Here is a 57,671-nt window from a genome sequence, read left to right on the forward strand (position 1 = left end):
TGCCGGTGGAACTGGCTCAACAAAGCAGTCGCAATAACCAGTTGTTGCTGGAAGCGGCGTTGCAGATTGAAGATGAGATCCGTCAGGCCATTCAAACCTATGGCCCAGGGCGAGTCGGCGTGGTGCTTGGCACCAGCACCTCGGGCATCGACGAAGCCAGCCGTGGCATTGCCCATTACCTGCGCGACAAGCAGTTCCCTGCCGACTACGACTACCAGCAACAGGAACTCAGCGCCCCGGCAAACTTCCTCGCCGACTGGCTGCAAGTGAGCGGCCCGGCCTACGTGATTTCCACCGCCTGCACCTCCAGCGCCCGTGCCTTGATGAGCGCCCAGCGCCTGCTGAACCTGGGGGTGTGCGATGCGGTGATCTGTGGCGGCGTGGACAGCCTGTGCAAGCTGACCCTGAACGGATTTACCTCGCTGGAAGCGGTATCCAGCGAGCGCTGCAACCCGTTCTCGGTGAACCGCAACGGCATCAATATCGGTGAGGCGGCGGTACTGTTCCTGATGAGCCGCGAGCCGGCACCGATCGCCTTGCTGGGCAGCGGTGCCAGTTGCGACGCTCACCATATCTCCGCGCCGGAACCCAGCGGCAAGGGCGCGTTGCAAGCGATGCGCAAGGCCCTGGCCAACGCAAAGCTGGCTCCCGAGCAGATCGGCTACCTGAACCTGCACGGCACCGCCACTCAACACAACGACGCCATGGAAAGCCTGGCGGTCGCCAGCCTGTTCCCCGGCGGTGTGGCCTGTTCGTCGACCAAGCCCATGACCGGCCACACCCTTGGCGCCGCCGGAGCGCTGGAAGCGGCGTTCTGTTGGCTGAGCCTGGCTCACGGCCAGCTGCCGCCTCACGTGTGGGACGGCCACGCCGACCCGGCGCTGCCCGCCTTGCAATGGACACGCAGCGGCGACAGCTTGAAAAAAATCTGCCTGATGAGCAACTCGTTTGCCTTCGGCGGCAACAACGTCAGCCTGATAATCGCAGAGGCCCCATGATCGATTGGCCACTTGCCGAACTGCTGCCCCACGCGGGCGACATGATCCTGATCGACCAGGTGCTGTCGTTCGATGAAGAGCAAGTCCGCACCCGCGTCACCGTCAAGCCCGACGGCCTGTTCAACCGCCCTGACGGTAGCCTGCCGGCCTGGGTCGGCCTGGAATTGATGGCGCAAAGCGTCGCCGCCTATGCCGGTTGCCATGCACGCCAGCAAGGCCGCGCGGTGGAACTGGGCTTCCTGTTGGGTACACGCAAGTTCGAGTGCAATGTCGAGTACTTCCCGGCAGGCGCCGAGCTGAATATCCACGGCCTGCGCTCCCTGGAAGACGACAACGGCATGGGTGTGTTCGAATGCCACCTCACCGGTAAGGGTATCCAGGCCAGTGCGCGCCTGAACGTATTTCGACCGCCCCAGGCGGCCAACTATTTAGATGAATCGAAGGACCCAACGTCATGACTGAATCCGTACTGGTCACCGGCTCAAGCCGTGGCATCGGCCGCGCCATTGCCCTGCGCCTGGCCCAGGCCGGCCATGACATCGTGCTGCATTGCCGCAGTGGCCGGGCCGAAGCCGACACCGTGCAGGTCGAGATCGAGGCCCTGGGTCGCAAGGCGCGGGTGCTGCAATTCGACGTGTCCGACCGCGCCAGTTGCAAGGCCATCCTTGAAGCCGACGTGGAGCAACATGGCGCCTACTACGGCGTGGTGCTCAATGCCGGCCTGACCCGCGACGGCGCCTTCCCTGCCCTGTCGGAAGACGACTGGGACGTGGTGATGCGCACCAATCTCGATGGTTTCTACAACGTGCTGCACCCAGTGATGATGCCGATGATTCGACGTCGCGCCGCTGGGCGTATCGTGTGCATCACCTCGGTGTCCGGGTTGATCGGCAACCGCGGCCAGGTCAACTACAGTGCTTCAAAAGCCGGCCTGATCGGCGCAGCCAAGGCGCTGGCGATCGAACTGGGCAAACGCAAGATCACCGTCAACTGCGTGGCGCCGGGGTTGATCGACACGGCGATGCTGGATGAAAACGTCCCCGTCGAAGAGCTGATGAAAATGATCCCCGCGCAACGCATGGGCACCCCGGAAGAAGTCGCCGGCGCGGTGAATTTCCTGATGTCGGCCGAAGCCGGCTATATCACACGCCAGGTGCTGGCCGTGAACGGAGGCTTGTGCTGATGAAGCGCGTCGTCGTCACCGGCATGGCCGGCATGACCTCCCTGGGCAGCGATTGGGACACCATCGCCGCCAACTTTCGCGCCAACCGCAGCGGTATCCGGCGCATGGATGAATGGGACCGCTTTACCGAATTGAACACGCGCCTGGCCGGGCCGATTGATGATTTTGTGGTGCCTGCGCACTGGACCCGCAAGCAATTGCGCAGCATGGGGCGCGTCTCGCGCCTGGCGGTGTGGGCAGCGGAGCAGGCACTGCAGGATGCCGGCTTGCTCGGTGACCCGTCGATCAAGGACGGGCGCATGGGCGTGGCCTGTGGCTCGTCCACCGGCAGCACCGATGAGATCAAGGCGTTCGGCAATATGCTGCTCAATTCCGTGGCCGAGGGGCTAAACGCCAACTCCTATGTGCGGATGATGCCGCACACCACCGCGGCGAATATCAGCATTTTCTTTGGCCTCACCGGGCGCTTGATCCCCACGTCCAGCGCCTGCACCAGCGGTAGCCAGGGCATCGGCTATGCCTATGAAGCGATCAAGTTCGGGCGCCTGCCCTTGATGCTCGCCGGTGGCGCCGAAGAACTGTGCCCCACCGAAGCCATGGTGTTCGATGCACTCTACGCCACCAGCCTGAAAAACGATGCGCCGCAAACCAGTCCGCGCCCCTACGACAGCGGCCGTGATGGCCTGGTGATTGGTGAAGGCGCCGGCATCCTGGTACTGGAAGAGTTGGAACACGCGTTGGCGCGGGGCGCGCATATTCACGCTGAGCTGGTTGGCTTTGGCAGCAATGCCGACGGCCAGCACACCACCCGCCCGGAACAGAAAACCATGCGCCGTGCCATGGAACTGGCACTGGAAGACGCTGGGCTTGCACCTTCTGCCATCGGCTATGTGAACGGCCACGGCACCGCCACCGACCAAGGTGACATCGCCGAAACCCTGGCCACCAGCAGCCTGTTCGGCAGCCGTATGCCGATCAGCTCGCAGAAGAGTTTTCTCGGCCACACCCTGGGTGCCTGCGGCGCGCTGGAGTCGTGGTTCAGCATCGAGATGATGAACCGCGACCACTACGTGCACACCTTCAACCTGGATTCGGTCGACCCGCAATGCGGCGAGCTCGATTACCTGCAAGGGGGCTTTCGCCAGATGCACAACGACTACGTGATGAACAACAATTTTGCCTTCGGCGGCGTCAACACCTCGCTGATCTTCCGCCGCTGGGCCTGACTTTTTAATCGATTGGAGAAAACGGAATGTCTTCCCTGCTACGCGCTACCCTGATCACCCTGGCCCTGTTGACCACTGCCGGCTGCACCAGCAAACCAGTGCTCAACACCCAGCACGAACTGCCGGCCACGACCCAGGTCAGCGAAGAAAAAATGAAACAGGTGATCGTCGCCGCCCTGCAAAAACGTGAGTGGACAGTACAACGCCTGAGCCCGCAACTGGTGCAGGCCGAGATCACCGTGCGCGGCCAGTTCTATGCAGCAATCGATATCCGCTACACCCGCAACAGCTACGCCATCACCTACCGCGACAGCCGCGACCTGGGCTACAAGGACGGCAAGATCCATCGCAATTACAACCGTTGGGTGAGCATGCTGGATAGGGACATCCTGGCAGGGTTGCGCTCGACCGGGATGCAGTAAGGCCAGAAACGACAAAGGGCGCCTTTCGGCGCCCTCTTCACAAACAGGTTGGCTTGTCATCGCCGCTTCCTGCCTGGCTCTGCGATGGCTGGTTGCCCAGGATCCTCAGAGTCTCACAAGCCCCTTTCGGGAACTCGGCCAGTATGCCTGAAAGCAGATTACCTGCAATCGGTGGCAAAACGCCGTCCATCTATATCCCACTTTATCGCAACCCAAGCGCACTGCGCACCGCCGCTTTTATCGCCAAAAATTGGTCATTGGTGAGTTCGGCGATTTTGTAAGTTCGTTTGCCATGACGATCTTTACTTTTGATTCGGTCCAGTCGACCCAAGCTGACTGTCGCGACGATGTCGCATTTAGCCCAGCAGACCGGGCTCGCTCCCTGAAGATGGCTATCAAGCCGCAAATGGTGTTCCAACACCTGCTGTGGAGCGGTAGTACTCAGAGGTACCACCGTTACGAGCAGCTTATTCGTCCGGTGTTTGCGTATCACAATAACAGGTCGAATCTTGATGATTTCCGGAACCTCATAGCCACGAAAATCACAAATCAACACGCTGCCCTCCTTGGGCTGATAGAGAAGTGCCATCCATATCCACTCGCCTGAAAAAGAGTGATTTTGCGCAAGTTTCTGGCGAATAACTAAGCCGGTTGCGTTACCTGATATGTGACCCCGCCTACACCAATACCTGACGCGTCAACAACTCCACAAACCCCTTAGACATCGGCGTTTGCACGCCCTTGCGCTGCACCAGCCACACCGCCGTCATCGCCTCCGGGTCGAGCAGTGTGCGGTAGACCACGCCATCAATGCGGATACGCTGGTAAGACGCCGGCAACACCGACACGCCCAACCCCGCCGCCACCAGGCCGATGATGGTCATCGCCTCCCCCGCTTCCTGGGCAAAATGCGGGCTGAACCCGGCGTCGCGCGCCAGGTTGAGCAGTTGGGCATACAGGCCGCTGCCGTAGGTGCGTGGGAAAAATACAAAGGGTTCCTGCGCCAACTGCGCCAGGTGCAGGCCGCGCTCGCTGCCTTCCACCAACGGATGGCCGGCGCTCAATACGGCAACCAGCGGCTCGCGCATCAACTCGACCACGCTCAGCGAATCAGGCAACGGCAAAGGCCGCATCAGCCCGACCTGGATCGACTCATCCACCAATGACTCGGCCACCTGCGTGCTGCTCATCTCCTGCAGATTGAGGTGCACTGCCGGGAAAGCCTGGCGAAACGCAAAGATCGCCTGGGGAATACTGGAATTGAACGGCGCGGAAGATGTGAAGCCGATCTTCAACTCCCCGAGCTCTCCTAATTGCGCTCTGCGCGCCACGTCTGCCGCCTTGTCGACCTGGGCCAGCACCAGCCGCGCCTCTTGCAGGAACAGGCGCCCGGCCTCGCTCAGCTCGACCCGACGATTGGTACGCTCAAATAACCGCGCCCCCACCTCTTGCTCCAGTGCCTGGATCTGCTGGCTCAAGGGCGGTTGCGATATGCCCAGCACCTGCGCGGCGCGGCCAAAGTGCAGTTCTTCAGCGACGGCGATGAAGTACCGCAGGTGACGTAATTCCATGCACACCTCATTAGGTCGTAGAACCTATCAAACAGGTCGAACAATATATTGGAAAGAATCATTAGCCAGCTATATTCTTTTTCGTATTGTCAGTCCTGGCAGACTTTCCTCCCCGAGGTCCCCCGTGAATCCTGCTGTTGCTCCACTTGCCCAACACACCCCGCCCTCAGCCCTTGATGACGTGGTGGCGCAGCTCAATGACGAGTACATCGAAAAAGGCACGCCGATGTTCATGCGCACGGTGTTGGCGCTATTTTCCGGCGGGTTTGCCACCTTTGCCCTGTTGTATTGCGTACAGCCGATGATGCCGGCGCTGTCCCATGAATTTTCCATCAATGCGGCGCAAAGCAGCCTGATTCTTTCGGTCGCGACCGCGATGCTTGCCTGCGGCCTGCTGGTCACCGGGCCAATTTCCGACAGGCTGGGGCGCAAGCCGGTGATGGTCGCCGCGTTGTTCTGTGCGGCGCTGGCCACCATCGCCAGCGGTCTGATGCCGACCTGGGAGGGGATTCTGCTGATGCGGGCGCTGGTGGGCCTGTCCCTGAGCGGCCTGGCTGCCGTGGCGATGACCTACCTCAGCGAAGAGATCCACCCGCAGCACATCGGCCTGGCCATGGGCCTGTACATCGGCGGCAATGCGATTGGCGGCATGAGCGGCCGACTGATCATCGGCGTATTGATCGACTTCGTCAGCTGGCACACCGCAATGCTGATCATCGGCGCCCTGGCCCTGATCGCGGCCACGGTGTTCTGGAAGATCCTCCCACCATCGCGCAACTTCCGCGCCAGCAGCCTCAAGCCGCGCAGCCTGGTGGATGGCTTCGTCATGCATTTCAAGGATGCGGGCCTACCGTGGCTGTTCCTCGAAGCCTTCCTGTTGATGGGCGCGTTCGTAACGATGTTCAACTACATCGGCTATCGCCTGCTGGCCTCACCCTATGAGCTGAGCCAGGCGGTGGTTGGCCTGTTGTCAGTGGTGTACCTGTCGGGCATCTACAGCTCGGCCAAGATCGGCTCCCTGGCCGACCGCCTCGGCCGCCGCCGAGTGCTGTGGGGCACCATCGTGCTGATGCTCGCCGGCATGGCCCTGACGCTGTTCACCCCGCTGTGGCTGGTGGTGCCGGGCATGTTGATCTTCACTTTCGGCTTCTTCGGCGCCCACTCGGTGGCCAGCAGCTGGATCGGCCGCCGTGCGGTGAAAGCCAAGGGGCAGGCGTCGTCGCTTTACCTGTTCTGCTATTACGTGGGATCGAGTATTGCCGGGACGGCAGGCGGGTTCTTCTGGCATTTTGCCGGGTGGAACGGGATTGGCGGATTCATTATCGCGCTACTGATCGGCGCGTTGCTGGTGGCGTTGAAGCTGGCGAAGTTGCCGCCGTTGGGGCATGTGGAAACCTGAGGCTACTTGCTTTATGTGGGAGCTGGCTTGCCTGCGATGGCGGCGGTGAATTCAACACCGCCATCGCAGGCAAGCCAGCTCCCACATTTTGTTCTGCGTTTTACTCGTGGTATTGCGCCGACAGTTCGTGCACTGCACGCAGGAACGCGCCGGCATGCTCCGGGTTCACTTCCGGGGTGATGCCGTGGCCGAGGTTGAACACGTGGCCACTGCCTTTGCCGTAGCTAGCGAGGATGCGCCCGACTTCCGTGCGGATCGCTTCCGGCTTGGCGTACAGCACAGTGGGGTCCATGTTGCCTTGCAGCGCAACCTGGTTTCCAACGCGACGGCGGGCTTCGCCGATATCGCAGGTCCAGTCCAGGCCCAATGCATCGGCACCAGCATCGGCGATGCTTTCCAGCCACAGGCCGCCGCCCTTGGTGAACAGGATGACCGGAACCTTGCGACCTTCATGTTCGCGGATCAGCCCGCTGACGATCTTGCGCATGTAGGCCAGGGAGAATTCCTGGTACGCCGCCGCCGACAGGTTGCCGCCCCAGGTATCGAAGATCTGCACCGCTTGCGCACCGGCCATGATCTGGCCGTTGAGGTAGGAGGTCACCGACTGCGCCAGCTTGTCCAGCAACAGATGCATGGCTTGCGGGTTGTCGTAGAGCATGGCCTTGGTCTTGCGGAAGTCTTTCGACGAACCGCCTTCGACCATATAGGTGGCCAGCGTCCACGGGCTGCCGGAGAAGCCAATCAGCGGCACGCGACCGTTGAGCTCGCGGCGGATGGTGCTGACCGCATCCATCACATAACCGAGGTCTTTGTGCGGATCAGGGATCGGCAAGGCTTCGATATCGGCCAGGGTACTGACGACTTTCCTGAAGCGCGGGCCTTCGCCGGTCTCGAAGTACAGGCCCTGGCCCATGGCGTCGGGGATGGTGAGGATATCGGAGAAGAGAATGGCCGCATCCAGTTGTGGGTAGCGGTCCAGGGGCTGCATCGTGACTTCGCAGGCGAACGCAGGATTCATGCACAGGCTCATGAAGTCACCGGCGTGGGCGCGACTGGCGCGGTATTCCGGCAGGTAGCGACCGGCTTGACGCATCATCCACACGGGGGTGACGTCTACAGGTTGCTTGAGCAGGGCACGAAGGAAACGGTCGTTCTTGAGGGCAGTCATGTCGGCATCCGCAAAAAAAGTGCGGGCATTTTCTCAGAGCGCGACGCAAAAGGCACGGCAAGAGCGGAGCCTTTTGTCTATCGGGTCAATTTGTCGCAATGACTGGCAACACAAACCTCAATGTGAAATGAGGTTTGTGTGGGAGCTGGCTTGCCTGCGATAGCATCAACTGGGTCTGGCTGACAGACCGAGTTGCCTGCATCGCAGGCAAGCCAGCTCCCACATTTGATCGCATTTCAGACTGAAATTTGATCAGACCTGCAGGTAGTCCAGGATCCCTTCGGCGGCATTGCGGCCTTCGAAGATCGCCGTCACTACCAGGTCAGAGCCGCGCACCATATCGCCACCGGCGAAGATTTTCGGGTTGCTGGTCTGGTGCTTGTACTGGCCTTGTTCCGGGGCTACCACGCGGCCCTGGCTGTCGGTCTGGATTTCGAACTGCTCGAACCAGGGCGCCGGGCTTGGACGGAAACCGAAAGCGATGACCACGGCGTCAGCCGGGATGATTTCTTCGGAACCCGGGATCGGCTCGGGGCTGCGACGGCCTCGGGCATCCGGTTCGCCGAGACGGGTCTCGACCACCTTCACGCCTTCGACGCGGTCTTCACCGACGATCGCAATCGGCTGGCGGTTGTAGAGGAATTTCACGCCTTCTTCCTTGGCGTTCTTCACCTCTTTGCGCGAGCCGGGCATGTTGGCTTCGTCGCGACGATACGCACAGGTGACCGACTTGGCGCCCTGGCGGATCGAGGTACGGTTGCAGTCCATCGCGGTGTCGCCACCGCCCAGCACCACGACCTTCTTGCCTTTCATGTCGACGAAATCTTCCGGCGACTTTTCAAAGCCCAGGTTGCGGTTGACGTTGGCGATCAGGAAGTCGAGCGCGTCATACACGCCCGGCAAGTCCTCACCGGCAAAGCCGCCCTTCATATAGGTGTAGGTGCCCATGCCCATGAACACCGCATCGTATTCGGCGAGCAGTTGCTCCATGGTGATGTCTTTGCCGATTTCGGTATTGAGGCGGAACTCGATACCCATGCCGGTGAACACTTCACGACGGTGACTCAGTACGGTTTTTTCCAGCTTGAACTCGGGAATACCGAAAGTCAGCAGACCACCGATCTCCGGGTTCTTGTCGAACACCACCGGGGTCACGCCACCACGCACCAACACGTCGGCACACCCCAGGCCCGCCGGGCCCGCGCCGATGATCGCGACGCGCTTGCCGGTCGGTTTGACCTTGGACATATCCGGGCGCCAGCCCATGGCGAACGCGGTGTCGGTGATGTACTTCTCCACCGAACCGATGGTCACTGCGCCGAAGCCGTCGTTGAGGGTGCAGGCACCTTCACATAGACGGTCTTGCGGGCACACCCGGCCGCAGACTTCCGGCAGGGTGTTGGTCTGGTGCGACAGCTCGGCGGCGGCGAGAATGTTGCCCTCGGCCACCAGTTTGAGCCAGTTGGGAATGAAGTTGTGCACCGGGCACTTCCATTCGCAATACGGGTTACCGCACCCCAGGCAGCGGTGGGCCTGATCGGCCGAGTGCTGGGGCTTGAAGGGTTCGTAGATTTCCACGAACTCTTTCTTGCGTTGACGCAACAGTTTCTTCTTCGGATCTTTGCGCCCGACATCGATGAACTGGAAGTCGTTATTCAGACGTTCAGCCATGTTAAAACCTCATCAAACTGTTCAGGCGCATATCACTGCGGGTTGGCACGGATGCTGGAAAGCAACGATTTCAGGTTGGCAGCCTTGGGCTTGACCAGCCAGAAACGACGCAGGTAATCATCGAGGTTTTCGGCGAGGTTGCGACCCCATTCACTGCCGGTCTCCTCGACATACTCGTCCAGCACGTGCTGCAAGTGGTTCCGGTAGGATTCCATGGCTTCACCGCTGATCCGCTGGATCTCGACCAACTCGTGGTTGACCTTGTCGACGAAGGTGTTGTCCTGGTCGAGCACGTAGGCGAAACCGCCGGTCATGCCCGAACCGAAGTTGTAACCGGTCTTGCCCAGTACCGCGACAAAGCCCCCGGTCATGTACTCGCAGCAGTGATCGCCAGTGCCTTCCACCACGGTGTGGGCACCGGAGTTACGCACGGCGAAGCGCTCACCGGCAGTACCCGCGGCAAACAGCTTGCCACCCGTGGCGCCGTACAAGCAGGTGTTGCCGATGATGGCACTGTCCTGGGTCTTGTACACGCTACCGGCTGGCGGGACGATAACCAGCTTGCCGCCGGTCATGCCTTTGCCCACGTAGTCGTTGGCATCGCCTTCCAGATACATGTGCAGGCCACCGGCGTTCCACACACCGAAACTCTGGCCCGCAGTGCCCTTGAAGCGGAAGGTGATCGGCGCTTTCGCCATGCCCTGGTTGCCGTGCTTGCGCGCAATTTCACCGGAGATGCGAGCACCGATGGAACGGTCGCAGTTGCAGATATCCAGGGCGAATTCGCCACCGCTGGCATCGCTGATCGAGGAGCCGGCCATTTCGACCATTTTCTCGGCCAGCAGGCCTTTGTCGAACGGCGGGTTGCGGTCCACTTGGCAGAATTGTGGCTTGTCTGCGGGGATGTGATCGCTGCCCAACAGCGGTGTCAGGTCCAAATGCTGTTGCTTGGCGGTCTGGCCTTCGAGGATGTCCAACAGATCGGTGCGACCAATCAGCTCTTCCAGCGAACGCACGCCCAGCTTGGCCAGCCACTCACGGGTTTCTTCGGCGACGTAGGTGAAGAAATTCACCACCATGTCGACGGTGCCGATGTAGTGGTCCTTGCGCAGTTTTTCGTTCTGAGTCGCCACGCCAGTAGCGCAGTTGTTCAGGTGGCAGATACGCAGGTATTTGCAGCCCAGCGCGATCATGGGCGCAGTGCCGAAGCCGAAACTCTCGGCGCCGAGGATCGCGGCCTTGATCACGTCGAGGCCGGTTTTCAGGCCACCGTCGGTCTGTACCCGCACCTTGCCGCGCAGGTCGTTGCCGCGCAGGGTCTGGTGGGTTTCGGCCAGGCCGAGCTCCCACGGCGCACCTGCGTACTTGATCGAGGTCAGCGGCGAAGCGCCGGTGCCGCCGTCGTAGCCGGAGATGGTGATCAGGTCGGCATAGGCCTTGGCCACGCCAGCGGCGATGGTGCCGACGCCCGCTTCTGCGACCAGTTTTACCGAGACCAGGGCCTGCGGGTTGACTTGTTTGAGGTCGAAAATCAGCTGCGACAAATCTTCAATCGAGTAGATGTCGTGGTGCGGCGGCGGCGAGATCAGGGTCACGCCCGGCACTGCATAACGCAGCTTGGCGATCAGGCCGTTGACCTTGCCGCCTGGCAATTGCCCGCCCTCACCCGGCTTGGCGCCTTGGGCAACCTTGATCTGCAGCACTTCGGCGTTGACCAGGTACTCCGGGGTCACACCGAAACGGCCGGTTGCCACCTGCTTGATTTTCGAGCTTTTGAGCGTGCCATAACGCGCCGGGTCTTCGCCGCCTTCGCCGGAGTTGGAACGCGCACCCAGGCGGTTCATGGCTTCGGCCAGGGCTTCGTGAGCCTCAGGCGACAAGGCGCCCAGGGAAATACCGGCGGAGTCGAAGCGCTTGAGGATCGATTCCAGTGGCTCGACTTCGGCGATATCCATCGGCGTGTCCAGGGTCTTCACCTTGAACAGATCGCGGATCATCGACACCGGGCGGTTATCCACCAGGCTCGTGTATTCCTTGAACTTGGCGTAGTCGCCCTGCTGCACGGCGGCTTGCAGGGTACTGACCACGTCCGGGTTGTAGGCGTGGTATTCGCCACCGTGCACGAACTTGAGCAGGCCGCCTTGCTGGATCGGCTTGCGCGCGCTCCAGGCTTCGGCTGCCAGGGCTTTCTGCTCGGCTTCGATATCGACGAAACGTGCGCCCTTGATACGGCTCGGCACGCCACGGAAGCTCAGCTCGCAGACTTCTTCGGACAGGCCGATGGCTTCGAACAATTGCGCACCGCGGTAGGAGGTGACGGTGGAGATGCCCATCTTCGACAGGATCTTCAGCAGGCCCTTGGTGATGCCCTTGCGGTAGTTCTTGAACACCTCGTAGAGGTCGCCCAACACTTCACCGGTACGGATCAGGTCGCCGAGTACTTCATACGCCAGGAACGGGTACACCGCCGAGGCGCCGAAGCCGATCAGCACCGCGAAGTGGTGCGGGTCACGGGCAGTGGCGGTTTCCACCAGAATGTTGGAGTCGCAGCGCAGGCCTTTTTCGGTCAGGCGGTGGTGCACCGCGCCGGTCGCCAGGGACGCGTGGATCGGCAACTTGCCCGGCGCGATATGGCGGTCGGTCAGTACGATCTGAGTGCGGCCGGCGCGCACAGCTTCTTCAGCCTGGTCGGCGACGTTGCGCACAGCGGCTTCAAGGCCGAGGCTCTCGTCGTAGTTCAGGTCGATGATCTGGCGGTCGAAGCCTGGACGCTCCAGGGTCATCAGCGAGCGCCACTTGGCCGGGGAAACGACCGGCGAGCTGAGGATCACACGGGAGGCGTGCTCAGGCGATTCCTGGAAGATATTGCGCTCGGCACCGAGGCACACTTCCAGGGACATCACGATGGCTTCGCGCAGCGGGTCGATCGGTGGGTTGGTCACCTGGGCGAACTGCTGGCGGAAGTAGTCGTACGGCGTGCGCACACGCTGGGACAGCACAGCCATCGGCGTATCGTCGCCCATGGAGCCTACGGCTTCGTAGCCTTGCTCGCCGAGCGGGCGCAGCACCTGATCACGTTCTTCGAACGTGACCTGATACATCTTCATGTATTGCTTGAGCTGGTCGATGTCGTAGAAAGCCGAACCGTGGTCGTTGTCTTCCATGGTCGCCTGGATGCGCAGGGCGTTCTTGCGCAGCCATTGCTTGTACGGGTGACGCGACTTCAGACGGTTGTCGATGGCGTCGGTGTCGAGGATCTGCCCGGTTTCGGTGTCCACGGCCAGGATCTGGCCAGGACCGACACGGCCTTTGGCGATCACGTCTTCAGGCTTGTAGTCCCACACGCCGATTTCCGACGCCAGGGTGATAAAGCCGTTGGTGGTGGTGACCCAGCGCGCCGGGCGCAAGCCGTTACGGTCGAGCAGGCACACCGCGTAGCGGCCGTCGGTCATGACCACGCCGGCCGGGCCGTCCCACGGTTCCATGTGCATCGAGTTGTATTCGTAGAACGCCCGCAGGTCCGGGTCCATGGTCTCGACGTTCTGCCACGCAGGCGGAATGATCATGCGCACGCCACGGAACAGGTCGATGCCACCGGTGACCATCAGCTCAAGCATGTTGTCCATGCTGGAGGAGTCGGAACCCACGCGGTTGACCAGCGGGCCGAGCTCTTCGAGGTCCATCAAATCGTTGGCGAACTTGGTGCGACGGGCCACGGCCCAGTTGCGGTTGCCGGTGATGGTATTGATCTCGCCGTTGTGGGCGAGGAAGCGGAATGGCTGGGCCAGCGGCCATTTCGGCAGGGTGTTGGTGGAGAAGCGCTGGTGGAACACGCATATCGCGGTTTGCAGGCGCTCGTCGCTCAGGTCTGGATAAAAGGCGGTGAGATCCGCCGGCATCATCAGACCTTTATAAATGATGGTCTTGTGGGAAAAGCTGCAGATGTAATGGTCAGTGTCGGCGGCGTTGAGCACCGACGAGCGACGACGGGACGTGAACAGCTTGATCGCCATGTCCTGGTCGCTCAGGCCGTCACCCGCGATGAACACTTGTTCGATCTGCGGCAGGCGCTCCAGGGCCAGGCGGCCGAGTACGCTGGTATCGATTGGCACTTTGCGCCAGCCGACCAGTTGCAGGCCGGCAGCAACGATCTCGCGGTTCATGTTCTCGCGAGCGGCTTCGGCTTTTACCGGGTCCTGGTTGAAAAACACCATGCCCACGGCGTACTGCTTGGGCAGGTCGGCCGCAAAATGCTCTTTGGCGACAGCGCGCAGGAACTGGTCGGGCTTTTGAATCAGCAAGCCGCAACCGTCACCGGTCTTGCCGTCGGCGTTGATCCCACCGCGGTGGGTCATGCAGGTCAGGGCCTCGATGGCCGTTTGCAAAAGGGTATGACTGGGCTCGCCCTGCATGTGGGCTATCAGGCCGAAACCGCAGTTATCCTTGAATTCATCGGGTTGGTACAGACCTGCTTTCATAGACACTTTCTCACCAGGCTGCCTCTTATATCGAGGCAAATTTCTTTTCAATTCAACCGGTTACCTTCCACGCCGAACGTACGCCGGCTTAGCGGGGGCAAAAGGGAGGTCATTGTACACACCGACACAGACGCTCACAAATTTAGCGACGAAATGTCGCAAATCTATGTCGCATTTATGAAAGGTTTAAAGCGATATGCTGTGCTAGTCAAAACTTTTTTAATTCTGACCGCTACGACTCAAAAGCTACTGTGGCGCAGACACCACAAAGCGCGCGGTCCTTGCGGGGGACTGCACGCCTTGCGATTGTTTTTTGAGGTGCCGGGAGGGCGGCCTGGGTAAGGCCGCCGGATCTTCAGCGAGTTGCTGCCAGTTCTTGTTGAACGCTGGCAACAGTGCGAGGCCAAGGTTTACCAGCCTGAACCTTCGCTGGCAAGGCCTTGATGGCAGAATCGGCTGCGGCGCGGCTTGGGAAGCTGCCGTAGGTGATCACGTAGAGAGGCTTGCCGTTGAGCACTTTCTTGAAATAACGGTACTGGCCGCCCTGCTCCTTGACGAACGCCTGGGCGTTGGCCTCAGAGCTGGTGCCGAGGATCTGCACCACGAAATTGCCGGTAGGCTGGCTGCTGTACCAGCTGCTGCCAGCGGCGCCGGCCTTGGCCACGGTAGCGGCAGGTTTTTCAGCAGGCTTGGCCGCGGGGGCCGGTGCCGGCTTGGCAACTGGTGCTGCGGGCTTGGCTGTCGCTACTGTCGGCGCCGGGGTCGGCTTGGCAACTGGCGCAACCGGTGCGGCAGGCGCTACTGGGGTTGCTGGCGTGCCGGCCGGTACGCCCGCTGGTGGCGCGGTGGTGGTCACGGTCGGCGGCGTGGCGCTGGAGCCTTCCACCGGCACGCCGTCGTCGCCTTCGGAGATGCCACCGGCTTCTTCAGCCAGCGGGCCGCGCATTACAGGCTGGCCGACCATAGGCAGATTGGTTGGTTGGCCGGAGTTGGCGAATTCGACATTTGGCGTGGGCTTGCCCAGTGGCAACTGCGCCTGCTCAGTTGGCGCGCCGGTTGTTGTCGGTGCCTTATTGCGACCCGGGATCAACCAGGCGGCGGCTACAGCGACCACGACAACGGCGGAAATAGCCAATACGTGCTTCTTAGGCATAGTGAACCCCATCTTTGGACGCTTGACCGCAGAGCGGCTGGCAATCATGGCTTCGATCATTGCATCGCGGGCAACCTGGTTGATGTTTCCAGGCCATCCATCGGAGCTTTCGTGAATATCAGAGATCTGCGCAGCGGAGAAAAGTTCGATACCGGCCCCTGCACCCTCGAGGCGCTGAGCCAGGTATTCGCGGGTTTCTTCCTCTTCGTACGGCTGCAATTCGATGACGTGGAACAGCTCTTGCTCACCGCTGATCTGCTCCAGATCGGCGATCAACGACGACTCGCCAAACAGGAACACATGCGGGCGACCTTCCGGCGTGCCCGCGGCCAGCGCCAACAGCGCTTCCAGCGCGGATTCGTCAAGCTGCTCGGCGTCGTCGACCAGCAGGTAGACTTCCTGGCCGGTCAGGCCCAGTTGCACCACCTGTTTGAGAATCGCGTTCGGCTCGGCGTTGGATACGTCCAGGGCCTGCGCAACCTGGCGCAGTACACCCGCTGCGTCACCGGCGCCACGGGCCGATACCACCACGCTCTGCACCGATTGCTTGTTGGTGCTGGCGACCAGCGCCTGGCGCAGCAAGGTCTTGCCACTGCCCAACGGTCCCGTGACCACCAGCAGCAACTGGCTGTAGCGCGCCAGATGATGCAGTTGCCCCAATACCGGCTTGCGCTGCGCAGGGAAGAATTTGAAACCAGGTACCCGTGGAGCAAAAGGGTCATGGCTCAAGTGATAATGGCCGAGGAACGCCTCGTCGGCATGCAAACTAGTCATCGGGATCTTATTAACCTTTAAGCTGGGCCAGGGCGCGGTAATCCGCTCCCAGCGTGGCCTGTAAAATCTCTTTCGGATAATCGTCGGTCACCACCGCCTCGCCCATGTGGCGCAGCAGTACCAGTCGCAGTCGACCGTCGATCACTTTCTTGTCTATTGCCATATGTTCGAGAAAATCTGCCTCGGTCATCTCTGTGGGAGGGATGACCGGTAAGCCGGCGCGCTGGAACAGGCGGATACCGCGATCACGCTCCTGGGCGGTGATCCAGCCCAGGCGTTGCGACATCTCCAACGCCATCACCGTGCCAGCCGCTACAGCTTCCCCATGCAGCCACACACCATAGCCCATGTGCGTTTCGATCGCATGGCCGAAGGTGTGGCCCAGGTTCAGGGTAGCGCGCACGCCGGACTCCCGTTCGTCGGCATTGACCACCAGCGCCTTGGCGGCGCAGGAGCGGGAAATCGCTTCGGTCAAGGCCACCTGGTCGAGTGCGCGCAAGGCATCTACATGTTCTTCAAGCCAGCTCAGGAAGGGCTCGTCACAGATCAGCCCGTACTTGATGACTTCCGCCAGGCCCGCCGACAACTCACGCGGTGGCAGTGTGTTGAGGGTAGCGGTGTCGATCAGCACGGCCTGTGGCTGGTAGAACGCACCGACCATGTTCTTGCCCAGCGGGTGATTGATACCGGTTTTGCCGCCCACCGAAGAATCGACCTGGGACAACAGGGTGGTCGGCACCTGGATAAAGTCCACGCCACGCTGGTAGCAGGCTGCAGCAAAACCGGCCATGTCGCCGATCACACCGCCGCCCAGGGCAACCACGGTGGTTCGACGGTCATGGCGCGCAGTCAGCAGGCCATCAAAGATCAGTTGCAGGGTTTCCCAGTTCTTGTGGGCTTCGCCGTCGGGCAACACCACGGAAATCACCGAATACGCCGCAAGGCTGCGGCTCAAACGCTCAAGATACAGGGGCGCAACCGTTTCGTTGGAGATGATCGCCACCTGCCGACCGGCAATATGCGGCGCGAGCAGTTCGGGCTGGTCCAACAGACCTTCGCCAATGTGGATCGGGTAGCTGCGCTCGCCTAGATCGACCTTAAGTGTCTGCATGTTTCCCCGCGTTGAAGATGTATTGACGACCGGCAATGTCGCAATCCGACATCACCTGATGGCTCTACGCCACACCTCACAAGGTTATGGCGCGCCGCCGAGAATAGCGCATTTCGGGCCAGGCTTTAACGGGGTGGCAACCGCTGCAGGCGCTCCAGAATATCGAGCACCACCATCCGAGGGGGTCGCTCATCGGTTTCCACCACCAGATCGGCGATTTCCCGATACAGCGGATCGCGCAGCGCCAGCAGGTCCCGCAGGGTTTTTTCCGGGTTGGCGGTGCGCAGCAACGGGCGATTGCGATCGCGGGCGGTGCGGCCCACCTGCTGCTCGACCGAGGCATGCAAATACACTACCCGACCACCGGCATACAGCGCTCGACGGTTTTCGTCGCGCATGACGGCGCCACCGCCGGTCGCCAATACCACGCCATCGCAGCCACACAGCTCGGCAATCATCGCCTGCTCGCGGTCACGAAAGCCCAGCTCGCCTTCTTTATCGAAGATCCATGGGATATTGGCACCCGTGCGCAATTCAATTTCCTTGTCGGAATCTTTGAACGGCAGGCGCAGCTCTTTGGCCAGCAAACGGCCGATGGTGCTCTTTCCAGCCCCCATCGGCCCTACAAGAATCAAATTTCGCACAGAATCAACGACTCACAGCAATCGCCTGGTTATTCATGATACGCGGAGTCAGGAATACCAGCAGCTCGGATTTTTTCTCCGCCAGCACATCGCGCCGGAAAAGGCGGCCAAGATACGGCACATCGCCCAAAAATGGCACTTTATCTACCACTTTGCTTTGGGTATTGGAGAAAACCCCACCGATGACGATGGTCTCGCCATCCCTGACCAGCACCTTGGCGTTGACCTCGTTTTTCTTGATCGGCGGTACATCATTGAGCCTGTTCAAGTAATCGGGCTCATCCTTGGTGACCTTGACCGCCATGATCACGTGGTCGTCGGGGGTGATTTGCGGCGTGACCTCCAGCGAAAGCGAAGCCTCCTTGAACGACACCGAGGTAGCGCCCTGGGAGGTGGACTCTTGATAGGGAATTTCGGTGCCCTTGAGGATTCGTGCCGTCTCCTTGTCGGACGTGACCACCTTGGGCTGCGAGACGATTTCGCCGTTGCCGGTTTTCTCCATGGCTGTCAGCTCAAGGTCCAGCAGTAGATTGTCGGTGATGTAGGCCACGCCCAGACCCGAGGTGCCGGTCAGCGAACCCAAGTCGACAAACGGGGAGCTGGGCGGGTTTTGCGGCGGTTCGGCGCCGTCTGCCACGGGCTTGGAAATACCTCCGACACTTCCCCTGCCATGACTGAGCCGCCCACCCCAGCGCACGCCCAGGCTTTTGTCGTAGTCGACATTGGCCTCGACAATTCGCGCCTCGATCATCACTTGGCGGACGGGAATATCCAGTTGCGCCACGATACGCCGCAGCTCTTCGAGCCGTTCGCCGGTCTGGTAGGCGATGATGTTGTTGGTGCGATCATCCACCGCCACCGAGCCGCGCTCATCCGTGGCGCCTTCAAAACCTGTGACCGACTGAAACAGCTTGGCCAGGTCCGCCGCCTTGGCATAGTTGACCTGCAGCAGCTCCCGACGCAGCGGTGCCAGTTCCGCCATCTGCTTGCGCGACTCCAGCGCCAGCAGTTCGCGAGCGGCCAACTCATCCGCAGGTGCCACCAGCAACACACCGGCTTTCACGCGCTTATCCAGACCTTTGGTTTGCAGCACCAGATCCAGCGCCTGATCCCAAGGCACATCCTTGAGCCGCAGGGTAATTGAGCCCTGCACTTCATCACTGGTCACCAGGTTGAGCCCGGCGACATCGGCGATTTGCTGCAAGACCGCCCGCAGGTCGATGTCCTGGAAATTCAGGTTCAGCCGGGTGCCTGTATAGCTGACCGACGCTGCACTGTCGGGCGGCGGCAGGTGGATCAGGTCCAGGCGATTGGGCACAGCAGCAGCCATCGGTGCCGTGAACGCTATCCATAGCGCCACACCGAAGGACGAGAAAGTCCTTTTCATTGTTTGATTCCGTTATGAGTTGACGTTCAACACAAGGGTTCGCGGGCGTTCGAGCCAGCCGCCCTGTTCATCGGGAAACCGTTCGACCAAGTGGATAGACCCCTCTTGAATGGCCGTGACCTGGCCATGATCCGGCCCCAGGTAATCACCAATCGTCAGCCGGTGCACCCTGGCTCCGGCACGCAGCAGGGCAAAAGCCTGCGCCCCCAACGACAGCGTGCCGACCATTTTGAACTGATCGATGTTCATGCCTTCCAGCAGCCCCCGTGGCCGAGCGAGATCCGGCGCAAGGGCCGGTCGCCCCGGCACGCGAGTTACTTGCAAACCGGGCGGCTGAAACGGGTCGCGCACAAACGATGGGGTGTAGACCAATGGCTGGGCCGGGTCGAACGCTTCGCGGGCCTTGGCGCTTTGCGTGGTACGCCGATAGGTCTTTGCCAGCATGTTCAGACGCAGCAAGGCGCCGTCATGCCCCAGTGCAACATCCTGCACGGTGACGACGCGCGGTAACCCACCCAGGGCGCCGACGAATGCTGCCAAGTCGTGGTAGCCCCCGGTGACGCCGATTTGCATGGGTTGCTCGATATAGAGCTGACGAGGCTCTTCATCCAACACCGTGATGCCCTCGACCCATACTCCATTGGCAATCGCCAATCGGGCGATATCTTCAAGCAAGGCCGGCACCTCTGACTGGCCGGGCAATTGACGTAGAAGGCCTGTGACCTTGTCCTCCATTGCCCTGAACTGATCGGTGCGCGCCTCAAGGCTGGAGGCCAGTTCAGCTTTTTCCGCCAACTGCTGCTGTAGCGTTTGCTCCCGCGCCTCAAACCCGTGCAATCGCTCACGTGACGAGCTCAGGTAGGTAACCTCTCCTATCAGCAGCACCAGGCCGGCCAGCCCACAGCCAAGCAGGACCTTGCCAGGCAAGGGCCATTTAGCAGCGTTGTAGAAGAGCGTGGGAAAATCGAGCCTGGGCAGGCTCATGGTTGCGCCTCGCTGGATTCCCCCTGGCGCACCATCAGTTGAAACTCACTTTCGCCGCGCGCTCCATCAGCCTGCACGCGCTGCAGACGAGTCGAGCTGGAGCCCTGGGATGACTGCTTGAGCTGCTGCATCAACCGGGCAATGTCCTGGTTGCTTTCAGCCGTGCCGCGAATGCTGATGGTGTCACCGTTTGCGACCACCTCATGCAGATGGACACCTTCAGGCATTGCACGAGCCAATTGCTCGAACAATCGAGCGCCGGAAGAGCGGGCATCGTGCAGGTCCTGCACCACCTTCATGCGTTCGGCCAGTTGCTGGCTTCGTTCCTGCAGGTCGTCGATGGTCCTGATCCGCGAATCCTGGGTAGCCACCTCCTCACCCAAGCGGCTATTGCGGCTCACTTGCCGATCTATCGCCTGGTCGATCACCTGGTCAGCCAGCCACACGGCCGCCAGCGCCAGGCAGGCAAATGCCAGCAATAGCACCATGAAATACCTGCGCTTGCGCTCTGCCAGCGCCTGACGCCAAGGCAAAAGATTGATTCGTGTCATCCAGCGAAACTCCTCAGGGCCAACCCGCAAGCCACTCCCATCCCTTGGGCATCCACGGCCCATTGTGCACCATCGACTCGATGACCCGGCGTGAAGCTGGCAAAATCCTGACGGCAAGCGCGCTCCAATGCAAACCCTTCGACATCGACCACCCGCGGCACCAGCCCCGCCCGGGCTAAAACCGCCACTCGCGCCTGGACCTGCTCGCGCAGACAGGCCGCCAACATGACTTCAACCCACTGCGGCCCTTGGGCCGATGGGCCCTGGACCTGAAAGTCGATCGCCACCTCATCCAATGGATAAGGAATGAACTGGTCGGCTTCCATCTGGATCTTCCAGGCCATTTCTTCGTCGCGCAGGCCCGCATCCATCTCGATCAACCGCGTGATCACCGAAGGGCCCGCCACTGCCACAGCGGCGTGTCGAGCCGAAGTTCGCAGGCAGGATAACGCTTGTTGCAAGGCTCGCCCCACGCCCTCGACGTCCAGCAAGGCGCCATCGACGACCGCATGGGCGGGCAGCGCCTGGGTGGCATAGCCCTGGACACTGAAACCACCCGATGAACGGCTCAGCTCGATCAGCTTGATACCGCTGTCATTGATGTCGACACCCAAGACGATGTCGGCTTTTCGCCTGAAAAATCCCTTTCCCATAAAACTCCCCAAAACTTTCCCTGTCATACCGGCTGTCATCTCGCTTGATTGCTGCCAGGCACCCTGCATTCGGTCGGCTTGTTCGAGGCACGCGAATGACGCCCCAAGCTGAAAAATGCTTTAATGCCCAGCGTTTTTTCCCGCTTTTTTATCTGCTGCCCGGGTCGATCCATCGTTTGCCATGCATCCCCGACGCGTAACTCATTCTTTTCTCTGGAAATCCAAAAGCCTTGATTCGTCTGCTGAAGTTTTTCGGGTACTCCATTGTCGCGATCGTCTGCGGGCTGCTGCTCGTACTCAGCGGGGCCTACCTCTACCTTAGTCCGGGTTTGCCCTCCGTAGAGGCCCTCAGAAGTATCCAGTTGCAGATTCCTTTGCGGGTCTACAGCAGCGACGAAAAACTGATCGCGGAGTTCGGCGAAATGCGCCGCACACCGATCCGTTTCGCCGACATTCCACCCAATTTCATCAGTGCATTGCTGTCGGCAGAAGACGACAATTTTGCCAACCACTACGGCGTCGACCCCAGCAGCCTGGTGCGTGCGGCCACGCAGTTGGTAAAGAGCGGACACATTCAATCCGGCGGCAGCACCATCACCATGCAGGTGGCGAAGAACTTCTTCCTCACCAGCGAGCGCAGTTTTTCGCGTAAAGCCACCGAGATCCTGCTGGCGCTACAGATTGAACGCCAACTGACCAAGGACGAAATCCTCGAGCTGTACGTCAACAAGATCTACCTGGGCAATCGCGCCTACGGCATTGAGGCCGCCTCCCAGGTCTACTATGGCAAATCGATTCGTGACGCCAGCCTGGCGCAGATGGCCATGATCGCCGGCCTGCCCAAGGCGCCGTCGCGCTTCAACCCGCTGGCCAACCCGGCGCGCAGTAAAGAACGTCGCGACTGGATCCTGGGGCGCATGTACAAGCTGGGCAAGATCGACCAGGCCGCTTATGAAAGCGCCGTGGCCGAGCCGCTGAACGCCAGCTATCACGTGCCGACGCCGGAAGTGAATGCACCGTACATCGCCGAAATGGCCCGCGCCGAAATGGTTGGCCGTTATGGCAGCGATGCCTACACCGAAGGCTTTCGCGTGACCACGACGGTTCCGAGCAACTTGCAGGAAATCGCCAACCACTCCGTACACGAAGGCTTGATCACCTATGATCAACGTCACGGCTACCGCGGCCCCGAGTCGCGCCTGCCGGGCAAGACCCTGAGTGCCTGGACCACCGAACTGGGCAAACAGCGCTCGATCAGCGGCCTGGAGCCGGCCATCGTCACCGAGGTGACCAAAGACGGCATTCAAGTGCTGACCCGCGCCGGTGAAGCCCACGTGGCGTGGGACAGCATGAAATGGGCGCGCCCGTTCCTGAACACCAACAGCATGGGGCCGATGCCCAAGCAGCCGTCCGACGTGGCCAAGGTGGGTGATTTGATCCGCGTGCAACGCCAGAAGGATGACAGCCTCAAGTTCAGCCAGGTGCCGGTCGCCCAAGGCGCCCTGGTATCCCTCGATCCGCAGAACGGCGCAATCCGCGCACTGGTCGGCGGTTTCGCCTTTGAGCAGAGCAACTACAACCGTGCGATACAGGCCAAGCGCCAGCCGGGTTCAAGTTTCAAGCCGTTCGTCTACAGCGCCGCACTGGACAACGGCTACACCGCCGCCAGCCTGGTCAACGACGCACCGATCGTGTTTGTCGATGAATACCTGGACAAGGTCTGGCGGCCGAAGAACGACACCAACACCTTCCTCGGCCCGATCCGCATTCGCGAGGCGTTGTACAAGTCTCGCAACCTGGTATCGATCCGCCTGCTGCAGGCCATGGGCGTAGGCAAGACTATCGACTACATGACGCGCTTCGGCTTCGCCAAGTCGGACTTGCCGCCCAACCTGTCCCTGGCGCTGGGTACCGCAACCCTTACGCCGATGGAAATCGCCACTGGCTGGAGCACCTTTGCCAACGGCGGCTACAAGATTGCGCCGTACCTGATCGACAAGATCGAAAGCCGCAATGGCGACACCCTGTTCACCGCCAACCCACCACGGGTGCCCGGTGATGTGGTCAATGGTGTGGCGGCAACCGATGGTCTCGCAGCACCGGGTAACGGCGGCATTACCATCGAGCCCACGCCAGGCACAGCGCCGGCCGCAAACGCTCCCGCAACGACCGAGCCGCAAGCGCCAGCGGTTGCCGAGCGCATCGTGGATGGCCGCACCACCTATATCCTCAACAGCATCCTGCAGGACGTGATCAAGAAGGGCACCGGCCGCCGCGCACTGGCCCTGGGCCGTGCGGATATCGCGGGTAAAACCGGTACCACCAACGAGTCCAAGGATGCCTGGTTCTCCGGCTACAACGGCGACTACGTGACCACGGTATGGACTGGCTACGACCAGCCGGAAAGCCTGGGCCGCCGTGAGTTTGGCGGCACCGTCGCACTGCCGATCTGGATGAGCTACATGGGCGCCGCGCTCAAGGACAAGCCGCTGCACACCCAGCCTGAACCGGAAGGCATCCTGAGCCTGCGCATCGACCCGGTGAGTGGACGTGCGGCGTCGCCGAGTACGCCGAATGCTTACTTCGAGCTGTTCAAGAGCGAGGACACGCCGCCGTCGGTCAACGAGCTGGGCAATGGCGTGGCACCGGGCAGCCCGCTGCCGGCGGATGAAGGCGCGCCGATCGATTTGTTCTGACCCGATCCAAGACGCAACATAGATCCAAATGTGGGAGGGGGCTTGCTCCCGATGGCGGACTGTCAGTCAATGAATATGGCGACTGATACACCGCCATCGAGAGCAAGCCCCCTCCCACATTTGACCTCTATAGGCTTCAGGAGAATTGCCATAAAAAAAGCCCCGACTCATTCGAGCCGGGGCTTTTTGTTGGTGCGCTATAACGGCTTAGCCGTTGAACACATCATCCACGCTTTGCAGCGGGTAGTTCTTTGGATACGGCAGGGTTGCTACACCGGTCTCGATCGCGGCCTTGGCCACGGCATCGGAGATCAGGGTGATCAGGCGCTTATCCATTGGTTTTGGAATGATGTACTCACGACCGAATTCCAGCTTGGCACCACCGTAGGCGTCGCACACATCCTGAGGCACCGGCAGCTTGGCCAGTTCACGCAGGGCGTTGGCAGCCGCTACTTTCATTTCTTCGTTGATGCGCTTGGCGCGAACGTCCAGGGCACCACGGAAGATGAACGGGAAGCCCAGTACGTTGTTGACCTGGTTCGGGTAGTCCGAACGGCCGGTAGCCATGATCACATCGCTACGGGTGGCGTGAGCCAGCTCAGGCGAGATTTCCGGATCCGGGTTGGAGCAGGCGAACACGATCGGGTTCGGCGCCATGGATTTCAGGCCTTCGGCGCTCAGCAGGTTCGGGCCGGACAGGCCGACAAACACGTCGGCACCGTCGAGGGCATCAGCCAGGGTGCGCTTGGAGGACGGGTGGGCGAACATCGCCTTGTACTGGTTCAGGTCGGTACGCTCGGACTGGATCACGCCCTTGCTGTCGACCATGTAGATGTTTTCCAGCTTGGCGCCCATGCTGATGATCAGCTTCATGCAGGAAATGGCCGCAGCACCGGCGCCCAGGCAGACGATCTTCGCCTCACCCAGGGTTTTGCCGGCGATTTCCAGGGCGTTGATCATGCCGGCCGCGGTAACGATCGCGGTGCCGTGCTGGTCATCGTGGAATACCGGGATGTCGCACTGTTCGATCAGGGCCTTTTCGATCTCGAAGCACTCAGGTGCCTTGATGTCTTCCAGGTTGATGCCACCGAAGGTGATGGAAATGCGCTTGACCGTGTCGATGAAAGCCTGCGGGCTCTCGGAATCGACTTCGATGTCGAAAACGTCGATGCCGGCAAAGCGCTTGAACAGCACGCCTTTACCTTCCATGACTGGCTTGGAAGCCAATGGGCCGAGGTTACCCAGGCCAAGGATCGCGGTGCCATCGGAAATCACTGCAACCAGGTTGCCCTTGCCGGTGTACTTGTACGCCAGTTCTGGGTCACGGGCGATTTCACGTACGGGCTCGGCAACACCAGGGCTGTAGGCCAGCGACAGGTCGCGAGCAGTGGCAGTGGCTTTGGTGAGCTCTACACTCAGCTTTCCTGGACGAGGATGGGCATGGTATTCGAGAGCGGCAGTTTTCAAATCAGACATATCGGCATTCCGCTTTTACTGTTGGTCGACGGACCGCCGAGGATACGCGTGTCGCAAAGTCCCTACAAGACTGGGCAGTCACAGGTGTCAAGGGCCCTGGGCTACGACTTTTGGCCAAGAGCCACGGGATACAAGGGCTCAACTGTTCACAATCGGAATAAAAAATGTCTACAATTTTTTATTCAAAGCGTCGATTTCAGCATGCCGGGATCGGTTATTGGCAGGAGCCAGCGTGATTGACCTCTTTTCAAACCACCACGGCGGGAGCGATCCTGCACCCAGCCGCGCGCTTCAATAGTGCGACCTTGCAGACCATTGAGCATGGCCGGATCGAACTGACTGATCAGTTCGGGGGCAATACGTAATACCAGTGAACCCTGGATTTCAATCCAGATGCCACCGCGATTGCGCTCGATCTTGCTGACCCGGCCAGTTACCAGCGCAAACCCGGAGCGCTTGAGTTGTGCCACCGTTTGCACCGGCGATTGGCGCCACAGCCCCAGGCGCGCCTGGCGGGCGCTGTTTTCCGCCGCCTGCTGGCAGGTGGCGAGGTCTACATTCGGCGCCACCCCCACCTGGAAGCCCAAGCCCTCGGCGAGCAATTGCGCTTCCAGGTTCTCGCCATTGGCGCCGTAGAGGTGGGCCAGGGTGCGGCCGTAATGATCCTTGCCCTCGCGGCCAGGCACCAAACCGACACGCCCATCACTGGCCTGCACCAACGCTTGTAGACGCTGGCGGGCGGCGACGGCAAACGGCTCGTCAGTACGACCCTTCTTGCCGGTTTCCGGCGCATTGAGGCCGATCATCCGCACGCTGCGGCCATCCTTGAGGCGTACGGTGTCGCCGTCCACCACGCGCTGCACTTCTACCCGCGCCACGGAAGCGGGTGCCGGGCAGAATACCGCGGCCTGGGCGGTTGCCAGCCAAATCCCGGGCACAAAAAAGGCGCCCACAAGGGACGCCTTTTTCAACAGCTGGCAAAAGCCCATAAGGCTTTTGAGCCTTACTCTGCTGGAGTAGCAGCAGGCTTCTTGCCGAAAGCACCAAAGCGATCTGCGAAGCGCTGTACACGGCCGCCGGTGTCCAGAGTTTTCTGCTTACCGGTGTAGAACGGGTGGCACTCGTTGCATACGTCAGTACCCAGTGGCTTGCACAGGTTCGAACGAGTTTCGAACTTGTTGCCGCAGCTGCAGGTAACTTCGATGGTTTCGTACGCTGGATGGATATCGGCTTTCATGGCACTTCCTCGGGCTAGCGTGCCGCCACTCGACACTATTGTCGAATACCGCACGTAATTAGGCCGCGGATTCTACCAGACCTTTTTAAACGCGCAAGCGGCGCTACTGACCAAAAACCTCCTTTCATCAGAAAACCATGGCATACCCAAGCCCTCCCCGCTCTGCTAGGCTCGCGCCCCTGCACCACTGCCTGCCTTTATATGAGATGCCCCGCGTGCCCGACGCCATTTTGCGCCTAGCCCTGCCCTCCCCCCTGCGCCGCCTGTTCGATTACCGGGCCCCGGCTGGAGTGCTGCGGACGCAGTTGCAGCCGGGGATGCGCGTGCGTGTGCCGTTTGGGCGCAGGGAAATGATCGGCATTCTGGTGGAGGTCGCGGACCACAGCGAGGTCCCGGCGGAAAAGCTCAAGCCGGCCCTGGCCATCCTCGACGCCACACCGCCACTGCCGCCGGCACTGTTCAAGCTGTGTCTGTGGACTGCGCAGTATTACCAGCACAGCTTGGGCGATACCTTGAGCTGGGCGCTGCCGGTACTGCTGCGCCAGGGCGAACTGGCCGAAGCGCGCCAGGAGCGTTTCTGGTCGATGGTGCCCGGCGCGCGCCTCGACGACCCGCGCATCGCCCGCGCCCCGCGCCAGCGCGAAGCCCTGGCCACATTGGCCCAGCACCCCCATGGCGTGGCCCACCAGTTGTTGAGCAAGCTGATGCTGAGCAAGGACAGCCTCGACCTGCTGCTGGCCAAGGGACTGGTGCAGGTGGAAATCCGCAAGCACGCCCCAGACCCACGCCACGAACATTGGCTGGCCCAGCCGGAGCTGCCGCTGAACCCCGAGCAACGCGCTGCCTATGAGGCGATCCGCGCCGGTTTCGACAGCTTCCACGCCTTCCTTCTGGCCGGCGTCACCGGCAGCGGCAAGACCGAAGTGTATTTGCAACTGATCCGCGAAACCTTGCAGGCCGGCAAGCAGGCACTGGTGCTGATCCCGGAGATCAACCTGGGCCCACAGACCCTGGCGCGTTTCGAGCAGCGCTTCAACGCGCGCATCGCCCTGGTGCACTCGGCGGTCAATGACCGTGAGCGCCTGGAGTCGTGGCTGGCGGCGCGGGACGGCGAGGCAGACATCATCATTGGCACCCGTTCGGCGCTGTTCACCCCAATGAAAAACCCCGGGCTGATCATCATCGACGAGGAGCACGACGGCTCCTATAAACAGCAGGAAGGCCTGCGTTACCACGCCCGCGACCTGGCGCTGGTACGCGCACGCCAGGAAGACATCCCGATTGTGCTGGGTTCGGCCACGCCGTCCCTGGAAAGCCTGCATAACGCCTACACCGGCCGCTATGGCCTGCTACGCATGAACGAGCGCGCCGGCGGCGCCAAACAACCGCGCTTCCTGCGCCTGGACGTGAAAAGCCGCCCGCTGGACAGCGGTATTTCCGGTCCGATGCAACAGGCCATCGGCCAGACCCTCGCCGCGGGCCAGCAAGTATTGGTGTTTCTCAACCGTCGCGGCTTTGCCCCGACACTGCTGTGCCATGACTGCGGCTGGATGTCCGAGTGCGAGCGCTGCGATGCGCGCATGACCGTGCACCAGCGCCACGGCGAATTGCGTTGCCATCACTGCGGTCATGTAGAGCGGGTGCCACGCCATTGCCCGCAGTGCGGCAAGGTCGACCTGCGCCCGGTCGGGGCCGGCACCGAGCGCGCCGAAGAGCGTCTGGGCATTCTGTTCCCGGATTACCCGGTGCTACGGGTCGACCGCGACAGCACGTCGCGCAAAGATGCAATGAACCAGTTGTTTGCCACCATTCAGAAAGGTCAACCGTGCATTCTGATCGGCACGCAGATGCTCGCCAAAGGGCACCACTTCCCACGGGTGACCCTGGTGTCGATCCTGGATGCCGACGGCGGGTTGTTCTCCGGGGATTTCCGCGCCAGCGAACGCATGGCGCAGTTGATCGTGCAGGTGGCAGGGCGCGCCGGACGGGCCGAAGAGCCGGGCAAGGTGATTATCCAGACGCACCTGGCCGACCACCCGCTGCTGATTCAACTGACGGAACAAGGCTATTTTGCCTTCGCCGAGCAGGCCTTGAGTGAACGCCGCGCTGCCGGCTTGCCACCCTTTGCGCACTTGGCGTTGCTGCGTGCCGAAGCCCACAAACCCGGCCAGGCCGAAGGTTTTCTCGATCAAGCCTGCAGCGTGGCCGAACGTTTGCTGGGCGAGTTGGGCCTGACCGGTATCGAACTGCTCGGCCCGGTGCCCGCCCCCATGGAGCGTCGCGCCGGACGTTACCGGGCTCAGCTACTCTTGCAGGCAACCTCTCGCGCACCGCTGCATCGCCTGCTAAGTAGCTGGATGCTTGAGCTGGAGCAAATGCCCAGCGGCCGGCAAGTGCGATGGTCTCTGGATGTAGACCCGGTAGACCTGTATTGAATTTCCCTGTGGCGAGGGAGCTTGCTCCCTCGCCACAGGTTAATCGTCTATAGAGACCCGACGAAGGTTGGCAAGCCCGCCCTCGCCACGGATAATGCCCAGTTTTTCCACCTGCGCATCGCGCGCCGCCGCTTGCGGTCGAAAGAGAACACCATGAAAGACACCATTCGCCAGCTGATCCAACAAGCCCTCACCCAACTCGTCAACGAAGGTGTGTTGCCTGAAGGCCTGTCGCCGGCGATCCAGGTGGAGAACACCCGCGACAAGACCCACGGCGACTTCGCCAGCAACATCGCGATGATGCTGTCCAAGCCGGCCGGTATGAAACCCCGCGACCTGGCGGAAAAAATCATTGCCGCGCTGCCGGCTGACGCCAGTGTGACCAAAGCCGAAATCGCCGGCCCGGGCTTTATCAACTTCTTCCAGAACACCCAGGCCTTGGCTTCGCGCCTGGACGCAGCCCTGATCGATGCCAAAATCGGCGCACACAAGGCTGGCGACACCCAACGCGTGGTCATCGACCTGTCGGCGCCGAACCTGGCCAAAGAGATGCATGTCGGTCACCTGCGCTCCACCATCATCGGCGACGGTGTGGCGCGGGTGCTGGAGTTCCTCGGCGACACCGTGATCCGCCAGAACCACGTCGGCGACTGGGGTACCCAGTTCGGCATGTTGATGGCCTACCTGCAGGAAAACCCGATCACCAGCAACGAGCTGGCCGACCTGGAAAACTTCTACCGCGCCGCCAAGAAGCGCTTCGACGAATCCGAAGAGTTTGCCGACCGCGCCCGTGGCCTGGTGGTCAAACTGCAAGCTGGCGACCAGGAATGCCTGGCGCTGTGGAACCGCTTCCGTGAGATTTCCCTGTCCCACTGCCAGGAAATCTACGAACTGCTCAACGTGAAACTGACCATGGCCGACGTGATGGGCGAAAGCGCCTACAACGACGACCTGATCAACGTGGTCAACGACCTCAAGGCCAAGGGCCTGCTGGTCGAGAGCAACGGCGCGCAGTGCGTGTTCCTCGAAGAATTCAAGACCGCCGACGGCGAGCCGCTGCCGGTGATCATCGTCAAGGCCGATGGCGGCTATCTCTACGCCACCACCGACCTGGCTGCCGTGCGCTATCGCAGCGGCGTGCTCAAGGCCGACCGTGCGCTGTACTTCGTCGACCAACGCCAGGCCCTGCACTTCCAGCAAGTGTTCGAAGTGGCCCGTCGTGCCGGCTTCGTCACCCACCCGATGCACATGGAACACATGGGTTTCGGCACCATGAACGGCGCCGATGGCCGCCCGTTCAAGACCCGTGACGGTGGCACCGTGAAGCTGATCGACCTGCTGACCGAAGCCCAGGAACGTGCCTACAACCTGGTGAAGGAGAAGAACCCGGAGCTGGCCGAGGCCGACCTGCGTAATATTGCCCGCGTGGTGGGCATTGGTGCGGTGAAATACGCCGACCTGTCCAAGCACCGCACCAGCGACTACAGCTTCAACTTCGACCTGATGCTCAACTTCGAAGGCAACACCGCGCCGTACCTGCTGTACGCCTACACCCGCGTGGCCGGCGTATTCCGCAAGCTGGGCAAGGACTTCAGCGAAGTCGAAGGCCAGATCGCGCTGGACGCCGCCCACGAACAGGAACTGGCGGCCAAGCTCGCGCAATTTGGCGAAGTGCTCAACAGCGTTGGCGAAAAAGGCACGCCGCACATCCTGTGCACCTATTTGTACGAAGTGGCCGGCCTGTTCTCCAGCTTCTACGAGAACTGCCCGATCCTGACCGCCGACGACGAAGCCCAGAAACAAAGTCGCCTGCGCCTTGCCGCATTGGCTGGACGCACCCTCAAGCAAGGCCTGGAACTCTTGGGCCTGGAAACTCTGGAGCGTATGTAAGTTGGCTGCCAAGAAAAAACCTGCACCCAAACGCGGCGCCAGCCGTTATCAGGCCCCGGCGAAGCAGCCGATCCCGGGCTGGCTGTGGATGGCCATCGGCCTGACGGTCGGTGCCTTCGTTGTGTTTCTGATGAAGCTGGAGCCTGGCCAGGGCGATGACGTCAAGCGCGTCAAACAGGAGCAGCAGAAGGCCACGAAAATTGCCGAGGCCAACAAGACTGCGCCAAGCCCGACCGCACCGGTGAAGCCGAAATACGACTTCTACACGCTGCTGCCGGAATCGGAAGTGATCGTGCCGCCCGACGCCGTGCCGGAGAAAACCCTGCCGACCCCGCAAGTGCCGACCACGCCCGTAACCCCAGCGGAAGCGGCGAAAATCGATACGGCTCGCGCCCAGGCTGCACTGGCCGGCATCACTCCGCCGCCAGCACCGCCAGTGGCAGCGACCAAGGCCGCGCCTGTGACCAAGTTCTTCCTGCAAGCCGGCTCGTTCCCGAAACAGGCGGATGCCGATCGTGTGCGTGCACAGATCATTCTGTTGGGCCAATCGGTCTCGGTTGAGTCCGGCACGGTGAAGGACGCGACCTGGTATCGCGTATTGGTGGGGCCGTTCAGCAACCGTGAGCAACTGACCGTGGCGCAGAAACAATTGGCCGGGGCCGGGTTTAGCAACCTGTTGTTACAACAACGCCAGAGCCGCTGATTTCGAAGACATAGCAGGGCTAATGTGGGAGGGGGCTTGCCCCCGATGGCGGTATATCAGTCAATATATTCAGCGACTGACACACCGCGATCGGGAGCAAGCCCCCTCCCACATTTGGTTTTGCGGTGTTCTTGAATAGGTGTCGGATCAATAAACACCACTCGTCCGCGCACCCGTCCTACGGTTGAAATCCCCCCCGCCACCCCCATATGAGTTCTCATCAGGGCATTTTCGCCCCGCTGCGTGGAGACTCTCCCCTTGACCACCATCGTTTCAGTACGTCGCCACGGCAAAGTCGTCATGGGCGGCGACGGCCAGGTTTCCCTGGGCAACACCGTGATGAAAGGCAACGCGAAAAAAGTGCGTCGCCTGTACCACGGCCAGGTACTTGCCGGTTTCGCAGGCGCTACCGCCGACGCCTTTACCCTCTTCGAACGTTTCGAAGGCCAGCTTGAGAAACATCAGGGCCACCTGGTGCGCGCCGCTGTCGAACTTGCCAAAGAATGGCGCACCGACCGCTCCCTCAGCCGCCTGGAGGCCATGCTCGCCGTCGCGAACAAAGACGCTTCCCTGATCATCACCGGTAACGGCGATGTGGTAGAGCCCGAGCATGGCCTGATCGCCATGGGTTCCGGCGGTGGCTATGCCCAAGCGGCAGCCAGTGCGCTGCTGAAGAAAACCGACCTGTCGGCCCGTGAAATCGTCGAGACCGCCCTGGGTATCGCCGGCGATATCTGCGTGTTCACCAACCACAACCAGACCATTGAGGAGCAGGACCTCGCCGAGTAAGCCGTAGGCTTATTCCCGCTTGAGGCCGCCAGACACTATGTCCATGACCCCCCGCGAAATCGTCCATGAACTCAATCGCCATATCATCGGCCAGGACGATGCCAAGCGCGCCGTTGCCATTGCGCTGCGTAACCGCTGGCGCCGGATGCAACTGCCCGAAGAACTGCGCGTTGAAGTAACCCCCAAGAACATCCTGATGATCGGCCCGACCGGTGTCGGTAAAACCGAAATCGCCCGGCGCCTGGCCAAATTGGCGAACGCCCCGTTCATCAAGGTCGAAGCGACCAAGTTCACCGAAGTCGGCTACGTGGGCCGTGATGTCGAGTCGATCATCCGTGACCTGGCCGATGCCGCCCTGAAGATGCTGCGCGAACAGGAAGTGACCAAGGTCAGCCACCGTGCTGAAGACGCAGCGGAAGAGCGCATCCTCGACGCCCTGCTGCCACCGGCCCGCATGGGTTTCAACGAAGACGCCGCACCGTCGTCGGATTCCAATACTCGCCAGCTGTTCCGCAAGCGCCTGCGTGAAGGCCAGCTGGATGACAAGGAAATCGAGATCGAAGTGGCTGAAGTGTCCGGCGTGGATATTTCTGCCCCGCCTGGCATGGAAGAAATGACCAGCCAGTTGCAGAACCTGTTCGCCAACATGGGCAAGGGCAAGAAGAAAAGCCGCAAGCTCAAAGTGAAAGAAGCGCTGAAGCTGGTGCGCGACGAAGAAGCCGGGCGCCTGGTCAATGAGGAAGAACTCAAGGCCAAGGCCCTGGAAGCGGTCGAGCAGCACGGGATCGTGTTTATCGATGAGATCGACAAAGTGGCCAAGCGTGGCAACTCCGGTGGCGTCGATGTATCCCGCGAAGGTGTGCAGCGTGACCTGTTGCCGCTGATCGAAGGCTGCACAGTCAACACCAAGCTGGGCATGGTCAAGACTGACCACATTCTGTTTATCGCTTCCGGTGCGTTCCACCTGAGCAAGCCAAGCGACCTGGTGCCCGAGTTGCAAGGCCGCCTGCCGATTCGTGTGGAACTCAAGGCACTGACACCTGGCGACTTCGAGCGCATCCTCAGCGAACCCCACGCCTCGCTCACCGAGCAGTACCGTGAGTTGCTGAAAACCGAGGGACTGGGTATCGAGTTCCAGGCGGACGGTATCAAGCGTTTGGCGGAAATCGCCTGGCAGGTCAACGAGAAGACCGAGAACATCGGTGCCCGACGCCTGCATACCTTGCTTGAGCGCTTGCTTGAGGAAGTGTCGTTCAGTGCCGGCGACATGGCGGGTGCGCAGAATGGCGAAGCGATCAAGATCGATGCTGACTACGTCAACAGCCACTTGGGCGAATTGGCGCAGAACGAAGACTTGTCTCGTTATATCCTGTAAGCCTCACACAGAACTGCTTTGCTTCAAATGTGGGAGGGGGCTTGCTCCCGATGGCGGTGTATCAGTATCAGATGAGCTGACTGACACACCACCATCGGGAGCAAGCCCCCTCCCACATTTTCAAGCCGGTTTATTCAGGAGCATCCCATATGGTCAAGTTTCCTACTGCAGTAAACCTGCACAAAACCTCCAATACCCTTGGCCTGACTTACGGGCCGGATGAAACCTACCAACTGCCCGCCGAATTCCTGCGGGTTCACTCGCCTTCGGCCGAGGTCCAGGGCCACGGCAAGCCCATCCTGCAATTCGGCAAGCTCAATGTCAGGTTGACCCAAGTCGAACCGGCCGGCCAGTACGCACTGAAATTGACCTTCGATGACGGCCATGACAGCGGACTGTTCACTTGGGACTACCTCTACCAGTTGGCCGTACGTCAGGACGCGCTATGGGCCGACTACCTGGCCGAGCTCAAAGCGGCCGGAAAAACCCGCGACCCGAGTGAGTCGGTCGTGCGGCTGATGCTCTAGCACAGGCATCTTGGTCTTTAGAGCGCATTTTCTAATTTCATCTGCTTGAATGCCCTGTCGCGTGGCCAATGATCGGCCCGCTTGCGAAAAAAAATAAACTCGGGTAACCAATGGAGCTGGCAAGTTCCCTGCATTTGACGATGCGGTATCAACGGTCACCCGGGTCGCAGTACCAGGCTGGTGTCGTGTATCGAAATTGGGTGCGCAGCAATCGCCGGTACTCGTCTTTCGGACAATGGAGCGTCGTAGATGAGTAACAAGAATAACGATGACTTGAAACGCCAGGCCTCGGAAAACACCCTGGGGCTGAACCCGATCATCGCGTTACGCAAAAAGCATTTATTGGCCTCGGCCAAGATGGTGCTGACCCAAGCCATCAAGCAGCCGTTGCACAGCGTCAAGCACGTCGCCCACTTTGGCGTCGAGTTGAAGAATGTGATGTTCGGCAAATCCCAACTGGTGCCTGAAGGCGATGACCGTCGCTTCAACGACCCGGCCTGGAGCCAGAACCCGCTCTACAAACGTTATTTGCAGACTTACCTGGCGTGGCGCAAGGAACTCCACGACTGGATCGACGACAGCAACCTGCCGGCACAAGACATCAGCCGTGGCCACTTCGTGATCAACCTGATGACCGAAGCCATGGCCCCCACCAACAGTGCGGCCAACCCGGCGGCGGTCAAGCGCTTCTTTGAAACCGGCGGCAAAAGCCTGCTCGACGGTTTGTCCCACTTGGCCAAGGACATGGTGCACAACGGCGGTATGCCGAGCCAGGTCAACATGGGCGCCTTTGAGGTCGGCAAGACCCTGGGCACCAGCGAAGGTGCGGTGGTGTTTCGCAACGATGTGCTGGAGCTGATCCAGTACAAGCCCATCACCGAGCAGGTACACGAGCGCCCACTGCTGGTGGTGCCGCCGCAGATCAACAAATTCTACGTATTCGACCTGTGCCCGGAAAAGAGCCTGGCGCGTTTCTGCCTGCGCAATGGGCAACAGACCTTTATCGTCAGTTGGCGCAACCCCACCAAGGCCCAGCGCGAGTGGGGGCTCTCTACTTATATCGAGGCGCTCAAGGAAGCGGTCGATGTGGTCACGGCAATTACCGGCAGCAAGGACGTGAATATGCTCGGCGCCTGCTCCGGTGGCATCACCTGCACCGCACTGCTGGGCCACTACGCGGCGCTGGGCGAGAAGAAGGTCAACGCCCTGACCCTGTTGGTGAGCGTGCTGGACACCACCCTGGACACCCAAGTGGCACTGTTTGTCGACGAGCAGACCCTGGAAGCAGCCAAGCGCCACTCCTATCAGGCCGGCGTGCTGGAAGGCCGCGACATGGCCAAGGTGTTTGCATGGATGCGCCCCAACGACCTGATCTGGAACTACTGGGTCAATAACTACCTGCTGGGCAACGAACCGCCGGTGTTCGACATCCTGTTCTGGAACAACGACACCACCCGCTTGCCGGCCGCTTTCCATGGCGACCTGATCGAACTGTTCAAGAACAACCCACTGGTACGCGCCAACGCCCTGGAAGTGTGCGGCACGCCCATCGACCTCAAGCAGGTCACTGCCGACATCTACTCCCTGGCCGGCACCAACGACCACATCACGCCGTGGCAGTCGTGCTACAAGTCGGCGCAGTTGTTTGGCGGCAAGGTCGAGTTCGTGCTGTCCAGCAGTGGGCACATCCAGAGCATCCTCAACCCGCCAGGCAACCCCAAGGCGCGCTACCAGACCAGCGAGGGCTTGTCGGGCAGTGCGTTGCAGTGGCAGGAGAACGCCACCAAGCACACCGATTCGTGGTGGCTGCACTGGCAGGTGTGGCAGGCGGAGCGGGCGGGGAAGTTGAAAAAAGCCCCGGCGACATTAGGCAGTAAAACCTATGCCGCCGCCGAAGCGGCGCCAGGTACCTATGTACATGAGCGGTAGATTGGAATGAGATCCAAATGTGGGAGGGGCGGTGCGACGATTCGACTTGCTCCCGATAGGGATGGATCAGTGTCAGGTGTGCTCAATGACACACCGCCATCGGGAGCAAGTCGAATCGTCGCACCGCCCCTCCCACATTTTGACTGTATTCCTCCTGTAACACTTCACAGGGCTTGAGCATGGCGCAACCGTTCATCTTCCGTACCATCGACCTGGATGGCCAGACCATCCGCACGGCGGTACGCCCGGGCAAGCCGCACTTGACCCCGCTGCTGATCTTCAACGGCATCGGCGCCAACCTTGAGCTGGTGTTCCCGTTCGTCCAGGCCCTGGACCCGGACCTGGAAGTGATTGCGTTCGACGTGCCCGGCGTTGGCGGTTCCTCGACGCCGAAGCGGCCCTATCGCTTCCCCGGCCTGGCCAGGCTCACCGCGCGTATGCTCGATTACCTCGACTACGGCCAGGTGAACGCCGTGGGTGTGTCCTGGGGCGGGGCACTGGCGCAGCAGTTCGCCTATGACTACCCGGAACGCTGCAAGAAGCTGATCCTGGCGGCCACAGCTGCCGGGGCCTTTATGGTGCCGGGCAAACCCAAAGTGCTGTGGCTGATGGCCAGCCCCCGGCGTTATATCCAACCCTCCCATGTGGTGCGCATCGCGCCGATGATTTATGGCGGCTCGTTCCGCCGCGATTCGAACCTGGCCGCCGAACATGCGAGCAAAGTGCGCTCGGCTGGCAAGCTGGGTTACTACTGGCAATTGTTCGCCGGGCTGGGCTGGACCAGCATTCATTGGCTGCACAAGATTCGCCAGCCCACCCTGGTATTGGCCGGGGACGATGACCCGCTGATCCCGCTGGTCAACATGCGCATGCTCGCCTGGCGCATCCCCAATGCGCAGTTGCACATCATCGATGACGGGCACCTGTTCCTGATCACCCGGGCTGAAGCCGTGGCGCCGATCATCATGAAGTTTCTCGAAGAGGAGCGCTTGCGCGCAGTGATACATCCGCGACCGGCGGTGTGAAGGACCACACCACCGCGCAAGTTGCCAGGAACCGACTATGGTTCTGGATTGGCGTGCCTGCTTGATGTCTTGACGAAGGAGTGTTGGCTCATGCGAGAAAGACCCGTGACGAACCCGGCGCCCACCCCCGCTGCGTTCATCAACGCACAAAATGCGATCACCGGCCTGCGCGGCCGCGACCTGCTGTCAACCCTGCGCACCGTCGCCGCGCACGGGCTGCGCAACCCGGTGCACACCGCCCGCCACGCCCTGGCCCTGGGCGGCCAACTGGGCCGTGTGCTGCTGGGTGAGACCGTGCACGAGCCCAACCCCAGGGACAATCGCTTCAGCGACCCCACCTGGAAGCTCAACCCGCTGTACCGGCGCAGCTTGCAAGCCTATCTGAGCTGGCAGAAACAGACGCGGCAGTGGATCGATGACAGCACCCTCAGTGACGATGATCGCGCGCGTGCGCAGTTCGCCTTCGCCCTGCTCAACGACGCCGTCTCCCCTTCCAACACCCTGCTCAACCCGCTGGCGATCAAGGAGTTGCTCAACTCCGGCGGCAACAGCGTGGTGCGCGGCGTGAGTAACCTGTTCGAAGACCTGCTGCACAACAACGGTTTGCCCCGCCAGGTCAGCAAACACGCCTTCGAAGTCGGCAAGACGGTGGCGACCACGCCCGGTTCGGTAGTGTTTCGCAACGAACTGCTGGAGCTGATCCAGTACAAGCCCATGAGCGAAAAACAGTACGCCAAGCCGCTGCTGGTGGTGCCGCCGCAAATCAACAAGTACTACATCTTCGACCTCAGCCCGGCCAACAGCTTTGTGCAATATGCCCTTAAAAATGGCCTGCAAACCTTCATGATCAGTTGGCGCAACCCGGACGTGCGGCATCGCGAATGGGGCCTGTCCACCTACGTGGCGGCGTTGGAGGAGGCACTGAATGTCTGCCGGGCCATCACCGGCGCCCGCGAGGTCAACCTGATGGGCGCCTGCGCCGGTGGCCTGACCATCGCCGCCCTGCAAGGCCACCTGCAAGCCAAGCGCCAGGTGCGGCGCGTCTCCAGCGCCAGTTACCTGGTGAGCCTGCTCGACAGCCAGATCGACAGCCCCGCAACCTTGTTCGCTGACGAACAAACCCTGGAAGCCGCCAAGCGCCGCTCCTACCAGGAGGGCGTACTGGACGGCCGTGACATGGCCAAGGTGTTTGCCTGGATGCGCCCCAACGACCTGATCTGGAACTACTGGATCAACAATTACCTGCTGGGCAAGGAGCCGCCGGCCTTCGACATCCTGTACTGGAACAACGACAACACGCGCCTGCCCGCCGCCTTGCACGGCGACCTGCTGGACTTCTTCAAGCACAACCCCCTGAGCCATCCCGGTGGCCTGGAGGTGTGCGGCACGCCCATCGACTTGCGCAAGGTCACGGTGGACAGCTTCAGCGTGGCCGGGATCAACGACCACATCACACCGTGGGACGCGGTGTATCGCTCCACCCAACTGCTGGGCGGCGAGCGGCGCTTTGTGCTGTCCAACAGCGGGCATATCCAGAGCATCCTCAACCCGCCGGGCAACCCCAAGGCCAACTACGTCGAGAACCTCAAGCTGAGCAGTGACCCGCGTGCCTGGTACTACGACGCCCGGCATGTCGAAGGCAGCTGGTGGCCGCAGTGGCTGGAATGGGTACAACAACGCTCCGGGGTACAACGCGAAACGCTTACCGCCCTGGGCAACCAGAACTACCCACCGATGGAAGCAGCGCCAGGCACTTATGTGCGGGTGCGTTGAGCTCAACGATCACATTAAGAAGGCTGGATGAAGACCCGCGACCGTATCCTTGAATGTGCCTTGCAGTTGTTCAACCACAAGGGCGAACCGAACGTATCGACCATGGAGGTGGCCAATGAAATGGGGATCAGCCCCGGCAACCTCTACTACCACTTCCACGGCAAGGAGCCGTTGGTTCTGGGGCTGTTCGAGCGCTTTCAATGCGAGTTGGCGCCATTGCTCGATCCTCCTGCCAATGCGCAACTGGAGGCCGAGGATTACTGGCTGTTCCTGCACCTGATTGTCGAGCGCATGGCCCACTACCGCTTCCTGCTCCAAGACCTGTCGAACCTGGCCGGGCGCCTGCCGAAGCTGGCCAAGGGCATTCGCAACCTGCTCACGGCGCTCAAGCGCACCCTGGCCTCATTGTTAGCGCGGTTGAAAGCCGCGGGGCAGCTGGTCAGTGACACCCAGGCGCTGGGACAGCTGGTGGAACAGATCACCCTGACCCTGCTGTTTTCCCTGGATTACCAACGGATTCTGGACCGTGAGGGTGAGGTGCGAGTGGTGGTGTACCAGATCATGATGCTGGTGGCCCCCCATCTGTTACCGACGGCGCGGAAGGCGACTGAGAAGTTCGCCTTGAAATATCTGGATGACACTGATTAAACATGTGGGAGCGGGCTTGCCCGCGATAGCGTTGGATCAGCCAATGCCTGTATGACTGACACTCCGCCATCACGGGCAAGCCCGCTCCCACATTGGAAATGCAGCGTTTTTTAGGCTTGCATAAAAAAACGCCCGGTCTTCGCAGACCGGGCGTTTTTTTGTGTCCCGGAAAAATCAGGACTGACTGGATGGCGTCGGGGTGACCGGCGTTGCAGTCGGGGTAGCAGCCGTATGCGTCGGTGCGGACACCGAGTTGGCGGTAGAAGCGGCCGGTGCTGGCGCCGCTGCCGGCTTGGCCGCTGCGGCAGGCTTTGCTGCTGCCGGCTTTTTCGCTACCGCAGGCTTTTTGGCCGCTGCAGGTTTGGCCGCAGGCTTGGCTGCTGGTTTCGCAGCAGGTTTGGCAGCAGCGGTTTTAGCCGAAGGTTTGGCAGCCGGTTTAGCCGCAGGTTTCGCGGCGGCTTTAGCGGCCACTGGCTTAGCGGCAGGCTTGGTGGCCGGTTTGGCGGCAGCGGTTTTAGCCGCTGGCTTGGCCGCAGGTTTCGCAGCGGCTTTGGCTGGTGCTTTGGCAGCGGGTTTTGCAGCCGGCTTGGCGGCGGCTTTAACCAGAGGCTTGGCGGCAGTTTTCGCGGCGGGTTTTGCAGCGGCTGTTTTAGCCGCAGGTTTGGCAGCCGGTTTTGCTGCAGGCTTGGCCGCAGCGGTCTTGGCAGGAGCCGCTTTGGCGCCGGTCAGTTTTTCAATTTGCTTGGTCAAGGTATCGACCTTGCTGTGCAGCGTCTTCAATTCAGCCTTGCTGGGTACGCCCAGTCGCGAAATTGCACTATTGAGGCGCTTGTCGAAGGTTTCTTCCAACTTGCCCCAAGTGTCAGAAATGCTCGACTTGGCAGAACCGGCAGTTGCCTTGGCCGCGTCCACTTTTTTACCGACTGTGCTCTTGGTCAACTTCTCGGCCTTCTCGCCGTCCTTGACCAGAGTCTCGAAGTATTTACCGCCGTCACTGCTAACCTTCGAGTACACGCCTAAACCAGCAAGCCAGATTTTGCGGGAATATTTTTCAACTTCCCCGACCCACGAGCTGCCTTCTTTCTGAGTAGTCTTTTTAACAGCCATCCCGATGTCTCCTTAGTGTTTACGCGCGACACGTTCGAGCAATGCCGTCAGCTCTTCGAGCTTAGCAGAGAGTGTCTCCACGTCATGTTTAGACGCAATGCCGATTCGATTCAAGGCACTTGCAACACGCGTGTCAAAAGCTTTTTCAACTTTATCCAGCTGAACTTCAACCAAGCCCCTGACGCCGGAGACGTTACTCTTTACTTGATCAATCTGACTGTTGGCGGCATCAAGTTGTTCAACTACAACTTTTTTACCTTTACTTTCAACGCGTTGGCCGCTCTTGACCAGCTCTTTGAAGTATTCGCCGCCCTCGCTGCCGACCTTTGCATAGGCACCAAGGCCCGCCAGCCAGATCTTGCGGGCATAGCTTTTAACCTCACTCAGGGGGGTGGTTTGAACGTCGATTTTTTTCTTCAAAATAACTTTGGCCATGGTGCACCTCACGCAAAAAGGGTGGAGGACGGCCCGCAGGAGTTGAGGGCTTGGGCACAAAGTAGGGGTTAAAATTAGAATCGGCACCCTAAGTCAGGCCAACGCCTTATCCAAGGCTTTTTCGATTTCGGACTTGATCGTGCCACTCATGGCCGACATCAACAGGCCGAGTTCTACCTCGATGCGCAGCGAGTCATCGGCAACCGCGACCGTGCCCTTAACCCCGGAACGTTTCAGCTTCAGGGTATCGCCGGCCCATGAAGACTCCACACCATATTTATCCTCGAGTTTGCGCGCCAATTGCTCAGCCTTGGCCCGCGCCTGTTCTTTCCCCAGGGTATGTTCACGCTCAACGGTAATACGGGCCATTGCAATGACTCCTCTTTATAACGACTCGGAACACCCGCCATGCGGCAAATGGCCTCGGTGAGCATCTATCTTACCTGCAGCCTTGCCAAGACAAAGCAGGCCTTGGGGATTATCATGTCCCGCATTCTCTTTTGGTGACAGCGATATGACTGATCAGCGCAAAGGCAGCGATGCCGAACCCACCACTCACTTCGGTTTCAAGAACGTCCCGGAAAGCCAGAAAGCGGAAAAAGTCGCTGAGGTGTTTCACTCCGTGGCGGCCAAGTACGACCTGATGAATGACGTGCTTTCCGGCGGCATGCACCGTCTGTGGAAGCGCTTCACCATCGAGTTGTCGGGCGTACGCACCGGCAACCGGGTACTGGATATCGCCGGCGGCACGGGCGACCTGGCCGCCAAGTTCTCCAAACTGGTCGGCCCCACCGGTCAGGTGGTTTTGGCCGATATCAACGGTTCGATGCTCAAGGTCGGCCGCGATCGCCTGCTCGACAAAGGTGTGGCCGGCAATATCGAGTTCGTCCAGGCCGACGCTGAGAAGCTGCCGTTCCCCGACAACCATTTCGACTGCGTGACCATCGCCTTCGGCCTGCGCAACGTCACTCACAAGGAGGACGCGATCCGCTCGATGCTGCGCGTCCTCAAGCCGGGTGGTCGCCTGCTGGTGCTGGAATTCTCCAAGCCGACCAACGCGCTGATGTCCAAGGTCTACGACACTTACTCGTTCGCCTTCATGCCGCTGATGGGCAAGTTGATCACCAATGACGCCGAGAGCTACCGCTACCTGGCCGAATCCATCCGCATGCACCCCGACCAGGAAACCCTGAAGTCAATGATGGTGGAGGCCGGTTTCGACCGCGTGACCTATCACAACATGACCTCCGGCATCGTTGCATTGCACCGAGGTATCAAACCCTGATGCTGCTCGCAGGCCTTCTCGCAAGCGTCGAACATGGCCTCAACCGTGTTCTGCGCCTGGACAGCACCGCCCTGGCACGGCTCGCGCACTTGAACGGCAAAGTCATTGCCGTCGACTGCCGCAGCCCCGCTGTGCAGCTGTTTATCCTGCCCAGCGATGAAGGCTTGCTGCTCGCCACTCAATGGGCCGCCGACGCCGACTGCACCTTGCGTGCGCCGGCCTCCAGCCTGTTGCACCTGGCGCTGAGCCGCAACAAGACCGCCATCCTCCACAGCCCCGAGGTGGAGCTGGAAGGCGACAGTGCGGTGCTGATGGACCTGGCCGCCGTGCTGCAGGACCTGGAGCTGGATTGGGAATACGAACTCTCGCGCTGGATCGGCCCGGTCGCCACCCAGTTGCTCAGCGGGCACCTGCGCAGCCGCTCGCGCTGGTACCAGCAAGGGTTCGCCAGCCTGAACCAGAACCTCGCCGAATACCTGAGCGAAGAATCGCGCACCCTGGTCGGGCAACGGGAAGCGCAAGCGCGCTTTCGTGAGCTCGACAAGGCCAAAATCGACCTGGAACGCCTCGAGGCCCGCTTCGAACGCCTGAGCCGCTCCCTTGATCCAAGCGATAACGCATGAAGCTGCTCGCCGTCCGCCGTTTGTTTCGTATCCAGCGCGTCGTAATCCGTTACCGCCTCGATGACCTGCTGTTTGCCCTGCCCCTGCCCTGGTTCCTGCTGGCGGTGCGTTATGTGCTGCCGTGGCGCTGGTTCCCGCGCAAACAGCTGGAGCTCAGCCGAGGCGCGTGCCTGCGCCTGGCGTTGCAGGATCTGGGGCCGATCTTTATCAAGTTCGGGCAGATCCTCTCCACCCGCCGCGACTTGCTGCCTGAAGACATCGCCGACGAACTGATGCTGTTGCAGGACCGTGTGCCGCCTTTCGATTCACAGCAGTCGATGGCGTTGATCGAAGAACAACTGGGCCAGAGGATCAGCGAGGTGTTCAGCCGCTTCGATGTCGAGCCCCTGGCCTCGGCCTCGGTCGCGCAGGTCCACGCCGCACAGCTCAAGACCGGCGAAGAGGTGGTGGTAAAAGTCATTCGCCCGGGCCTCAAGCCGATCATCGGCCAGGACCTGGCGTGGCTGTTTATCCTGGCTCGGGCGGCCGAACGTTTTTCTGCCGACGCGCGTCTGCTGCACCCGGTGGATGTGGTCGCCGACTACGAAAAAACCATCTACGACGAGCTCGACCTGCTGCGCGAAGCGGCCAACGCCAGCCAATTGCGACGCAACTTCGAAGGCTCGCAACTGCTGTACGTGCCACAAGTGTATTGGGACTGGTGCCGGCCGAAAGTGCTGGTGATGGAGCGCATCTACGGCGTGCAGGTCACCGACCTGGCCACCCTCGCCGACCAGCGCACCGACATGAAGATGCTCGCCGAACGCGGGGTGGAGATCTTCTTTACCCAAGTATTTCGCGACAGTTTCTTCCACGCCGACATGCACCCCGGCAACATCTTCGTCAGCACCGTCAATCCGTGGAGCCCGCAGTACATCGCGATCGACTGTGGCATCGTCGGCAGCCTGACCCCGGAAGACCAGGACTACCTGGCGCGCAACCTGTTTGCTTTCTTCAAGCGCGACTACCGCCGCGTGGCGCAGTTGCACATCGATTCAGGTTGGGTGCCGGCGGAAACCAAGCTCAACGAATTCGAAGCGGCGATCCGTACCGTATGCGAACCGATCTTTGAAAAACCGTTAAAAAATATTTCCTTCGGTCAGGTGCTGATGCGCCTGTTCCAGACTGCGCGGCGCTTCAATATGGAAGTACAACCGCAGTTGGTGCTGCTGCAAAAAACCCTGCTCAACATCGAAGGCCTGGGCCGCCAGTTATATCCGGACCTCGATCTGTGGAACACCGCGCAACCGTTCCTGGAGCGCTGGATGCGTGAGCGGATGAGCCCGAAGACCATGTTGGGCAACCTGCACAGCCAGTTCGAACAACTGCCGCACCTGGCCAACATGACCCGCGATCTACTGGAGCGCATGTCCCAGCCCCACGCCAAAGACCCCGAGCCGCCTTGGCGCAAGCGCAAGGACGACTGGTTCCTGCGCCTGCTCGGCGCCGCGCACCTGGTGGGCGGTGTGATGCTGGTGATCGGCGGGCCGCTGAATCAACTGGGTCACTGGCCAGCCGGAATCATGGTGGCGGTGGGTGTTTATCTGATCGTGCGTCGATAGCCAATCCGGTTATACACTGTCGCAAATTGCCGGAGCCGAACATGAAAAACTGGCTGGACGAGATCAAGTGGGACAGTGACGGCCTGGTGCCGGCCATTGCCCAGGACTACAAGACCGGGCGCGTATTGATGATGGCCTGGATGAACCGCGAGGCGCTGAGCCTCACCGCCACTGAGCAGCGCGCCATCTACTGGTCACGTTCGCGTGGCAGACTGTGGCGCAAGGGCGAAGAATCCGGACACGTGCAGGTTCTGCATGAAATGCGCCTGGACTGCGACGCTGACGTGGTGATCCTGATGGTCGATCAGATCGGCGACATCGCCTGCCATACCGGGCGCCACAGCTGTTTCTATCGCGTCTTCGAAGACGGCGAATGGAAGACAGTGGACCCAGTGCTTAAAGACCCGCACGCCATTTATTCGGCAGGACACTGAACATGAGCGATACCCTGAACCGTGTGGCCCAGGTGCTGGAAGACCGCAAAGGCGCGGATGCTGACAGCTCCTATGTCGCTAGCCTTTACCACAAGGGTCTGAACAAGATTCTGGAAAAACTCGGCGAAGAATCCGTCGAGACCATCATTGCGGCCAAGGACGCGCAAATCAGCGGTGATTACAGCGATGTAATCTATGAGACCGCCGACTTGTGGTTCCATAGCCTGGTCATGCTTGCCCAACTGGGGCAGCATCCACAGGCCGTGCTGGATGAACTGGACCGTCGCTTCGGCTTGTCCGGGCACGCCGAAAAGGCCTCGCGCCCGTCCGCCTGATTAACCAAGACTTGAGGATTTGCAGCATGGGCATTTTTGACTGGAAACACTGGATCGTCATTCTGGTGGTGGTTGTTCTGGTGTTCGGCACCAAAAAACTGAAAAACCTCGGCACCGACGTCGGCGAGTCGATCAAGGGCTTTCGTAAAGCCATGAACGACGACGAGAAACCCGCCGAGCCAAGCGCAAACCCGGTGCCACCGGCACAGCCTGTGCACCCGCAGGCCGCTCAACCGATCACCGAGCGTCGTACCTTCGACGTGCAGGCTGAAAAAGTCCAAGAGCCGACCCGCAAAGACTCGTGAGCACTGACTAATGTTTGGTATCAGCTTCTCTGAACTGCTGCTCGTCGGCCTGGTAGCCCTGCTGGTACTGGGGCCGGAACGCCTGCCCGGTGCCGCACGCACCGCCGGCCTGTGGATCGGGCGCCTGAAACGCAGTTTCAACGCGATCAAACAGGAAGTTGAACGTGAAATCGGTGCCGACGAGATCCGCCGGCAATTGCACAACGAACATATCCTGTCGTTGGAGCAGGAGGCGCGCAAGATTCTTTCCCCGGTGCAGGAGCCGGCCAAGCCGGTCACTCCGGTGGCCGAGCAGAGCATCACGCCGGTGTCCCCTGCCGAAGCCGTTCCCGCCCCGATAACGCCTGCGCCGACGCCCGTCGCGTCGCCCGCGCCCCATGACCCTACACTGCCGCCGCGAGCCCCATGAGCGCTGATAAACCGGAAAACGACCAGCACATGCCGCTGGTCTCGCACCTCACCGAGTTGCGTACCCGCCTGCTGCGTTGCGTAGCGGCCATCTTCATCATCTTTGCCGGGCTGTTTGCCTTCACCCAGCAGATCTACACCTTCGTTTCCACACCGTTGCGCCAGTACCTGCCTGTCGGTGCGACGATGATTGCCACCGACGTGTCGTCGCCGTTCCTGACACCATTGAAGCTGACCATGATGGTTTCGCTGTTCCTGGCGATCCCGGTGATCCTGCATCAGATCTGGGGCTTTATTGCGCCGGGCCTGTACAAGCACGAGAAGCGCATCGCAGTGCCGTTGCTGGTGTCGAGCATCCTGCTGTTCTATACCGGCATGGCCTTCGCCTACTTCCTGGTGTTCCCGCTGATCTTCAAGTTCTTCGCCGCCGCCACCCCGGCCGGCGTGGAGATGATGACCGATATCACCAGCTACCTCGACTTCGTGATGACGCTGTTCTTCGCCTTTGGCGTGGCCTTCGAAATCCCGGTGGCGGTGGTGTTGCTGGTGTGGATCGGAGTGGTCGACGTCAAATATCTGAAGAAGATCCGCCCGTACGTGATCATCGGCTGCTTTGTGGTCGGCATGATCCTCACGCCGCCGGACATCTTCTCCCAGACCTTGCTGGCCGTGCCGATGTGGATGCTGTTCGAAGTGGGCATCCTGTTCAGCGGCTTGATCAGCAAGCGCGGCGAACACCCGGACGACCAGCCTGCCGACGACGACCAGCCGCCAGCGACCCAGCCGTGAACCTGCTGCTGCTGGAAGACGCCGACTTCATCGCGGCCGACCGCGTGGTGCTGCGTGATCGGCGCCTGGTGCATATGCAGGAAGTCCACCGCGCCGCCGTAGGCGACAACCTGCGTGTGGGCCGCATTGGCGGGATGATGGGCAATGCCCAACTGCTGCGCCTGGAGGCGGGTGAAGCCGAGCTGCAAGTCAGCTTCGACCAACCGCCGCCGCCAAAGCTGCCCCTGACACTGCTGCTGGCCCTGCCCCGCCCGAAGATGCTGCGCCGGGTGCTGCAAACCGTGGCGGCCATGGGCGTGCCCAAGGTCGTGCTGGTCAACAGCTACCGCGTGGAAAAAAGCTTCTGGCAGACCCCATTCCTGGAACCTGAAGCGGTTCGCGAGCAACTGATCCTCGGCCTGGAACAGGCGCGGGACACGGTGCTGCCCGAGATCATTATCGAAAAACGCTTCAAGCCGTTTGTCGAAGATCGCCTGCCGGCCATGGTTGAAGGCACCCTGGGCCTGATCGGCCATCCCGGTGATTACCCTGCGTGCCCCCGGGGGCTGGATGAGCCGGTGACGCTGGCGATTGGCCCAGAAGGTGGTTGGATTCCCTATGAGGTGGACCTGCTGACCAAGGCCGGTCTACAGCCGGTGCAGCTTGGTGCGCGCATCCTACGGGTTGAAACCGCCGTGACGGCCCTGCTCGCCCGACTGTTCTGATATCAAATCCAAAAACACTACAGCCCCCTCCCACATTGGATCTCTGGCGCTACAGAATCCTATGCCCATGCCGATAGCCTCTGAATAAGTCCAAGCCTTGTTCCAGGGGAGTTCGCAGCATGTATCGTTGGTTAGCCGAGAAACTGGGGAATGTAAGCGTCAACCGCAAGCTGAGCGTCGGCTTTGGCCTGGTGTTGATCCTGACGCTGTTGATCACCTTTACCGGCTGGACCGGCCTGGGCGACGTAATCAATCGCGGCGATAAGCTGGGTTTTATCTCCAGCCTCAATGGCCTGACCAAAGACCTGCGCCTGGCGCGCCTGGACTTTGATATGCGCCGCGGCGAACAAGGCACTGACGCGGTCACCGGCCTGATTACTCAGTTGGACAATGGCCTTGAAACCGCCGCGCAGTTAATCGAACAGCCCAATGACAAGGCCCTAGTCGAACAACAACAGGAAGCGTTGAGCCAATACAAAAAAGCCTTCGCGGCCATGGTCCAGGCGGGCCTCAAGCGTGAGGGCGCGCGCAGCAAGCTCGGCGACACCGCCGACAATGCCGTGGCCAAAACCAACGAGATTGAAAAAAGCCTCCTGCAAGGCGACAGCGTCACCCAGTTCAACAGCGTGGTTGACCTGAGCAAGCTGATCCAGCAAGCGCGCTTCCAGGTACGCGGCTACACCTACAGCGGCAAAGTCGAGGCCGAGCAACCGGCCCTTGATGCCATCGACAATGCCCTGAAAAAAATCACCGAACTGCAAAGCCAACTGCCAGCGCCCTACCAGGCCAACCTGCAAGAGGCTGGTGTCTCACTGCAAGCCTATCGCGCCGCCGTCAGCCAATATCGCGACTCCCAAGTGGCCAGTGCCGCCGCCCTTAAAATCATGAGCGCCCAGGGCGATATTCTGCTGGGCCATAGCGAGAAACTCACCACGTCGCAAACCGCAGTGCGCGACCACGATGTGGCCCAGGCCAAGTATCTGTTGCTGCTCGCCACCGTACTGGCGATGGTCTTCGGCCTGTTCGCAGCCTGGGCCATCACCCGCCAGATCGTCATCCCGCTAAACCAGACCCTCAAGGTCGCCGAGCGCGTGGCCTCCGGCGACCTGAGCCACAACCTGGACTCTGGCCGCCAGGACGAACTGGGCCAGTTGCAACGCGCCATGCAGAGCATGACCGTGGGCCTGCGCGCGTTGATCGGTGGTATCAGCGACGGCGTCACCCAGATCGCCAGCGCGGCCGAGCAGTTGTCGGCCGTGACTGAACAGACCAGCGCGGGGGTCAACAGCCAAAAGGTCGAGACCGATCAGGTCGCCACCGCCATGAACGAAATGGCCGCCACCGTGCAGGAAGTTGCACGCAATGCCGAGCAAGCCTCGGAAGCTGCTGTAGCCGCAGACCAACAGGCCCGTGAAGGTGACAAGGTGGTCGGCGAAGCCATCGCCCAGATCGAACGCCTGGCGACCGAAGTCGGCAACTCCACCCTCGCCATGGGCGACCTGAAGCGCGAAAGCGACAAGATCGGCAGCGTGCTTGACGTGATCAAATCCGTCGCCCAGCAAACCAACCTGCTGGCGCTGAATGCGGCCATTGAAGCGGCGCGTGCCGGGGAGGCCGGGCGTGGCTTCGCGGTGGTGGCCGATGAAGTGCGCAGCCTGGCCCAGCGCACACAGAAGTCCACCGAAGAGATTGAAGAGCTGATCGTCGGCTTGCAAAACGGTACCCAGCAGGTGGCCTCCATCATGGACAACAGCCGCGGGCTGACCGACAGCAGCGTTGAACTGACGCGTCGCGCCGGCAGCGCATTGGCGAATATCACCCGCACGGTTTCAACCATCCAGGCGATGAACTCACAAATCGCCACCGCCGCCGAGCAACAGAGCGCCGTAGCCGAAGAGATCAACCGCAGCGTGTTGAATGTGCGTGACGTATCCGAACAGACGTCCTCGGCCAGCGAAGAAACCGCTGCGTCGAGTGCAGAACTGGCGCGCCTGGGCATTCATCTGCAAGCATTGGTCGGCCGCTTCAGGGTCTGACACGCTCACACCAGGGAGTGGCCCGTGCGGGGTCCTCCCTGCAACTTGTGAAATTTCCTACACGTCTTTCAGGTCAATTCTTACGCGCCCCTTGCCGAAAAGATTTAGCGTTCCCACTCCTCCTGACCTGCGTCAGTCGGACTGCGAGACGCTTTCTCTTTGCTGATGGAGGTGCATCATGTTTCGACCACTGACCCGCGTATTGGGCAATACCAGCGTCACCCTCAAGCTTATCCTTGGCTTCGGCCTGGTGCTGGCACTGTGCATTGCTGTCGCCCTGACGGGATGGCAGGCACTGAACGACTCGCTCTTTCGTGCACAAACCTTGACCACTCTTTCTCGATTGGCCGTGACCGGTGAAGAACTACGCGCCGAACGGATTTTGTACCGCACCCTCAATGAACCGACGAACTTCGACAAGATCGGCCGGCACATGGAAAAAATCGACGGTTACCTGGTCGAGTTGGCGGATCGCCTGAAAATCCAGGCACATCTGCAGCAAGTCCAAGACTCCAGTCGCCTCAGCGCGCGCTTCAAGACCGCACTGGGCGGGCTACCCACCTTGATGCAACAACGTGAGCAAGCGCAGAAGGGGCTCACCAGCAGTTCTGTGGCGGCCAGCGACACCCTTGGACAATTTTCCAGTGACTTGCCCGACCAGAACGATGAGAAAGCCTTGGATAGCGTGGAAAACCTGCGCCTGGCCTTGGAAAAAGCCGAAGACCGCGCCAAGGCACCGGCATGGGCCGCAGACACACTGCAGATTTACACCCAAGGCGTGGACGACGCGCTCAAGGCCCTCGACGGTGCTCAGTCTGCCGTGACGGCTTTACCGGTCGACAGCACCGCTCTGAACAGCGCCCTGCTCGACTATCGCGCCCAACTCAACCGCGTCAAGGACGCGCAGGTCACTGTTGAAAACACCCAGAATCAACTGGAGCAGTGGCTGGACCAGTTACTCTCGCAAAGCGACCGCCTGAGCGAGGAACAGACCCTGCAACGCGACAAAGAAGCAGACTTGGCTCGCCTGATGTTGCTCTACGTGACAGGCGCAGCGCTGCTGCTCGGGGCCCTCGCTGCCTGGCTGATCGCCGGCCAGATCGTGCGGCCGTTGCGCCAGGCGCTGCTGACAGCCAACCGCATCGCCGAGGGCGACCTGAGCCACGATATCACTACCTCGCGGCGCGACGAACTGGGCCAATTGCAACGCAGCATCGGCCAGATGACGCTCAACCTGCGCGCCCTGATCGGCGGTATCAACGACAGCGCCCGCCAGATCGCAAGCGCCGCCGAGCAACTGTCCGCCGTCACCGAGCAAACCCGCGCCGGGGTCAATGGCCAGAAACTGGAAACCGAGCAAGTCGCCACCGCCATGAACGAAATGCTCGCTACCTCCCAAGAGGTCGCTCGTCATGCAGAGCAAGCCTCGATTGCCGCCACTGAGGCTGATCAACAAGCAGGTGTGGGCGACCAGGTGGTGGCCGAAGCGATTACCCATATCGAACATCTGGCCGAGCAGATGAACCGCTCGAGCCTGGCGATGCAAGGCTTGCAACAGGAAAGCCAGAAGATCGGCAGCGTGCTGGAGGTGATCAAATCGGTGTCCGAGCAAACCAACCTGCTGGCCCTTAACGCCGCTATCGAAGCGGCACGCGCGGGTGAAGCCGGTCGCGGTTTCGCTGTAGTGGCCGACGAAGTACGCACCCTGGCCCAGCGCACCCAGCAATCAGCCGAGGAAATCGAGATGTTGATCGAGGGTTTGCAGCGTGGCACGCAACACACCGCCGATATCCTGGACAACAGTCTCAGCCTGACCGACAACAGCGTGGAGCTGACGCGCCGCGCAGGCGCAGCCCTTGCCAACATCACCCGTACGGTATCGGTGATTCAGGAGATGAACCCACAGATTGCCGCAGCAGCCGAGGAGCAAAGCGCGGTGGCCGAAGAGATCAACCGCAGCGTACTGAAGGTCAAGGATGCGTCGGAACAAACCTCGACCGCCAGTGAGCAGACGGCGGCGGCCAGCATCGAGCTGGCGCGCCTGGGCACAGACCTGGCGCGCTCGGTAGGCCGGTTCAAGGTCTGAGCAGTTACAACACCTGGCGCAGGAAGGCTTGAGCCCGCGGGTCCTGGGGGGCTGCAAAGAAGGCTGCGGGCGCTGCATCTTCGAGCAGTTTGCCATGGTCGAAGAACAGCACCCGGTCCGCCACTTCGCGAGCAAAGCCCATCTCGTGGGTCACGCAGACCATGGTCATGCCTTCCAGGGCCAGGGTCTTCATGACGTCGAGGACTTCGCCAACCATTTCCGGGTCGAGCGCCGAGGTGGGCTCGTCAAACAGCATCACCTTGGGCTCCATGGCCAGCGCCCGGGCAATCGCGACCCGCTGCTGTTGGCCGCCAGACAGGCGCGATGGAAACTCATGGGCCTTCTGCGCGATACCCACCTTTTCCAACAGAGCCAGGGCCTTGGCCTCGCGCTCTTGCTTGCCGCGCTTGCGCACGACCTTTTGCGCCAGGCACAGGTTTTCCAGCACGGTCATGTGGGGGAACAGGTTGAAATGCTGAAACACCATGCCGACTTCACGGCGATAGGCGTTCACATCGGTTTTAGGATCGGCCAATTGCAGGCCATCAATGCTCACCGAGCCCGAGTCGAACTCCTCCAACCCATTGAGGCAGCGCAGGAAGGTGGACTTGCCGGAACCGGACGGGCCAATGACCACCAGCACTTCGCCCTTGGCCACCTGGGTGGTGACGTGATCAACCGCGCGTACCACATGCCCACGGGTGTCGAAGACTTTTACCAGATCGCGCACTTCAATCACTTTGGGCGAGCCTCCGCTCAAGCCGGCTGGCCATTTTCGACAGCGGCAGGTTGATCAGCAGGTACAGGCCTGCCACACAGAACAGGATCTCGAATGGCGAAAACGAGGTGGTGATCACTTCGCGGCCACTCTTGAGCAATTCGGTAATCGCGATCACCGACACCAGGGACGTGTCCTTGACCAGGCTGATAAATTGCCCGGCCAGGGGTGGCAGCACGCGCTTGAAGGCTTGCGGCAACACCACATGGCGCATCGACTGGCTGGCGCTCAAGCCCAAGGAACGCGCCGCTTCATCCTGGCCACGGGTGATGGACTGCACGCCGGCGCGGACGATTTCGGCCACGTAGGCGCCGGTGAACAACGACAGCGCGGCGATCCCGGCAAACTCCCGGGAGAGGTTGAGCACCGTGCCGATGAAGAAGTAGAAAATGAAAATCTGCACCAGCAGCGGCGTACCGCGCACCAGTTCGACGTAGATCGTCGACAAATCCCGCAGGGTCGGGTTTTTGGAGAGCCGGCACAAACCGGTCGCCAAACCTATCGCCAAGCCCAGGATGCCGGACACCACCGACAGCCACAGCGTGGTCCACAAGCCCCACATCAGCGGCCCCAACGCCCACTGGCGGGTCACGCCGACCACATCGCCCTCAGCCACATCATCACCGCGCGCCACTTGCAGGCTGTTGTCGGCAACCGTGAGCTTTTGCTCGGCCCCCGCGTCGTTGCGCAGGGTGACTTCGGCCACATCGCCTTTGCGCACCAACTCGACCACGGTGGAAATATCCGCGGCGCGCTGGGAGGTTTCGGCTTGATAGGCGAAGTATTGCGGCACGCGGTTCCAGCGCCACTCGTAGGACATCAACGAGGTGGCGTAGTACAAGGCGCCAGCCAGGCCGACCAGCACGACCACCGTCAGCAGGTGCCAGGGCCATTGGGCTTTTTTCTGTTTCATTTCACTTTCCGGATATGTGTTGCCTGATAGGCCGCCATCGAGGGCAAGCCCCCTCCCACATTTGATGTGTAAATACAGTCAAATGTGGGAGCTGGCTTGCCTGCGATGCAGGCAACTCGGTGTCAGGCCTTATTCCATGTCCTTGAGCCACTCGGAGCTCTTGAACCACTTGTCATGGATACGATCGTAGGTGCCGTCGTTACGGATCTGGTGCAGGAAGTTATTGATGAAGTTGATGCTGTCGTAATCGCCTTTCTTCAAACCGAACGCCAGGGGTTCAAAGGTGAAGGGTTCTTCCAGGAACACCAGCTTGCCGTTGCCGACTTTCTTCTCGGCTACTACGTTATACGGTGCGTCATAGACGAAGGCGTCAGCCTTGCCGTTGACCACATCCAGCACGCCTTCCTGCTCGTTGTCGTAGCCGTGGTACTTGGCCTTGGAAATCAGCTTTTTGGCGACCATCTCACCGGTGGTGCCGAGCTTGGAGGTCAGACGGTATTTCTCATCGTTCAGGTCTTTGTAGGACTTGATGGTGCCTTCCAGGTCCTTGCGGATCAGCAGGGTCTGGCCGACCACGATGAAGGGTTCGCTGAAGTTCAGGCGCAGGTTGCGCTCCTGGGTCAGGGTCATGCCGCTGCCGATCATGTCGAACTTGCCGGTCAGGAAGGCCGGGATGATGCCGTCATAACCGGTGGACACCAGCTCCAGCTTGACCCCCATGGACTTGGCCATGGCCTTGAGGATGTCGACTTCGAAGCCGATGATTTCACCGCGCTTGTCAGTCATTTCGAACGGCATGTAGGTCGGGTCCATGCCGACTTTCAACGTGCCGCGCTTGACCGCATCGTCGATGGCACCGGCCTGGGCCGCAGTGGCAGCGACCATCGCGGTGACGCCGAGCATCAGCATCGAAAGATACTTTTTCATCTTCAAGACCCCTGAACGATTCTTATAAGGTCGGCGCACAAAAGGGCTGCGCCATTTCGGGATGCGATCCTAACCCACTCGTTGTCCGTCACAAAGGTTTCAGCGGTAAATGTTATCGGCGTATGTCGTAAAAGTCCTACGGCGGCGCAGTCAAGCGCAGGGGTAGACGCGTCTACGCAGCCCCTCGACAATTGATTGATGTGTAAGTAGTTATGACCATCACTCAATCTCTGCCATCCAGGCCGTGTCCCTGAACCACTTGTCATGCAGGTGATCGTAGGAGCCATCCTGAGCGATCTGGTTGAGAAAGTGATTGATCCAGTTGAGGCTGTCGTAATCACCCTTTTTCAAACCAAACGCCAGGGGCTCAAAGGTGAAGGGTTGTTCCAGTGTCAACAAGGCGCTGTTCTGCGGCCGGCTCATCGCGATCAGGTTGTAGGGCGCATCATGGATAAACGCATCGAACTTGCCTTCCACGACCTGCCGCACACCGTCTTCCGGGGTCGTCACCGTGCTCAGTTGAGCAGCCCCCAGAAAACGCTGGGCTGCTGCCTCTCCGGTCGTGCCCTGGATGGTCACCACCCGGTAGCTGGCGTCGTCCAGCTCTTCGATGCTGGAAACGATGCCGGCCAGGCGGGGGTGCAGCAGCACGGTCTGACCCACCACAATGAAAGAGTCGCTGAAGTTGAGCTTCAGGTTGCGCTCTTGGGTGACGGTCATGCCACTGCCAATCAGGTCGAATTTCTTCGCCATCAACCCCGGTACCAAATCCGTATACGGCACCGCAATCAGCTCAAGTTCCACGCCCAGTGCACGGCTCATGGCGCGGAGCAAGTCAATTTCAAAACCGACGATGCGCCCCTGCTTATCGAGCATCTCGAAGGGCACGTAATTGGGCGTGGTCCCCACCTTCAACACGCCGCGACGAACAGCATCGTCCAGGGCGCCCGCACTCAGCAGACCCGCGTAAGCCCATAGGAAAACGCTAACCAGCAATACCGAACAATACCTTTTGATCATGAATGCCCCCGTGGCGAGTCAAATTTTGGGGGGCGATGCTAACCCAGCGACAGGCACGACAATACGCCTCGATCAAAGGTCTTTTGTTTCGAAATAACAAGGAGTTAGGGATAAAAGGAAGCGACTGTAAACGCTGTAGGACCAGCGTCTGCAGCGCCCCCGAGGCGAGCCCTCGGGGGCGTCTGAATCAGGCCGGTTGGGCCTGCGGCGACTGCGGTTGCAGAGGCAGCAATGGCGCGTGCGGATCTGCCTTGATCGAAGCACGCCAGGCACCGAGCCACTCGGCATGACCTTCGTTCCAGACCTGCTCATGCAGGCGAGCCAGGGCTACCGGGTCGCTGAGCAGGGCCAGGCGTTCGCTGTTGTTGAGGCCGGCAGGGCCGACTTTCAACGCATGGCGAACGCGCTCCATGCGCAGATACTCGATCGGCTCGGCCTCACGGTGACGCGAGGTCGCCAAGGCACAGGCCAGGGCGTTCTGCTGCGGGTCGACCACCGAACGCACGAAACCGTCATTGAGGGCGTGCCAACGGTTTTCGTGGGTGTACTTCTCGGTCGACAGCAGCGCTTGCGGCGGATTGTACTCCTCGGGGATCAGGAACAGGCTCTCGTCACGGGACTTGAGGCCCAGCTTGACCCGGCTGGAAATCACCGACACCGGAATCGACAGCATCAGCGAGCCGACAATCGGCACCAGCCACCACAGGAAACTTGGGTTCAACCACACCACCAACAGTGCCCACAGGAAGCCGAGGATAGTTTGCGGGCCGTGACGCTTGACCGCTTCACTCCAAGGCGTGGAGTCGTCGTCACGCTGCGGCGAGTTCCAGGTGGCAGCCCAACCGAGGAAAGCGGCGAGGACGAAACGGGTGTGGAAAATCATCCGCACCGGCGCCAGCAGCATGGAGAACAGCATCTCCAGCAGCATCGACAAGGTCACCTTGAACTTGCCGCCGAACTCCTTGGCACCCTTGGCCCAGATCAGGATGATGCTGAGCAGCTTGGGCAGGAACAACAGCACGATGGTGGTGGAGAACAGCGCCACCGCCTTGTCCGGGTGCCATTGTGGCCATAGTGGGTACAACTGGCGCGGCGCCATGAAGTACTGCGGCTCCATCAGGGTGTTCACCGCCAGCAACGCCGTGGACAACACCAGGAAGAAGAACCACAACGGCGCCGACAGGTAGGACATCACGCCGGTCAGGAACACCGCACGGTGCACCGGGTGCATGCCTTTAACCAGGAACAGGCGGAAGTTCATCAGGTTACCGTGGCACCAGCGACGGTCACGCTTGAGTTCGTCCAGCAGGTTCGGCGGCAGTTCTTCGTAACTGCCCGGCAAGTCGTAGGCAATCCACACGCCCCAGCCGGCACGGCGCATCAGCGCGGCTTCAACGAAGTCGTGGGAAAGGATTGCACCGGCGAATGCGCCCTTACCTGGCAACGGCGCCAGGGCGCAGTGTTCGATAAACGGTTTCATGCGGATAATGGCGTTGTGACCCCAATAGTGGGATTCACCCAACTGCCAGAAGTGCAGGCCGGCGGTAAACAATGGGCCGTATACGCGGGTAGCGAACTGCTGCATACGCGCATACAGGGTGTCCATGCCCGACGCCCGCGGCGCGGTCTGGATAATCCCCGCATCCGGCGTGGCTTCCATCAGGCGTACCAGGCTGGTCAGGCATTCGCCGCTCATCACGGAGTCAGCGTCGAGAACGACCATGTATTTGTAGTCGCCACCCCAGCGACGGCAGAAGTCGTCGAGGTTGCCGCTCTTGCGCTTTACACGACGGCGGCGGCGGCGATAGAAGATCTTGCCAAAGCCGCCAGCTTCGCGGCACACGTCGAGCCAGGCTTGCTGTTCGGCGATGCAGATGTCGGCGTCGTTACTGTCGCTGAGCACAAAGAAATCGAAGCGATCCAGGTCACCGGTGGCGGCTACCGATTCGAACGTGGCACGCAAACCTGCGAATACCCGCGGCACGTCTTCGTTGCAGATCGGCATTACC

The 57,671-nt window shown here is 60.8% G+C and carries 50 protein-coding genes and 2 pseudogenes (2 of these 52 running past the window's edge); 29 read left to right on the plus strand and 23 right to left on the minus strand.

Features of this window, described 5'->3' with window-relative positions; translation table 11 throughout:
* The 5 genes in view from TK42_RS07560 to TK42_RS07580 are tightly spaced (at most 26 nt apart) and all read left to right on the plus strand, a layout consistent with a single transcriptional unit that may run on beyond the window.
* A protein-coding gene (locus tag TK42_RS07560; protein WP_103733935.1) for a beta-ketoacyl-[acyl-carrier-protein] synthase family protein crosses the window boundary here: on the plus strand, positions 1–998 show its 3' portion. 169 nt of this gene lie to the left of the window's left edge; 998 of the gene's 1,167 nt are visible here — the last part of the coding sequence; the start codon falls outside the window, past its left edge; it ends in the stop codon at positions 996–998.
* On the plus strand, positions 995–1,456 hold the full coding sequence (locus TK42_RS07565) for a hotdog family protein (RefSeq protein WP_103733936.1): 462 nt from the start codon (positions 995–997) through the stop codon (positions 1,454–1,456). Before TK42_RS07560 ends, TK42_RS07565 begins: the two co-directional genes overlap by 4 nt.
* Positions 1,453–2,181: a 3-oxoacyl-ACP reductase FabG gene (fabG, locus tag TK42_RS07570; RefSeq protein ID WP_032878297.1), complete on the plus strand. Its 729-nt coding sequence runs from the start codon at positions 1,453–1,455 to the stop codon at positions 2,179–2,181. The genes TK42_RS07565 and fabG overlap by 4 nt, the downstream gene beginning before the upstream one ends.
* Positions 2,181–3,407: a beta-ketoacyl-ACP synthase gene (locus TK42_RS07575; protein ID WP_032878298.1), complete on the plus strand. Its 1,227-nt coding sequence runs from the start codon at positions 2,181–2,183 to the stop codon at positions 3,405–3,407. The genes fabG and TK42_RS07575 overlap by 1 nt, the downstream gene beginning before the upstream one ends.
* Positions 3,408–3,433: 26 nt before the next feature.
* On the plus strand, positions 3,434–3,829 hold the full coding sequence (locus tag TK42_RS07580; RefSeq protein WP_032878299.1) for a hypothetical protein: 396 nt from the start codon (positions 3,434–3,436) through the stop codon (positions 3,827–3,829).
* A 202-nt stretch (positions 3,830–4,031) separates the two neighbouring features.
* Here TK42_RS07580 and TK42_RS07585 read toward each other — a convergent pair whose 3' ends face one another.
* Together TK42_RS07585 and TK42_RS07590 are read right to left on the minus strand one after the other, a co-directional pair.
* Positions 4,032–4,418, minus strand: a complete 387-nt coding sequence (locus TK42_RS07585; RefSeq protein ID WP_032878300.1) for a type II toxin-antitoxin system PemK/MazF family toxin — start codon at positions 4,416–4,418, stop codon at positions 4,032–4,034.
* Positions 4,419–4,506: 88 nt separating this feature from the next.
* Complete coding sequence (locus TK42_RS07590; protein WP_103733937.1) at positions 4,507–5,400, minus strand: LysR family transcriptional regulator; 894 nt, start codon at positions 5,398–5,400, stop codon at positions 4,507–4,509.
* A gap of 181 nt (positions 5,401–5,581) precedes the next feature.
* On the opposite strand from TK42_RS07590, the gene TK42_RS07595 reads away from it, so the two are divergent.
* The gene (locus tag TK42_RS07595) at positions 5,582–6,799 is read left to right on the plus strand and encodes an MFS transporter (RefSeq protein WP_371920239.1); all 1,218 of its coding nucleotides are present in this window, start codon (positions 5,582–5,584) and stop codon (positions 6,797–6,799) included.
* A 100-nt stretch (positions 6,800–6,899) separates the two neighbouring features.
* On the opposite strand, the gene hemE is transcribed toward TK42_RS07595, so the two are convergent.
* The 10 genes and pseudogenes from hemE to pilM all read right to left on the minus strand — a co-directional run bounded on the left by hemE (position 6,900) and on the right by pilM (position 21,373).
* Positions 6,900–7,967 (minus strand): uroporphyrinogen decarboxylase, encoded by a 1,068-nt coding sequence (gene hemE / locus TK42_RS07600; RefSeq protein ID WP_032878303.1) that lies wholly within the window; start codon positions 7,965–7,967, stop codon positions 6,900–6,902.
* Between the two features lie 252 nt (positions 7,968–8,219).
* Positions 8,220–9,638, minus strand: a complete 1,419-nt coding sequence (locus TK42_RS07605; RefSeq protein ID WP_003187920.1) for an FAD-dependent oxidoreductase — start codon at positions 9,636–9,638, stop codon at positions 8,220–8,222.
* Between the two features lie 32 nt (positions 9,639–9,670).
* Positions 9,671–14,116 (minus strand): glutamate synthase large subunit, encoded by a 4,446-nt coding sequence (gene gltB, locus TK42_RS07610; protein WP_032878304.1) that lies wholly within the window; start codon positions 14,114–14,116, stop codon positions 9,671–9,673.
* A 355-nt stretch (positions 14,117–14,471) separates the two neighbouring features.
* Complete coding sequence (locus TK42_RS07620; RefSeq protein ID WP_005784047.1) at positions 14,472–16,043, minus strand: SPOR domain-containing protein; 1,572 nt, start codon at positions 16,041–16,043, stop codon at positions 14,472–14,474.
* Between the two features lie 10 nt (positions 16,044–16,053).
* Positions 16,054–17,154 (minus strand): 3-dehydroquinate synthase, encoded by a 1,101-nt coding sequence (gene aroB / locus TK42_RS07625; protein WP_032878306.1) that lies wholly within the window; start codon positions 17,152–17,154, stop codon positions 16,054–16,056.
* Positions 17,155–17,279: 125 nt separating this feature from the next.
* Positions 17,280–17,798: a shikimate kinase AroK gene (gene aroK / locus TK42_RS07630; protein ID WP_005784043.1), complete on the minus strand. Its 519-nt coding sequence runs from the start codon at positions 17,796–17,798 to the stop codon at positions 17,280–17,282.
* 4 nt (positions 17,799–17,802) lie between these two features.
* Positions 17,803–19,059 (minus strand): annotated as a pseudogene (locus TK42_RS07635) (type IV pilus secretin PilQ); the annotation flags it as partial.
* 138 nt (positions 19,060–19,197) lie between these two features.
* Positions 19,198–20,169: a pilus assembly protein PilP gene (locus TK42_RS07640; protein ID WP_078820090.1), complete on the minus strand. Its 972-nt coding sequence runs from the start codon at positions 20,167–20,169 to the stop codon at positions 19,198–19,200.
* Entirely contained in the window at positions 20,166–20,720 is a 555-nt protein-coding gene (locus TK42_RS07645) for a PilN domain-containing protein (protein ID WP_005784037.1), read from the minus strand. Before TK42_RS07645 ends, TK42_RS07640 begins: the two co-directional genes overlap by 4 nt.
* Positions 20,717–21,373 (minus strand): type IV pilus assembly protein PilM, encoded by a 657-nt coding sequence (gene pilM, locus TK42_RS07650; protein WP_032881135.1) that lies wholly within the window; start codon positions 21,371–21,373, stop codon positions 20,717–20,719. The genes TK42_RS07645 and pilM overlap by 4 nt, the downstream gene beginning before the upstream one ends.
* A 233-nt stretch (positions 21,374–21,606) precedes the next feature.
* Here pilM and TK42_RS07655 point away from each other — a divergent pair, with 233 nt between their 5' ends.
* Positions 21,607–24,069 carry a penicillin-binding protein 1A gene (locus TK42_RS07655; RefSeq protein WP_371920240.1) on the plus strand — a complete coding sequence of 821 codons (2,463 nt, stop codon included), beginning with the start codon at positions 21,607–21,609 and terminating at the stop codon, positions 24,067–24,069.
* 207 nt (positions 24,070–24,276) lie between these two features.
* Here TK42_RS07655 and TK42_RS07660 read toward each other — a convergent pair whose 3' ends face one another.
* From TK42_RS07660 to rpmE, 3 genes are all read right to left on the minus strand, one after another.
* Positions 24,277–25,545: a malic enzyme-like NAD(P)-binding protein gene (locus TK42_RS07660; RefSeq protein WP_005784034.1), complete on the minus strand. Its 1,269-nt coding sequence runs from the start codon at positions 25,543–25,545 to the stop codon at positions 24,277–24,279.
* A gap of 182 nt (positions 25,546–25,727) precedes the next feature.
* Entirely contained in the window at positions 25,728–26,534 is an 807-nt protein-coding gene (locus tag TK42_RS07665) for a thermonuclease family protein (RefSeq protein ID WP_078820088.1), read from the minus strand.
* Positions 26,535–26,548: 14 nt separating this feature from the next.
* Entirely contained in the window at positions 26,549–26,782 is a 234-nt protein-coding gene (rpmE, locus tag TK42_RS07670; RefSeq protein WP_005784030.1) for a 50S ribosomal protein L31, read from the minus strand.
* 215 nt (positions 26,783–26,997) lie between these two features.
* Between rpmE and TK42_RS07675 the strand changes: the two genes are divergently transcribed.
* The 10 genes from TK42_RS07675 (at position 26,998) to TK42_RS07720 (ending at position 39,876) form a co-directional block, all read left to right on the plus strand.
* Positions 26,998–29,217 (plus strand): primosomal protein N', encoded by a 2,220-nt coding sequence (locus TK42_RS07675; protein WP_103734061.1) that lies wholly within the window; start codon positions 26,998–27,000, stop codon positions 29,215–29,217.
* Positions 29,218–29,370: 153 nt separating this feature from the next.
* Positions 29,371–31,107, plus strand: a complete 1,737-nt coding sequence (gene argS, locus TK42_RS07680) for an arginine--tRNA ligase (protein ID WP_103733939.1) — start codon at positions 29,371–29,373, stop codon at positions 31,105–31,107.
* Between the two features lies 1 nt (position 31,108).
* Complete coding sequence (locus tag TK42_RS07685) at positions 31,109–31,810, plus strand: SPOR domain-containing protein (RefSeq protein ID WP_005784023.1); 702 nt, start codon at positions 31,109–31,111, stop codon at positions 31,808–31,810.
* 258 nt (positions 31,811–32,068) lie between these two features.
* Positions 32,069–32,599 (plus strand): ATP-dependent protease subunit HslV, encoded by a 531-nt coding sequence (gene hslV / locus TK42_RS07690; RefSeq protein ID WP_003171209.1) that lies wholly within the window; start codon positions 32,069–32,071, stop codon positions 32,597–32,599.
* Between the two features lie 37 nt (positions 32,600–32,636).
* Positions 32,637–33,974: an ATP-dependent protease ATPase subunit HslU gene (gene hslU, locus TK42_RS07695; protein WP_003171208.1), complete on the plus strand. Its 1,338-nt coding sequence runs from the start codon at positions 32,637–32,639 to the stop codon at positions 33,972–33,974.
* A gap of 149 nt (positions 33,975–34,123) precedes the next feature.
* Positions 34,124–34,501: a gamma-butyrobetaine hydroxylase-like domain-containing protein gene (locus TK42_RS07700; protein WP_078820086.1), complete on the plus strand. Its 378-nt coding sequence runs from the start codon at positions 34,124–34,126 to the stop codon at positions 34,499–34,501.
* A gap of 249 nt (positions 34,502–34,750) precedes the next feature.
* Positions 34,751–36,430 carry a class II poly(R)-hydroxyalkanoic acid synthase gene (gene phaC, locus TK42_RS07705; protein ID WP_103733940.1) on the plus strand — a complete coding sequence of 560 codons (1,680 nt, stop codon included), beginning with the start codon at positions 34,751–34,753 and terminating at the stop codon, positions 36,428–36,430.
* 179 nt (positions 36,431–36,609) lie between these two features.
* On the plus strand, positions 36,610–37,455 hold the full coding sequence (gene phaZ / locus TK42_RS07710) for a poly(3-hydroxyalkanoate) depolymerase (RefSeq protein WP_005784015.1): 846 nt from the start codon (positions 36,610–36,612) through the stop codon (positions 37,453–37,455).
* A 90-nt stretch (positions 37,456–37,545) separates the two neighbouring features.
* The gene (gene phaC, locus TK42_RS07715; protein WP_103733941.1) at positions 37,546–39,228 is read left to right on the plus strand and encodes a class II poly(R)-hydroxyalkanoic acid synthase; all 1,683 of its coding nucleotides are present in this window, start codon (positions 37,546–37,548) and stop codon (positions 39,226–39,228) included.
* Positions 39,229–39,255: 27 nt separating this feature from the next.
* The gene (locus TK42_RS07720) at positions 39,256–39,876 is read left to right on the plus strand and encodes a TetR/AcrR family transcriptional regulator (RefSeq protein WP_103733942.1); all 621 of its coding nucleotides are present in this window, start codon (positions 39,256–39,258) and stop codon (positions 39,874–39,876) included.
* Between the two features lie 174 nt (positions 39,877–40,050).
* Here the strand turns inward: TK42_RS07720 and TK42_RS07725 are convergent, their stop codons facing one another.
* The 3 genes from TK42_RS07725 to TK42_RS07735 all read right to left on the minus strand — a co-directional run bounded on the left by TK42_RS07725 (position 40,051) and on the right by TK42_RS07735 (position 41,787).
* Positions 40,051–40,983: a phasin family protein gene (locus tag TK42_RS07725; protein WP_103733943.1), complete on the minus strand. Its 933-nt coding sequence runs from the start codon at positions 40,981–40,983 to the stop codon at positions 40,051–40,053.
* A gap of 12 nt (positions 40,984–40,995) precedes the next feature.
* Positions 40,996–41,418: a phasin family protein gene (locus TK42_RS07730; protein ID WP_032878324.1), complete on the minus strand. Its 423-nt coding sequence runs from the start codon at positions 41,416–41,418 to the stop codon at positions 40,996–40,998.
* Between the two features lie 93 nt (positions 41,419–41,511).
* Positions 41,512–41,787: a polyhydroxyalkanoic acid system family protein gene (locus TK42_RS07735; protein ID WP_005784005.1), complete on the minus strand. Its 276-nt coding sequence runs from the start codon at positions 41,785–41,787 to the stop codon at positions 41,512–41,514.
* 145 nt (positions 41,788–41,932) lie between these two features.
* On the opposite strand from TK42_RS07735, the gene ubiE reads away from it, so the two are divergent.
* From ubiE to TK42_RS07790, 12 genes and pseudogenes are all read left to right on the plus strand, one after another.
* Complete coding sequence (gene ubiE / locus TK42_RS07740; protein WP_003171186.1) at positions 41,933–42,703, plus strand: bifunctional demethylmenaquinone methyltransferase/2-methoxy-6-polyprenyl-1,4-benzoquinol methylase UbiE; 771 nt, start codon at positions 41,933–41,935, stop codon at positions 42,701–42,703.
* Positions 42,703–43,326: an SCP2 domain-containing protein gene (locus TK42_RS07745; protein WP_005784000.1), complete on the plus strand. Its 624-nt coding sequence runs from the start codon at positions 42,703–42,705 to the stop codon at positions 43,324–43,326. The genes ubiE and TK42_RS07745 overlap by 1 nt, the downstream gene beginning before the upstream one ends.
* Entirely contained in the window at positions 43,323–44,927 is a 1,605-nt protein-coding gene (ubiB, locus tag TK42_RS07750; protein ID WP_103733944.1) for a ubiquinone biosynthesis regulatory protein kinase UbiB, read from the plus strand. Before TK42_RS07745 ends, ubiB begins: the two co-directional genes overlap by 4 nt.
* A gap of 41 nt (positions 44,928–44,968) precedes the next feature.
* Entirely contained in the window at positions 44,969–45,361 is a 393-nt protein-coding gene (gene hisI / locus TK42_RS07755) for a phosphoribosyl-AMP cyclohydrolase (protein ID WP_005783996.1), read from the plus strand.
* 2 nt (positions 45,362–45,363) lie between these two features.
* The gene (locus tag TK42_RS07760) at positions 45,364–45,696 is read left to right on the plus strand and encodes a phosphoribosyl-ATP diphosphatase (RefSeq protein ID WP_003187881.1); all 333 of its coding nucleotides are present in this window, start codon (positions 45,364–45,366) and stop codon (positions 45,694–45,696) included.
* Between the two features lie 26 nt (positions 45,697–45,722).
* On the plus strand, positions 45,723–46,001 hold the full coding sequence (locus TK42_RS07765; protein WP_005783993.1) for a twin-arginine translocase TatA/TatE family subunit: 279 nt from the start codon (positions 45,723–45,725) through the stop codon (positions 45,999–46,001).
* A gap of 10 nt (positions 46,002–46,011) precedes the next feature.
* A complete protein-coding gene (gene tatB / locus TK42_RS07770; RefSeq protein ID WP_103733945.1) occupies positions 46,012–46,410 on the plus strand; it encodes a Sec-independent protein translocase protein TatB in 399 nt (132 codons plus the stop codon).
* The gene (gene tatC / locus TK42_RS07775) at positions 46,407–47,198 is read left to right on the plus strand and encodes a twin-arginine translocase subunit TatC (RefSeq protein ID WP_005783990.1); all 792 of its coding nucleotides are present in this window, start codon (positions 46,407–46,409) and stop codon (positions 47,196–47,198) included. Before tatB ends, tatC begins: the two co-directional genes overlap by 4 nt.
* Positions 47,195–47,902, plus strand: coding sequence for a 16S rRNA (uracil(1498)-N(3))-methyltransferase (locus TK42_RS07780; RefSeq protein ID WP_103733946.1), 708 nt, complete (start codon positions 47,195–47,197; stop codon positions 47,900–47,902). The genes tatC and TK42_RS07780 overlap by 4 nt, the downstream gene beginning before the upstream one ends.
* Positions 47,903–48,021: 119 nt before the next feature.
* Positions 48,022–49,032, plus strand: a pseudogene (locus tag TK42_RS27295) (methyl-accepting chemotaxis protein); the annotation flags it as partial.
* 201 nt (positions 49,033–49,233) lie between these two features.
* Positions 49,234–49,938, plus strand: coding sequence for a methyl-accepting chemotaxis protein (locus tag TK42_RS27300; protein ID WP_371920241.1), 705 nt, complete (start codon positions 49,234–49,236; stop codon positions 49,936–49,938).
* 178 nt (positions 49,939–50,116) lie between these two features.
* Positions 50,117–52,024 (plus strand): methyl-accepting chemotaxis protein, encoded by a 1,908-nt coding sequence (locus TK42_RS07790; protein ID WP_103733947.1) that lies wholly within the window; start codon positions 50,117–50,119, stop codon positions 52,022–52,024.
* Between the two features lie 4 nt (positions 52,025–52,028).
* Here TK42_RS07790 and TK42_RS07795 read toward each other — a convergent pair whose 3' ends face one another.
* From TK42_RS07795 to mdoH, 5 genes are all read right to left on the minus strand, one after another.
* The gene (locus tag TK42_RS07795) at positions 52,029–52,763 is read right to left on the minus strand and encodes an amino acid ABC transporter ATP-binding protein (protein WP_032878328.1); all 735 of its coding nucleotides are present in this window, start codon (positions 52,761–52,763) and stop codon (positions 52,029–52,031) included.
* A complete protein-coding gene (locus tag TK42_RS07800) occupies positions 52,756–53,715 on the minus strand; it encodes an amino acid ABC transporter permease (RefSeq protein WP_005783980.1) in 960 nt (319 codons plus the stop codon). Before TK42_RS07800 ends, TK42_RS07795 begins: the two co-directional genes overlap by 8 nt.
* Positions 53,716–53,844: 129 nt before the next feature.
* The gene (locus TK42_RS07805) at positions 53,845–54,642 is read right to left on the minus strand and encodes a transporter substrate-binding domain-containing protein (protein WP_005783978.1); all 798 of its coding nucleotides are present in this window, start codon (positions 54,640–54,642) and stop codon (positions 53,845–53,847) included.
* A gap of 219 nt (positions 54,643–54,861) precedes the next feature.
* On the minus strand, positions 54,862–55,662 hold the full coding sequence (locus TK42_RS07810) for a transporter substrate-binding domain-containing protein (RefSeq protein ID WP_032878330.1): 801 nt from the start codon (positions 55,660–55,662) through the stop codon (positions 54,862–54,864).
* A 187-nt stretch (positions 55,663–55,849) separates the two neighbouring features.
* On the minus strand, positions 55,850–57,671 hold the 3' portion of the coding sequence (mdoH, locus tag TK42_RS07815) for a glucans biosynthesis glucosyltransferase MdoH (RefSeq protein WP_103733948.1). It continues 749 nt past the right edge of the window; 1,822 of the gene's 2,571 nt are visible here — the last part of the coding sequence; the start codon falls outside the window, past its right edge; it ends in the stop codon at positions 55,850–55,852.

Source organism: Pseudomonas sp. GZJR-8, assembly GCF_002916705.1.
In the GTDB taxonomy this organism is placed as follows: domain Bacteria; phylum Pseudomonadota; class Gammaproteobacteria; order Pseudomonadales; family Pseudomonadaceae; genus Aquipseudomonas; species Aquipseudomonas synxantha_A.

Bases quoted from the DNA above. Each gene is read 5' to 3' on its own strand.
- TK42_RS07565 (WP_103733936.1), top strand. From the start codon at position 995: ATGATCGATTGGCCACTTGCCGAACTGCTGCCCCACGCGGGCGACATG.
- fabG (WP_032878297.1), top strand. From the start codon at position 1,453: ATGACTGAATCCGTACTGGTCACCGGCTCAAGCCGTGGCATCGGCCGC.
- TK42_RS07575 (WP_032878298.1), top strand. From the start codon at position 2,181: ATGAAGCGCGTCGTCGTCACCGGCATGGCCGGCATGACCTCCCTGGGC.
- TK42_RS07580 (WP_032878299.1), top strand. From the start codon at position 3,434: ATGTCTTCCCTGCTACGCGCTACCCTGATCACCCTGGCCCTGTTGACC.
- TK42_RS07585 (WP_032878300.1), bottom strand. From the start codon at position 4,418: ATGGCACTTCTCTATCAGCCCAAGGAGGGCAGCGTGTTGATTTGTGAT.
- TK42_RS07590 (WP_103733937.1), bottom strand. From the start codon at position 5,400: ATGGAATTACGTCACCTGCGGTACTTCATCGCCGTCGCTGAAGAACTG.
- hemE (WP_032878303.1), bottom strand. From the start codon at position 7,967: ATGACTGCCCTCAAGAACGACCGTTTCCTTCGTGCCCTGCTCAAGCAA.
- TK42_RS07605 (WP_003187920.1), bottom strand. From the start codon at position 9,638: ATGGCTGAACGTCTGAATAACGACTTCCAGTTCATCGATGTCGGGCGC.
- gltB (WP_032878304.1), bottom strand. From the start codon at position 14,116: ATGAAAGCAGGTCTGTACCAACCCGATGAATTCAAGGATAACTGCGGT.
- TK42_RS07620 (WP_005784047.1), bottom strand. From the start codon at position 16,043: ATGACTAGTTTGCATGCCGACGAGGCGTTCCTCGGCCATTATCACTTG.
- aroB (WP_032878306.1), bottom strand. From the start codon at position 17,154: ATGCAGACACTTAAGGTCGATCTAGGCGAGCGCAGCTACCCGATCCAC.
- TK42_RS07640 (WP_078820090.1), bottom strand. From the start codon at position 20,169: ATGAGCCTGCCCAGGCTCGATTTTCCCACGCTCTTCTACAACGCTGCT.
- TK42_RS07645 (WP_005784037.1), bottom strand. From the start codon at position 20,720: ATGACACGAATCAATCTTTTGCCTTGGCGTCAGGCGCTGGCAGAGCGC.
- pilM (WP_032881135.1), bottom strand. From the start codon at position 21,373: ATGGGAAAGGGATTTTTCAGGCGAAAAGCCGACATCGTCTTGGGTGTC.
- TK42_RS07660 (WP_005784034.1), bottom strand. From the start codon at position 25,545: ATGTCTGATTTGAAAACTGCCGCTCTCGAATACCATGCCCATCCTCGT.
- TK42_RS07665 (WP_078820088.1), bottom strand. From the start codon at position 26,534: ATGGGCTTTTGCCAGCTGTTGAAAAAGGCGTCCCTTGTGGGCGCCTTT.
- rpmE (WP_005784030.1), bottom strand. From the start codon at position 26,782: ATGAAAGCCGATATCCATCCAGCGTACGAAACCATCGAAGTTACCTGC.
- argS (WP_103733939.1), top strand. From the start codon at position 29,371: ATGAAAGACACCATTCGCCAGCTGATCCAACAAGCCCTCACCCAACTC.
- hslU (WP_003171208.1), top strand. From the start codon at position 32,637: ATGTCCATGACCCCCCGCGAAATCGTCCATGAACTCAATCGCCATATC.
- TK42_RS07700 (WP_078820086.1), top strand. From the start codon at position 34,124: ATGGTCAAGTTTCCTACTGCAGTAAACCTGCACAAAACCTCCAATACC.
- phaC (WP_103733940.1), top strand. From the start codon at position 34,751: ATGAGTAACAAGAATAACGATGACTTGAAACGCCAGGCCTCGGAAAAC.
- phaZ (WP_005784015.1), top strand. From the start codon at position 36,610: ATGGCGCAACCGTTCATCTTCCGTACCATCGACCTGGATGGCCAGACC.
- phaC (WP_103733941.1), top strand. From the start codon at position 37,546: ATGCGAGAAAGACCCGTGACGAACCCGGCGCCCACCCCCGCTGCGTTC.
- TK42_RS07720 (WP_103733942.1), top strand. From the start codon at position 39,256: ATGAAGACCCGCGACCGTATCCTTGAATGTGCCTTGCAGTTGTTCAAC.
- TK42_RS07725 (WP_103733943.1), bottom strand. From the start codon at position 40,983: ATGGCTGTTAAAAAGACTACTCAGAAAGAAGGCAGCTCGTGGGTCGGG.
- TK42_RS07730 (WP_032878324.1), bottom strand. From the start codon at position 41,418: ATGGCCAAAGTTATTTTGAAGAAAAAAATCGACGTTCAAACCACCCCC.
- TK42_RS07735 (WP_005784005.1), bottom strand. From the start codon at position 41,787: ATGGCCCGTATTACCGTTGAGCGTGAACATACCCTGGGGAAAGAACAG.
- ubiE (WP_003171186.1), top strand. From the start codon at position 41,933: ATGACTGATCAGCGCAAAGGCAGCGATGCCGAACCCACCACTCACTTC.
- TK42_RS07745 (WP_005784000.1), top strand. From the start codon at position 42,703: ATGCTGCTCGCAGGCCTTCTCGCAAGCGTCGAACATGGCCTCAACCGT.
- ubiB (WP_103733944.1), top strand. From the start codon at position 43,323: ATGAAGCTGCTCGCCGTCCGCCGTTTGTTTCGTATCCAGCGCGTCGTA.
- hisI (WP_005783996.1), top strand. From the start codon at position 44,969: ATGAAAAACTGGCTGGACGAGATCAAGTGGGACAGTGACGGCCTGGTG.
- TK42_RS07760 (WP_003187881.1), top strand. From the start codon at position 45,364: ATGAGCGATACCCTGAACCGTGTGGCCCAGGTGCTGGAAGACCGCAAA.
- TK42_RS07765 (WP_005783993.1), top strand. From the start codon at position 45,723: ATGGGCATTTTTGACTGGAAACACTGGATCGTCATTCTGGTGGTGGTT.
- tatB (WP_103733945.1), top strand. From the start codon at position 46,012: ATGTTTGGTATCAGCTTCTCTGAACTGCTGCTCGTCGGCCTGGTAGCC.
- tatC (WP_005783990.1), top strand. From the start codon at position 46,407: ATGAGCGCTGATAAACCGGAAAACGACCAGCACATGCCGCTGGTCTCG.
- TK42_RS27300 (WP_371920241.1), top strand. From the start codon at position 49,234: ATGGCCGCCACCGTGCAGGAAGTTGCACGCAATGCCGAGCAAGCCTCG.
- TK42_RS07790 (WP_103733947.1), top strand. From the start codon at position 50,117: ATGTTTCGACCACTGACCCGCGTATTGGGCAATACCAGCGTCACCCTC.
- TK42_RS07800 (WP_005783980.1), bottom strand. From the start codon at position 53,715: ATGAAACAGAAAAAAGCCCAATGGCCCTGGCACCTGCTGACGGTGGTC.
- TK42_RS07805 (WP_005783978.1), bottom strand. From the start codon at position 54,642: ATGAAAAAGTATCTTTCGATGCTGATGCTCGGCGTCACCGCGATGGTC.
- TK42_RS07810 (WP_032878330.1), bottom strand. From the start codon at position 55,662: ATGATCAAAAGGTATTGTTCGGTATTGCTGGTTAGCGTTTTCCTATGG.